A 57,104-nucleotide genomic window follows, 5' to 3' on the forward strand; every position below is an offset into this window, starting at 1 on the left:
GCGGTAGCCGTAGGCCGTGAACTCGCCGTGGGCGGTGGGCAGGCGGGTCTCGGCCTCCCGGCGGACGGTGGGCTCGGAGCTGCGGCGGTAGGCGATCAGATCCTCGATGGAGATGATCGTCAGGCCGTGCTTGCGGGCGAACGGGATCAGTTCGGGCAGGCGCAGCATGCGGCCGTCCTCGCCGGCGATCTCGACGATCGCGCCGGCCGGGCGCAGGCCCGCGAGCCGGGCGAGGTCCACGGCCGCCTCGGTGTGGCCGTCGCGGGTGAGGACGCCGCCGGGCCTGGACCGCAGCGGGAAGATGTGCCCGGGGCGGACGAAGTCGCCCGGTTCGGCGTCGCCGCTCGCCAGGAGCCGCAGCGTGGTCGCCCGGTCGGCGGCGGAGATGCCGGTGGTCACGCCGTGGGCGCCGGAGGCGTCGACGGAGACGGTGAAGGCGGTCTTCATCGACTCGGTGTTGTCGTCGACCATCTGCGGCAGGTTCAGCCGGTCGAGTTCCTCGCCCTCCATGGGGGCGCAGATCAGGCCGCGGCACTCGCTCATCATGAAGGCGACGATCTCGGGCGTGACCTTTTCGGCGGCGACGACGAGGTCGCCCTCGTTCTCGCGGTCCTCGTCGTCGACGACCACGATGGGGCGGCCGGCCGCGATGTCGGCGATGGCCTGCTCGATCGGGTCGAGGGACCAGTCCTCGATGCCGTCCGCGCTGTACAGGATCGGTGGGGTCGAAGGGGCGGCGCGTAGCGCCTCGGTCAGGGTGGTGGTGGGAGACGGGTGGGCGCTCATGCCGGCGCTCCTTCCAGGACGGGCTGCGGCGTCCTGCGGGAGCGCAGCCACCAGTCGCGCATGCCCCACAGGACGAGTGCGCCGTAGATGACGTAGACGAAGCCGGAGAAGGCGTAGCCATTGGCGAAGTTGAGGGGGACGCCGACGACGTCGACGAGGAGCCAGGCGATCCAGAACTCGACCATGCCCCGTGCCTGGGCGTACATGGCGACGACGGTGCCGACGAAGATGTAGGCGTCCGGCCAAGGGTCCCAGGACAGGCTCGGGTACGCCTTGAAGAGCAGGGCGACGGCGACCGTGCCGGCCGCGGCGGCGGCGATCATCGCGCCGCGCTCGCGCCAGGTGGCGAACCGCGGGTTGATGTGGCCGTCCGCGGACCGTTCCTTGTCGCGGTTCCACTGCCACCAGCCGTAGAGGGCGACCACCATGACGACGACCTGCTTGCCGGCGCTGCCGGCGAGGTGGCCGTAGAAGGCGATGAACAGGACGAGGCCGGAGAGGAACTGCACGGGCCAGGTCAGCAGGGAGCGGCGCCAGCCGAGGGCGAGGGTGATCAGGCCGAGGATGTTGCCGATCATGTCCGACCAGATGATGTGCTGGCCGAACATGACGAACGCCTGGGAGTTCAGCCAGTTCACTTGGCCGCCCCCTGACCGCTCGCGAGCAGGCGCTCGACGTACTTGGCGACGACGTCGACCTCGAGGTTGACCGGGTCGCCGGGCTGCTTGATGCCCAGAGTGGTCAGGGCGAGGGTGGTGGGGATCAGGCTGATCGTGAAGTAGTCGGGGCCGGCGTCGACGACGGTGAGGCTGATGCCGTCGACGGTGATGGAGCCCTTCTCGACGACGTAGCGCGAAAGGTCCGCCGGGAGCGAGATCTTGACGATCTCCCAGTTCTCGGAGGGCTTGCGCTCCAGGACCTCGCCCGTGCCGTCGACATGGCCCTGCACGATGTGGCCGCCGAGGCGCGCGCCCACGGCCGTGGGGCGTTCGAGGTTGACGCGGGAGCCGGCCGCGATGGCGCCGAGGCTGGAGCGGCTGAGGGTCTCGGCCATGACGTCGGCGGTGAACTCGTCGCCCTCGTGGTCCACGACGGTGAGGCAGACGCCGTTGACGGCGATGGAGTCCCCGTGCTTCGCGCCCTCGGTGACTACGGGGCCGCGCACTCGGAAGCGACAGGCGTCGCCGAGGTTCTCGACCGCGGTGATCTCGCCCAGCTCTTCGACGATTCCGGTGAACACTTCCCGGGTCCTCCTGCCTCATTCGGGCACGGACTCCGGGGCTGTCGAAGACGACAGAGTACGGGCGAGGACACCGGGGGCGACGCCGGACAGACTCATCCACTTGGATGAGCGCATACGGCGGCGCGCACGAATGCCCGCCCGCCGCGCACTGCCTCCCATCCGGACTTTAACCGTCGGTCCAGGAATTTCACCTGGTCAACCGGCCGCTGGAAGCGACCGGGTCGCGGACTGTAACCGCCGGTTCGGAATTTCACCGACCCCGGAGTGCGCTGCTTCTGGTACAGAGCCAGTGTGCCACGCCTGATCGACGTCCATACGGGTGAGGGGTGTGGGTTGGCTCACAGCGAACGTCACTGGACTTCTCAACTCCCGCCCCGCTGTTGGACCCTATGGTCTAGTCCTTTTTGGATCATAGACCGGCCCGGCGGCGGTGACGACGGCCCTTGCCCGCCGCCGGGCCTCCCCACGGCGTCGTCGTCGCGCTCTGGCAGGGTGGTGCCATGAACAGCGCGCCCGCCGAGGAGTTCGAGCTCCACCGCCCCCGTCTGTTCGGACTGGCCTACCGCATGCTGGGCTCCGCCGAGGAGGCCGAGGACACGGTCCAGGACGCGTATCTCCGCTTCAGCGGCGCCGATCGCGCGGGCATCGAGCATCCGGCGGCCTGGCTCGCCAAGGTCGTCACCAACCTCTGCCTCAACCGGCTGACGTCGGCGCGGGCGCGGCGCGAACGGTACGTCGGGCCCTGGCTGCCGGAGCCCGTGCTCACCTCGGACGGCACACTGGGCCCGCTGGAGTCGGCCGAGCAGCGGGAGGCCGTGTCGATGGCGATGCTGGTCCTGCTGGAGCGGCTGACGCCGACGGAGCGGGCGGTGTACGTGCTGCGGGAGGCTTTCGGGTACGGCCACCGGGAGATCGCCGGGGTGCTGGACGTGACCGAGGCCAACTGCCGTCAGCTGTACCGGCGGGCGGTGCGGCGGGTGGGCGAGGAGCGGTCGCGGTTCGAGCCGGTGCCCGAGCGGCAGGCGGAGCTTGTCGCCTCGTTCCTCGGGGCGGCCCGCGACGGTGATCTCGCCGGGCTGGAGAAGCTGCTCACCGCGGACGTGACCTGGTCGAGCGACGGCGGCGGCAAGGTCAGCGCGGCCCGGCGGCCGGTCGAGGGACGCGAAAAGGTCGCGCGGCTCGCGGTGGGCGGCGCCGAGCGGTTCGCGGCGGGGCTGCGCTACACGCCGGCCGAGATCAACGGCGAGTACGGGCTGGCCGCGTGGGCGGGCGACGTCCTGGCCGGCGTGGTCGCCTTCGAGGTGCGGGACGGTCTGATCGCCCATCTGCGGGTCGTGGTGAACCCGGACAAGCTGGACTTCGTACGGCGTCAGCTCGCGCGGCCGTAGGGGCGTGTCACATTTCGCCGGGGCCGCGCGGTCTGAGCTGACGTGGGGTGTTCCACCGGGGAGCGCCCGCGTTCGAAGGGACTGACGGCATGACCACGATCCTGGTGACCGGCGGGACGGGCACCCTCGGCCGACTCGTCACCGAGCGGCTGCGCGCGGACGGGCACGACGTGCGGGTGCTGAGCCGACGCACCCCTCCCTACGCCGTCGACCTGCGCGAGGGCGGCGCCGGACTGGACGCGGCGGTCGACGGAGTGGACACGATCGTGCACTGCGCCTCCACGCAGACCGGCGGGGACGAGAAGGCGGCGGCGAACCTGATCGCGGCGGCACGGCGGGCGGGCGTGGGCCACCTGGTCTACATCTCGATCGTCGGCGTCGACCGGGTGCCGTTCCCGTACTACCGGACCAAGCTCGCCGTGGAAAGGGCGGTGGAGGAGTCGGGACTCGGCTGGACGGTGCTGCGGGCGACCCAGTTCCACGACCTTCCCGTGATGCTGTTCCGGACGCTGGCCAGGCTGCCGGTCCTGCTGCTGCCCGCGAGGGTGGCTGACCAGCCGATCGAGGTGGCCGAAGTGGCGGACCGGCTGGCCGAGTTGGCGCAGGGCGAGCCCGCCGGGCGGGTCGAGGACATGGGCGGTCCGCAGATCCGCACCCTGGAGTCGCTGGCCCGCTCCTATCTGAAGGCGACGGGGCGCAGGCGCGCCGTGCTCAGCGTGCCGCTGTTCGGCAAGGCGTACCGGGCCTTCCGCGAGGGCGGCCACCTGACCTCGGAACACGCCGTCGGGAAGGGGACGTTCGAGGAGTACCTGGCGCGGCTGCAGGAATAGACCGGGTCAGCGGTCGGCCGGTGCGAACAGGTCGTCCTGGGCCCGGTCCCGGGCGGTGAGCAGGGCGCCGCGCAGTACGGCGCCGCCGCCGAGGGCGGTCGGCCGGACCTCGGTGACCAGGGGCGACATCCGTCGGACCCGCTCCTCCACGCGGGCGGCGAGCTCCTCGCCGCCGGCCCGGCCCACCTCACCGCCCAGCACGACACACCCCGGATCGAGGATCGCCACGACGGAGGCCACCCCCACGGCGAGCCGGTCGGCCAGCTCGTCGAGAAAGCGCCCCGCGCCGCCCGACGCCGGCTCCCCCGCCGCCGTCTCCACCGCCGACCGGACCAGTGCCGCGGCCGGCGGTTCCTCGCCGGTGACCGTCGCTCGTACCCCGTACCTCCGGGCCAGTTCCGTGACGGCCGCCGATCCGGCCAGGGAGTGGAAGCCGCCGTCGCAGTCCGTCGCCGAGGGCAGTCCGGTGGTGCCGGGGACCGGCAGGAAACCGATCTCCCCGGTGCCGCCGGAGGCCCCCCGGCGCAGTGCGCCGTCCAGCACGACCGCGGCGCCCGTGCCGTAGCTCAGCCAGAGCAGGACGAACGTGTCGCGGTCGCGGGCCGTACCGTCGCGCTGTTCGGCCAGGGCCGCGAGGTTGGCCTCGTTGTCGACGCTCACGTGGGCGTCGGGGAACCGGTCCTGGAGCGCGGCGACCAGGCGGCGGTGCCAGGCGGGCAGCCCCGAGGAGTCGCGGAGTTCGCCGGTGGCCGGGTCGATGAGGCCGGGCGCGCCGATGCCCACGGTGTGCAGGCTCCCCCAGGCCCGTGCGTCCGCCCGCGCAGGCACCCCGCTCGCCTCGGCCTCCTTCGCGACGCGCTCGACCAGCGACACCGCCTGCTCCACCACCGGGCCCGTGCCCGCCTCCCCGCCGATCGGCACCGAGGCCTCGGCCAGCACCCGCCCCACCAGGTCGGCGACGACCACCGAGACGCTCTCGGTACGCACGTCCAGCGCGGCCAGCCGGGCACGGTCGGCCACGATCCCGTACAGCCTCGCGTTCGGCCCGCGCCGCTGCTCCCCCGCCTCTCCGACCACCGTGATGAGACCGGCCTCGGACAGCCGTTCCACGAGGTCGGCGACCGTGGGCCGGGACAGTCCGGTGAGCTGTTTCAACTGCCCCGCCGTCAACGGGCCCTCCTGCTGCAGCAGGCGCAGGGCGAGCCGGTCGTTGATGGCCCGGGCGGTGCTGGGGGATGCGGGCATGCCGGGGATCCTTCCAGATCGGCGGGGCCGCGAGGGCGGGGCTACGGGCCCCGCTCGGCCATTAATCCTCTATCTATCAGGAAGGGACCCTGATAATTTACGCGGCGCGACCGAGGTCCGGAAGGAACGGGAGGGGACGGAGAATGAGCGACGTGGCCGAAGACCTGCGTGAGGTGAGGCGCGCCCGGTACGCCGTGGCCGCCGTGTTCGCCGTGCACGGCGCCGTCACCGGCACGTTCGCGACCCGGGTGCCGTGGGTCCAGGAGCACGCGCACCTCAGCGCGGGCCAGCTGGGCTTCGCGCTCGCCTTCACCGCGCTCGGCGCATCCTGCTCGATGCCGCTGGCCGGCCGGATCAGCCACCGCTTCGGCAGCCGTACGGCCCTGCGCGGACTGATCACCCTGTGGACACTGTCGCTCGTACTGCCGTCCGTGGCACCGAACATGCTCGCCCTGTGCCTGGCGATGTTCACCTACGGCGCGAGCGCGGGCATGGCGGACGTGGCGATGAACGCGCTGGGCGTCGAGATCGAGCACCGGCTGAACAAGTCGATCATGTCCGGGCTGCACGGCATGTGGAGCGCGGGCGCCCTGATCGGCTCGGCCGGCGGCACGCTCGCCGCGCACCTGGGGGCGGACGCGCGGGTGCACTTCGCGCTGGCGTCGGCGACCCTCACCGTCCTGGGCCTGCTGGCCTGTTCCTGGGTGCTCGACCTGCAGCCCGCCGAGGACGAGGAGCCGCCGCCGCGCTTCGCACTGCCGCCGAGGTCCGCACTGCTGATCGGCGCGGTCGGGTTCTGCGCGGTGTTCGCGGAGGGCGCGAGCCTCGACTGGTCGGCGGTCTTCCTGCGCGACCAGCTGGAGACCTCGGCCGGCCTGGCGGCCGCCTGTACGACCGGGTTCATGCTGACCATGGCCGCGGCACGGCTGGTGGGCGACGCGGTGGTCAACCGCCTCGGCGCGGTCCGCACGGTCCGGGCCGGCGGAGCGTTCGCCGTGCTCGGCGGCGTCCTGATCGTCCTGGCGGGTCATCCGGCGGTTGCGATGACGGGCTTCGCGCTGCTGGGGCTCGGCATCGCCGTCGTCGTGCCGCTGTGCTTCGCGGCGGCCGGACACAGCGGGCCGAACCCGAGCCAGGCCATCGCGGGCGTCGCCACCATCACCTATACCTCGGGCCTGGTCGCCCCCAGCCTGATCGGCGGGGTGGCCCAGGCGACGAGTCTGGTGGTGTCGTTCGTGCTGGTGACCGTCCTCGCCTGCGGCCTCCCCGCGTTCGCCGGCGTCCTGCGCACGGCCGAGCGCGGCGGCCGTACCGAGGTCACTCCGCAGGCCGCAGCAGTGCCCGACCCGCGGCCCTGAAGCCCTCGCTCCACGGCGCGGGGCGCATCGTGGCCGCGTCCAGCCGGACCAGGACCCGGGTGCCCCGCGCGTAGGTCCGGGTCCCGTCGGCCGAGCAGAACCGGAAGCCGTAGGTCAGGCCGGTGTTGCCGAGCCGTTCCAGCCACAGGTGGACGGCGTACTCGCCCGGCCGGGTCACCGGCGCCTCGTAGCCGATGGTCAGCTCCTTGACCGCGTTGCAGGCGTCTCCCGCCGCCGCCCAGTCGCCGTCGAAGTGGATGCCGTACTCCTGCCACAGCTCGGTCCAGGCCTGCTCCACCTTCAGCGGGTAGCGGGCGTTGTGCAGCAGTCCGAGCGCGTCCAGGTCGTCGAAGTGGACGGTGACGGGGATCAGCCGGCCGTACGACAGGGCGGGGGCGATCGGGGCTTCGGCGGTCACGGGTGGGACTCCTGAACGTCAAGGGTGAAGCGGTGAGGACGCTCCATCCTAAGCGGACGCTCAGGAGCCCCGGCCGGGAAGGGCCTGGTCAGCCCACGATCGAGTCCAGCTGCTCGGCCGCCGGGCGCAGCGCCCAGAGGTCGCCGCCGGGCGGGGCCTGAAGCTTCCCGAGGGCCTCGCGGGCCGCCTCGTCGCCCGCGTCGGCCGCAGCGTGCACGACGTCGCTGGCGGCGTACCGGTGGAACTCCAGCTCCGGATGCGGCCATGCCGCCGCCCCGGTCGCGGCGGGCAGCAGATAGTCCACGGCCTTGAACAGGCTCTGCCCTTGCGGAGCTTGATAGCTCCACAGGTTCACGCCGACGTGCCGGCCGATCGCCGCGAGCCGGGTGTACGCGACCAGGTCGAAGGTGGAGTAGTGCCAGCTCCTGGTCCGCGCGAGCTCCTGCGGCTGGCTGCCGTCGGCGGCGATCTGCTGGTCGATGCGCCTGGTGCGCGCGCCGAGGACCGTCCGCCGGGCCGACGCCCGGTCGCCGGTGGCGCAGGCGAGGGCGGCGAGCTGCATGTCGTAGAAGGTGCCGTGGTTGTTGCCGGCCGCGCCCTCCTGTTTGCCGAAGTCGCTGTTCTGAAGCCAGTCGCGGAAGTCGGAGTTCCACGCGCGCATCGCGGCGCGGTCCTCGGCGCTCCAGCCCGGCGCCCCGGTGGCCAGGACGGCCTGGGCGTCCAGGACGCTCGTGTACGACTGGGAGAAGTCGATGACACCGATGGCCCGGCCGTCGTACCTGCACGGGATGAACTGGGCGTGGTCCAGGTTCGGGTTCATCCGGGTGGCCGGGTCGAGGAACCAGGTGCGCAGGATCCGGGCGGCCTTCTCGGCGTAGGCCTTCCGGCCCGTGTAGTACCAGGCCAGCGAGAGGTCGTAGGTCGAGTCGAAGACCTTCTCGGCGTCCTGGCGGTCGGTGCCGGAGTCGACCTCGGGATTGCGCTGTCCGTCCTTCTGGACGTAGGGGCAGCCCCAGGGGTTGTCGGCGGTGGGTGTGGTGCTGGGCCACCAGTAGGGGGCCTGGCTGAGGTAGTCGTGCGGGTCTCCGCCAGGGGCGGGCCGGGGCTTGTCCACGACCGTCCAGGGGCCCTCATGCAGCCAGTTGTCGGCGCGGGACGTCAAGACCGCCAGTTCTCGGCGGAGTTGGGGATCGCCGCGGTCGAGGGTGGCTTTCGTCCGCTGCAGTCGGGCGCCGTCGAGGACGACGGTGGCAGGGGTCTTGGGGCTCGCGTGCGCGGAGGGGACCAGGGCGGCCGCGATGGTCACCACCGTCGCGAGCAGGACGGCCGCGCGGGATCTTCCACTCATCCGGACTCCGATCCATCGAGAGAACGGTCAGAAATGTGAACACAGTTCACGAGTAGAACCGTGCGAGCGTAGAACCGCGAGGTACCCGTGACAATGGTCCGGACAAGACTTCAGGTACGAAGAAAGCGAACCCTCACCATGGACCTCGGCGTGCGCTGGAAACTGCACGGAGACGGGCGGTCGCCCGCGCCCGGAGCGGTGGTACGCCCCGACGAGCGGCTCTCCTGGCCCCGCACGGTCGGTCTCGGCGCCCAGCACGTGGTGGCCATGTTCGGCGCCTCCTTCGTGGCGCCGGTGCTGATGGGCCTGGACCCCAACCTGGCGATCATGATGTCGGGCGTCGCGACCGTGATCTTCCTGCTGGCCACGCGCGGCCGGGTGCCGAGCTACCTGGGCTGCTCGCTGTCGTTCGTCGGCGTGGCGGCCGTGATCCGCGCGCAGGGCGGCACGAGCGCCACCGTCACCGGCGCGGTCCTCGTCGTCGGCTTCGCGCTGTTCCTCGTCGGTCTCGCCGTGCAGCGCTTCGGCGCGCGGATCATCCACGCCGCGATGCCGCCCGTCGTCACCGGCGCGGTGGTGATGCTGATCGGCTTCAACCTCGCACCCGTCACGGCCTCCACCTACTGGCCGCAGGACCAGTGGACGGCCCTGCTGGTCATGGTCTTCACCGCTCTGGCGGTCGTCGGCCTGCGCGGCTTCTGGTCACGGATCGCGATCTTTCTCGGTCTGGTCTTCGGGTACGGCATCTCGTGGGCCTTCGACCGGATCTTCGGCCGCATCCACTCGGCCGACGCGAGCGGCAAGGTCACCGACCACTGGCGGCTGGACCTCTCCGGCGTCGGCAAGGCGGACTGGATCGGCCTGCCGTCCTTCCACGGGCCGACCTTCCAGTGGTCGGCGATCCTGGTCGCACTCCCCGTCGTCATCGCCCTGGTCGCCGAGAACGCCGGCCACGTCAAGGCGGTCGGCGAGATGACCGGCGACCCGCTCGACGACGAGCTCGGCACGGCGATCTCGGCCGACGGCGTCGGCTCCATGCTGTCCACCGCCCTCGGCGGCCCGCCCAACACCACGTACTCCGAGAACATCGGCGTGATGGCCGCGACCCGCGTCTACTCCACCGCCGCCTACTGGGCCGCCGCCGGCTTCGCCCTGCTGTTCGGCCTGTGCCCGAAGTTCGGCGCGGTCGTCGCCGCGATCCCGGGCGGCGTCCTCGGCGGCATCACCGTCATCCTGTACGGCATGATCGGCCTGCTCGGCGCGCAGATCTGGACCAACGCCCGGGTGGACCTGCGCAATCCGCTCAACCTGGTGCCCGCGGCCGCGGGCGTCATCATCGGCGTCGGCGACGTCACCATGAAGTTCTCCGACCACTTCTCCCTCAGCGGCATCGCGCTGGGCACGGTGGTCGTCATCACCGGCTACCACGCGCTGCGGGCCCTGGCCCCGGCCCACCTCAAACAGCAGGAGCCGCTGCTCGACGAGGGCACGTCCTCCTACGACGAGGCCAAGGCGTAGGCGTACGACGGGCTGAACGTCCCCGGCGCCCCCTTGCACCCGTCCGACTCCCCCGGCAGCTTCACCCACAGGTAGGCGTCGATCCGTGCCTGCCCGGTGCTCAGCGTGGGTGCCTGCCCGAGTCTGCGGCCCGCCGGGTCGCATCAGGCGCCGCCGGCCGGGGCACCGTTGCCGTTGCGGCTGGTGTCGATGACGGCGCCGAGGCCGGCGGGGCCGCCGAGGGCGTCCAGGACCCGGCGGTCGTAGGTGATCTCGTCGGACGTCGTGCGGAAGTTGGAGACGTTGCTGAAGATCCCGTCGGAGGAGGCGGCCGAGGCGGCGCCCGCCTGCCGGAGGAGGGCCGCCTGCTCGCCGGCCGGGTGCCAGCCGGAGTGGCCGGCGTCGTAGTAGACCCGGGCCCTCGGGTCGGCGGCCTTCAGGACACGGCCGGCGCGGGCCAGCGAAGCGAAGCGCTCGGCGCGTCGGCCGGCGGACAGGCAGCCGGCCTGGGCGACGGAGTCGGGCTCCAGGACGACGACGACCTCGCCGGAGCCGAGCCCGGAAGCGAACGCGTCGATCCAGCGGTCGTAGGCGTCGAGGTCCGGCGCCCCGCCCTCGGAGGCCCCGCCGCAGTCGCGGTCCGGGATCGCGTACGCCACGAGCACCGGCACCCGTCGCTGCGCGGCGGCGCCCGAGGTGACCGCGCGGACCTGGGATGCGACGGCCGACGGCGAGGGATCGGTGAGCCACACCGCGGCAGGCCGGTCGGCGATCCGGGACGCGATGAGCGGCGTGCGCGGGTCGGAGGGGTGGGCGCGGACCCAGTCGAGCACGTGGGAGTCGGGGTGGCGGTAGAGGAGGGCGGAGACGGTCGAGGGGCGCGGCTCACGCTCGACGGCGGCCCCGCTCCGGGAAAGCGAGGTCGAAGGTGAGGGCGAGGGCGAAGCCGGCTTCGGCGACGGGGACTTCGTGACCGTCGCGGACGGCGAGGGCGCTGCGGTCTGCCGGTCGAGGTGGGGCGAACCGGTGGCCACCGACTTCGCCGCGTCGGCGTCGTGGCGCCCGTCGAGGGCGGAGATCGCGCCGGTCACCGTGGCGACGGCGACCACCGCCGAGGCCACCGCGACCATCGCGGCGCGCCGGGCACGTCCGCGCCGGGCCGCCCGGCGTGCGGCCAGACGCTGCGCGCGTAAGCCCGACACGGCCTCGCCCCCTCCCCCACGGCGGGGCGTTCCCCCGTTTCGGGGAAGCCTCGGGCCCGCCGCCACTGCGGTCAGCCTAGGACTGGGACCCTTCCCCCATGCCGCAACCGCAACAGTTCGACCCGACCGTGGACGCGGTGGTCTCGCGTATGCGTGCCCTCGACGCGGCCCTGCCCCAGCGGGACGGGATCGCGGTGTTCAACCGCGTCTACCTCGCCGTCACCGAGGCCGTCGACCGCCGGATCGGCGCCGGCCGCTTCCCGGACGCCCGGGCCGCGATCACCCTGGACGTGCGGTTCGCGGAGCGCTACCTCGCCGCCGTCGACTCGGTGTCCGACGGACGGCGTCCGCCCGCCTGCTGGCGGCCCCTGTTCCAGTTCCGCCGGCATCCGGGTGTACGTCCGCTGCAGTTCGCGCTGGCGGGCATCAACGCGCACATCGGGCACGACCTGGCGCTCGCCGTGGTGGACAGCTGTCGTAGCCTGCGCTGCGAACCGGCCGATCTGGAGGACGAGTTCGACCGTGTGGGCGACCTCCTCGTCTCGCTGGAGGAGCGCATCCGCGAAGAGCTGATGCCGGGCCCCGACCTCCTCCAGATCGCCGACCCGCTCACCCATCTGCTCGGCTCGTGGAGCCTGGAGCGGGCACGGGAGGCCACCTGGACGGCCGCGCGGGCCCTGTGGGCGCTGCGCCGACTGCCCGACGTGGCCGAGGAGTTCACCGAACGGCTGGATACGGCCGTCGGCTTCGCGGGCCGCATGTTGCTGACGCCGCTCCCGGATTAGGTTGACCGTTGTACCGACGCAAAGGAGCGTACGCATGGCCATCCGGCTGGGACTGAGCCTTCCCCAAGCGCGGCAGTACGACATCGGACGTGACGTGCCCGACGTGGCCCGCACCGCCGAACAGATCGGTTACGAGAGCCTGTGGGTCTACGAGCGGGCCCTGTTCCCCGAGCCCGCCACCCAGGGCCTGTACGGCATCGAGGGGCTGGCGTGGCCCGACATGTACCGCGGTGTTCCCGACCCCCTGGTCACGCTGACCCTGGCGGCCGCGTCGACCGAGCGGGTCCGGCTCGGCACGAGCATCCTGGTGGCGCCGCTGCACAACCCCTTCCAGCTGGCCAAGTCCCTCGCGACGCTGGACGCGGCGAGCGGCGGCCGGGTGCTGGCGGGCCTCGGCACGGGCTGGTCGCTCGACGAGTACGCGGCGGCCGGGGTGGCGCCGTTCGAGGAGCGGGGCCGGGTCCTGGACGAGATCATCGGCGTCTGCCGTGCGGTGTGGGGCCCGGACCCGGTGACGTACGAGGGCAGGATCACGAAGATCGCCTCGGCCGTGGTGGCGCCCAAGCCCGCCCGGCCGATCCCGATCCTGCTGCCCACCAACAGCAGGAAGGCGATGACCCGGCTCGTCGACCGCGCCGACGGCTGGATGCCCATCGCCATGGGCGCCGAGCAACTGGCCGAGCAGTGGCGGCAGTTGCAGGACCTGGCGGCCGAGTGCGACCGCACCGAACCGATCGAGACGGTGGTTCGGATCAACGCCCGGCACTCCCCCAAAGCCTACGACGGCACGGACCGCTCCCCCTTCCAGGGCAGCACCGCGCAGATCGTCGAGGACCTGGCGGCCCACGCCGACGGCACCGGCCTCGACGCGTTCTTCTTCGAACTCCAGGGCAGCGCCCGGGACGCCGAGGAACTCAAGGACGTGGCCGCCGAGATCCACGAAGCGGTCCGCGCGGCCGGGATCTAGGCCGGCGGCTCCTGGGCGCCGCCGGGATCCAGGCCGGCGGGTCCTGGGCGCCGCCGGGCAGACGGGAGCGTGCCGACGGGCCCTAGTCCTCGGGCAGTTCGACCGGGGCGATCTCGTCGTAGAGGTCGCCCGGGCCCGGGTTGGACGGGTCGGTCGAGCCGCCGAGGTGGTGCATGACGCCCCAGACCGCGTTCAGCGCGGTCTGGATGGCGCCCTCGGCCCAGCCGGCCGTCCAGGAGATGTCGTCGCCGGCGAGGAAGATGCCCCGCTTGTCCTCGGGCAGCCGGTCCTGCATGAAGTGAGTGAACAGGCGCCGCTGGTAGCGGTAGTGGCCGGGCAGGTTGGCCTTGAACGCGCCCATGAAGTACGGCTCGTTCTCCCAGGAGACGGTCACCGGGTTGCCGATGATGTGCTTCCTGATGTCGACCTTGGGATAGATCTCGCCGAGCGACTTCAGCATGACCTCCATCCGCTCGTTCGCGGACAGCGGCAGCCACTTCAGGCTGTCGTCGCACCAGGTGTACGAGAGGCAGATGACGGCCGGCTTGTCGGGGCCGTCGTCGAGGAGGTAAGTCCCGCGCGTCATACGGTCGGTGAGGGTCATCGACATGACGTCCCGGCCGGTCTCCTCGTCCTTGTCCAGCCAGAACGGCCGGTCCACGGGCACGAAGAGCTTGCTGGACTCCATGTAGTGGGTGCGCTCGATGGCGGTCCAGTGGTCGATCGGGAAGAGCGAGTCGTCGCAGGCGATCTTCGACAGCAGCATCCAGGACTGGGCGGTGAAGACGGCCGCCTTGTAGGTGCGGATGTCGCCGGCCGCGTCGGTGACCGTGATCCGGTTGCCGGCCGCCCGGTGCAGGCGGGTGACGGCCGGGCGGGGCTCGCCGTTCTCGTGCAGCGTCGCCAGCGAGGTGCCCTGCGCCCAGTGGACGATCTTCCCGGGCTCGCGCTCCCACAGGCGCAGCGGCAGCTGCTGGGAGCCGCCGACGATCCCGCGGTGGTGGTCGTCGGCCTCGGTGTAGACGACCCGCAGGATCTCCAGGATGGAGTTGGGGAAGTCGGTGTCCCAGCCGCCGGTGCCGAAGCCGACCTGGCCGAAGATCTCGCGGTGCCGGAAGGACTTGAAGGCCTCGGAGTCGCAGAGGAAGCCGTAGAAGGTCTGGTTGTCCAGCTTCTCGACGAGCCTGCCCCAGATCTCGCGGATGCGCGGCACGTCCCGTTCGCGCAGTGCACGGTTCATGTCGGAGAAGTCGGCGCCCTCTTCGAGGCACTTGTTCCAGGCCTCGGCGACATCGCGGTAGACCTGCGGCAGGTCGTCGATGGTCTCGGCGTAGTGCGACTCGCCCTTGAGGTCGACGACCGTCGAAGGGGTCGCCTCGGCAAGGGGGTTGGGGAAGGGCCGGGTCTCCAGGTCGGCCAGGTCGATGTAGTGCTGGAGGGCGGTCGAGGAGGGCGGGAAGCGCATCGCGCCCATCTCCGCGGTCAGACCCTCGGTGCTGGGGCCGTCGAAGCCGACGGTGCGCAGCCGCCCGCCGATCCGGTCGGCCTCGTACACGACCGGCTTCAGACCCATCTTCATCAGCTCGTACGCGGCCACGATGCCGGAGAGTCCGCCGCCGACGACCGCGATCTCGGTGCCGTGCTCGGTCGCCGGTATCTGGCCGAGGCCGGCCGGGTGGGCGAGGAAGTCGTCGTAGGCGTAGGGGAAGTCCGGACCGAACATGGTGATCGGCGGCAGCTGCTGCTCGTCCGCATGCTCGACGGCGTTGGGCACGGTGGACGTCATGGGGTACGGACTCCTTGCGAGAACTGCGGGGTGAGGGCTGGAGGGGGTGTTCAGACGAGCGACCGGTACAGACCGGGGCGACGGTCCTTCAGGTACGGGTTCGCCTCACGGGAGGCGGCGAGGAAGGCGGGGTCGACGTCGGCGACCACCAGCTCCTCGCCACGGCCGGCGCGGGTGCGGGCGATGCCGTCGGGGCCTGCGAGCGCGGACAGCCCGAAGAACTCGAACTCGCCCTCCGGGCCGACCCGGTTGACGTAGGCGACGTACATCTGGTTCTCCCAGGCCCGCACCGGAACCATCGACTCGGCGACGAACTGGAACGGGTGCATGTTCGCCGTGGGCACGACGAGCAGGTCGGTGCCGGCCAGGGCGTGGGCGCGGGCGTTCTCGGGGAACTCGACGTCGTAGCAGATCATCAGGCCGACGGTGAGGCCGCCGAGCCGGGCCTGGACGAGCGACTGCTCGCCCGGGGAGAAGTGCTCGCGCTCGGCGGGCCCGAACAGGTGGGTCTTGCGGTAGTTCGCGAGGCGGACGCCCTCGGCGGAGATCAGCTGCGCGGAGTTGAAGACCGTCTCGCCGTGGCGCTCCGGGTATCCGTAGGCGATCGCGAGCCCGTGCCGTCCGGCGATGTCGGCGATCGCGTCCGCGGAGTCCCCGTCGGCGGGCTCGGCGAGCCGGGCGATGTCGTCGCCGATCGCGTACCCGGTCAGGAACATCTCCGGCGCCGCCAGCAGCGCGGCCCCGGCGGCGGCGGCACGGCTCGCGGCCGCGTCGAGGACCTTGAGGTTCTCGGCGACGGATCCGGGGCGTCCGGAGCTCTGGAGCAGGGCGGTACGCATGCGTGTTCCTCGACGGGGGCGGAGAGGTTGGAGGGCCATCTAGAAGGTACGGTCGACGGCCTGCGACCAGCAAGAAGGACCCGTTGCGCGCCGGTGAGCGGTTCATTGCGTACAGCGCCCCTCTGGCGGCGATTCGTTGCGCGCCGTCGCGCGGGCGCGGACCCCCAGCGCCAGGGCCGTCAGCAGATAGGGCAGGGCGGACACGACGAAGGCCGTGCTGTGGGCGGATCGGGTCGCCACCGCCGCGTATCCGGCGTACACGGCGACCGTGACCAGTTCCGTGCCCAGGCCGGCGACCGAGGTGAGGGTGGCGCGGCCGGTGTCGTCGATGCGCTGCTGGAGGCGGACGTCGGCGAGGACGGTCGCCAGCTGGAAGCCCCCGAAGGCGACGGCCACCAGCCCGAGGGCGAGCGGGGTGCGGGCGGCCGCGCCCACGGCGAGGGCGACGGCGGCCACCCCGAGGAGCCATGCCAGTCCGCCGGTCCCCAGGCGTTCGAAGCGGCCGGCGAGCAGACTGCCGGCCGTCGCGCCCGCCCAGATCAGCAGGAGCAGGTAGGGGACCCGGGCGTCCGGCACTCCGGTCTCCCGCACCAGCAGCGGCGTGTACTCGTCCAGCGCCCCCCACACCGCGGTCACGGCCGGTACGAGCAGGATCGCCCCGCGCACCGAGGGCTCCCGCCGCGCCTCGACGAGTCCCGCCCAGCGGGTCGCGGCCCCGCTCCCGTCGTCGTGCCCGGCCACGGGCCGCTGCTCGGGGAAGGCGCCGGCCGTCGCCGCGGACGCCACGCAGACCAGCACGCTCGCCGCGCCGACGGCCGGGTAGCCGCCCCACGCGAGGACGGGCCCGGCGAGCCCCATCGCGGCCATGACCGCGACCAGGCCGAGCGCCCGGGACCTGCCCATGAGACGGGCGTAGCGCTCGGCGACGCCGAGCCGCTCCAGTTCCTCGTACACCAGCGCTTCCAGCGCCCCGGAGACGAACGCTCCCCGCGCGCCCCACAGCACGAAGCCGACGGCGAAGGCCCAGTACGACGGGACGAGCACCCACAGCGCGAAGCCGACGGCGGCCAGCAGCGGGCCGAGCCACAGCAGCAGGCGTCGCGAGACGGCGTCGGCCCAGGCACCGGAGGGCACCTCCAGCACCACGCCGGTGGCCGACCACAGCACGAACAGGGAGGAGATCTGCCAGACGGAGAGCCCGGTGTCGCTGAACAACAGCGTGTACACCGGGTAGAGCAGCACGAACTCGTCGAGGAACGAGTAGCCGTACAGGGTGGCCGTCAGCCGGCGGACGCGGGTCGCGGGCGCACGGGTGGTGGAGAGTGTCATGTGGCCTTCCCGGAGGGGCGGTTCGGACGTCGTGGGTACGGCGTCCGAGGCGGCCCTCGGGAGGCTCGGCATGTGGATCAATGTCGCCAGGTCATGGGACCGATGCTAGACAGTCCCGGGCCCGGCGCCCAGCGAGTTCTACGGAGGTTGCGGTGAACATCGCGGAGTTGCCCCGGATCGACGAGCACTCGACGGTGGTCGCGGCCGAGGGCGGTGCCGTCTCGCGCGCGCTCGGCCAGACCCTGGAGCGGTCCTTCGGGCGACCGCGCGCCGCCCGTTACGCCCGTCTCGTCGGCGTCGCCGACCGGACGGCGTCCGGGCCGCGGCCCCTGGCCCGGGGGTCGGCCTTCCCCGGCTTCCGGGTGGCCGACGCGCTTGCGGAACGGGAGCTGGTGCTCGTCGGCCGCCACCACTTCTCGACGTACGCCCTGGTCTTCCGCCTGGAGACGGCCGGGAGCGGGCGCATCCGGCTGCGGGCCGAGACCCGGGCCCGGTTCCCCGGGCCGGGCGGTGCCCTCTACCGGCTGCTCGTCATCGGCACGGGGGCGCAAACTGCTCACCGGGCGTCTGCTGGCGACGGTCCGGCGCCGTGCCGAGGGGTCAGGTCGGTGAACCCGACGAGAAGCGACGCAGCAGCGGCGACAGCACCAGCACGGACTTGGTCCGCTCCACGAAGGGCTCCCCGGCGATCCGCTCCAGGACGCGCTCGAAGTGCCGCATGTCCGAGGCGAAGACCTGGACGATCGCGTCCGCGTCGCCGGTGACGGTCGACGCGGCCACGACCTCCTGGTAGCGCTCCAGCCCGCGCCGGATCGTCTCCGGCGAGGTGTTGTGCCGGCAGTAGATCTCGACGAACCCCTCGGTCTCCCAGCCGAGGGCCGAGGGGTCCACGCGGACGGTGAAACCGGTGATGGCCCCGGTGGCGCGCAGCCGGTCCACGCGCCGTTTCACGGCGGGCGCGGACAGGCCGACCAGTTGCCCGATGTCCGCGTAGGAGCGGCGGGCGTCCTCGGCGAGGGCGTGCACGATGCGTTCGTCGAGATCGTTCAGCACGGTGGGTCGTTCAGCTCTCAGAGGGTGCGAGTCGGGAGCGGCGGTGGCCGTACCCGAAGTAGAACACGAGCCCGACGGCCATCCAGACACCGAAGACCACCCAGGTGACGGCGGACAGGCTGCCCATCATCCACACGCAGAAGCCGAAGCCGAGCGCGGGCAGGACGGGCGAGAGCGGGACGCGGAAGGTGCGGTTCATGTCCGGGCGGGTCCGGCGCAGCACCACGACGGCGATGTTGACCAGGGCGAAGGCGAACAGCGTGCCGATGCTGGTGGCGTCGGCGAGCTGGCCGAGCGGGATCGCGGCGGCGAGGACACCGCAGAACAGGGAGACGATCACGGTGTTGGCGCGGGGGGTGCCGGTCTTCGGGTGCACCTTGGAGAACACCTTGGGCACCAGGCCGTCGCGGGACATGGCGAAGAGGATGCGGGTCTGGCCGTAGAGGACCGTGAGGACGACGCTGGCGATGGCGATGACGGCGCAGGCGGCGAGCAGGGTGCCCCAGAAGGACTGGCCGGTGACGTCGCGCATGATCTGGGCGAGCGCGGCCTCGGAGTCGTTGAACCGCCGCCAGGGCTTGGCGCCGACGGCGACCGCGGCGACGAGGACGTAGAGCGCGGTGACGATGACGAGCGACAGCATGATCGCGCGCGGCAGGTCGCGCTGGGCGTCCTTCGCCTCCTCACCGGCGGTGGAGGCGGCGTCGAAGCCGATGTAGGAGAAGAACAGCGTGGCCCCGGCCGCGCTCACGCCCGCCATGCCCAGCGGCATGAAGTGCTCGTAGTTCCCGGACCGGAAGCCCTGGACGCCGATGGCGCAGAACAGCACCAGCGCGGCGATCTTCACGCACACCATGACGGTGTTGGCGCGGGCCGACTCACGGGCGCCGCCGAGCAGGAACGCCATGGCGAGCAGGACGACGATCAGCGCGGGCAGGTTGAAGACGCCTCCGTCGCCGGGAGGCGCGGACAGCGCGTCGGGGATCGTGACGCCGATGGTCCCGTCGAGGAGTTCGTTGAGGTACTCGCCCCAGCCGACGGCGACGGCCGCCACGGAAACGCCGTACTCCAGGACCAGGCACCAGCCGCAGATCCAGGCGATCAGCTCGCCCATCGTTGCGTATGCGTACGAGTACGAGGAGCCGGAGACGGGGATGGTGCCGGCCAGCTCGGCGTAGGAGAGGGCCGAGAACAGCGCGGTCAGACCGGCTATCACGAACGAGAGGGTGACGGCCGGACCGGCCTTGGGGACGGCCTCGCCGAGGACCACGAAGATGCCGGTGCCCAGGGTGGCACCGATACTGATCATGGTGAGCTGCCAGAGCCCCAGGGAGCGGCGGAGAGTGCCGCCTTCGCCCTGGCCACCCTCTGCGACCAGGCGTTCCACCGGCTTGCGACGCATGAGGCGCGCGCCGAGCCCCGGGGACGGCGGGGCGTCGGTGGTACGGCTTTTCGGGGGTGCGCCTTGGTCGAGCACGCGCTGACTCCTTCGTCGCTGCGGTCAGCGCGGCGGGGACCGTCAGGCGTCCCCGCGCGAGCGGGGACCCATCGAGCGGGGTCCTCGCCACGCCACGTACAGCGCATGACCCTACGGGCCAGGCCTTCGCACGCGAAATGCAGCAACCTTGCGAATCCACGCAAGATCGTTGCGTTCATCGGAGGGGGGTGGGTGTTTCGTTGCGCCGGTGCTGCCGGACCTTGCGGCGGACGGGCAGCACAACGCGTCCAGGGGCGCGGGGAACTGCGCGACCGGCCACGGACCGGCCCGCAGAAGCCCCACGACCTGAGCACCCCCCGAGCGGAGCGCCTAGCTCCAGCTGGCGTGCAGCGGCTGGCCCTCGGCGTAGCCCGCGGCGCTCTGGATGCCGACGACGGCCTTCTCGGCGAACTCCTCCAGGGAGCCCGCGCCGGCGTAGGTGCAGGAGGAGCGGACGCCCGCGATGATCGAGTCGATCAGGTCCTCGACGCCCGGGCGGGCCGGGTCGAGGAACATGCGGGAGGTCGAGATGCCCTCCTCGAACAGCGCCTTGCGGGCACGGTCGTAGGCCGACTCCTCGGAGGTGCGGTTGCGCACGGCACGGGCCGACGCCATGCCGAAGGACTCCTTGTAGAGCCGGCCGGAGGAGTCCTGCTGGAGGTCGCCCGGCGACTCGTAGGTGCCCGCGAACCAGGACCCGATCATCACGTTGGAGGCGCCCGCCGCGAGGGCCATGGCGACGTCGCGGGGGTGCCGGACACCGCCGTCGGCCCAGACGTGCTTGCCGTACTTGCGGGCCTCGGCGGCGCACTCCAGCACGGCGGAGAACTGCGGCCGGCCGACGCCGGTCATCATGCGGGTGGTGCACATGGCGCCCGGTCCGACGCCGACCTTGATGATGTCGGCACCGGCCTCGACGAGATCCCTGACGCCCTCGGCGGCGACGATGTTCCCCGCCACGATCGGCACCCCGGGGTCGAGCGCGCGGACCGTGCGGATCGCGCTGATCATCGACTCCTGGTGGCCGTGCGCCGTGTCGATGACGAGCGTGTCGACGCCCGCGTCGAGCAGCTGCTTGGCCTTGCCCGCGACATCGCCGTTGATGCCGACGGCGGCGGCGACACGCAGCCTGCCCTGGGCGTCGGTGGCCGGTGTGTAGAGCGTGGCGCGCAGGGCGCCCTTGCGGGTGAGGATGCCGGCCAGGCGCCCCTCGGCGTCGACCGCGGGGGCGTAGCGCCGGTTGGCGCCGTCGAGGCGGTTGAAGGCCTCGCGCGGGTCGATGTCGGCGTCGAGGAGCAGCAGGTCCTTCGACATGACGACTTCGAGCTGGGTGAACCGGTCGACGCCGGACAGGTCCCGGTCGGTGACGACACCGACGGGCCGCCCCTCCGCGTCGACGACGACGCCGGCGTTGTGCGCCCGCTTGGGCAGCAGGGACAGCGCGTCGGCGACGGTCTGGTGCGGGGTGAGGACGATCGGGGTGTCCAGGACGAGGTGACGGCTCTTGACCCAGGAGATGACGTCGGTGACGACCTCGATCGGGATGTCCTGCGGGATGACCACCAGCCCGCCGCGCCGGGCCATGGTCTCGGCCATGCGGCGGCCGGCGATGGCGGTCATGTTGGCGACGACCAGCGGGATCGTGGTGCCCGTGCCGTCCGGGGCGCTGAGGTCCACGCCCTGCCGCGAGCCGACGGCGCTGCGGCTGGGGACCATGAAGACGTCGTCGTACGTCAGGTCGTACGGGGGCTGGATGTCGTTGAGGAAACGCACGTGCTGCACATCCCAGTCGATCAGAGGTGGCCCCCGGACAGGTCAGCCAGGGGGAAGAGCACGTACTTCATTGTCCCATGTCGGCCGGAATGCGATGCCCGGGCGGATCGTCCAGGCAGGTCAGGGGGCTACTCGGAGGATGCTCCAAGAGCGAGGGCCACTGTGGCGGCGGAGGCGTGCGTGAACACGTCCACGGCCGTCTCCCACTCGTCCGGCCGTGCCTCGGCGTACGGCCGCCAGTTGCGCACGACGACCAGCAGCCCCTTGCCGGCGGCGTCCTCGGGCCACACTCCCGGGTCGGACAGGACGTCGGCCAGCGCGTCCCAGTTGCGGCCGAACCAGTCCGGCAGCCGCAGGTCCCGGGCACACCGGTCCATCAGACCGGCCTTGTCCCGGACCCCGTCCAGGTCCAGCGTGACCACGTGCTCCGTCATCTCCGTACCACCTCGAACGACTGGTAGTGATCAGCGGTGTAGTAGATCTCGCCGCCCTGCCCGGTGACGATGCGCCGGGCCCCGCGGTCGCGCGAGCCAGGCGTGGGAACCGTGTACTCGTGGTAGTAGCCGCGCCGCCGCCGGGGCAGCAGCCCCTCGAAGTTGCCGAAGACGGCACCGTCCTTGGCGTACGGGAAGGGGCCGCCCTCGTCCACGAGGGCGAGCGTCCGCCGGGCCTCCACCGGGAGTTGGGAGACCGGCATGGTGGCCGGGCCCGCAGGGGAACGCGTGGTCGTCGGGCCGCCCGACGAGCACGCCGTCAGCAGCGCGAGGAGAAGGCAGAGCAGCACACGGGGGACGAACCGGAGCACCATGCGCCCGATGCTGCCACGGCCGTCCCCTCATGACCTTCCGTCAGGGCCCGTCGGGGTCCGCCCTGTTGAGGGCCGGCCTCGGCGTCGGACCCGCCGTCATCAGCACGTCCGCGGCCGAGGTGTCCGTCACCAGGCTGGTCACCAGCCCGGAGCGCAGCACCGCGTCGATCGCCGTCGCCTTGCGCGACCCGCCGGCGATGGCGACGACCTCGGGGATACGGCGCAGCTGGTCGGCCTTGACCGTGATGCACCGCTCGCCGAGGTCCCGTCCGACCCGGCGGCCCTCGGCGTTGAACAGGTGCGCGGACATCTCGGCGGCGACACCGAGCGAGGCGTAGTGCGCGCGTTCCTCGTCGCTGAGCATGTCGTGCACCGTCGAGATGCCGGGCTCCCAGGAGCCGATGGAGACGCAGGCGACCGTGACCTTGTCGAAGTACTCGAAGGCCCGCGCGATACCGGTCTGGTGGCGCAGCGCCGCCGCGGTCGCCGCGTCCGGCAGCAGCATCGGCGCGTAGATGGGGTGCGCGTCACCGCCGGACACCTGGGCGGCGCGGCGCACGGCCTCGACGGAGCCGCGCTCGGCGGTACCGGCGTCGTACACGCCCGTCAGCTGGACCACGGTGCACGGTGGCAGCCGGTCCAGGGCGGCGGCCATGTGGATGGTGGAGCGGCCCCAGGCGAGCCCGAGCACATCGCCCTCGTTGACGAGTTCGCCGAGCAGGTCGGCGGCCACCTCGCCGAGGTTCTCCGGGTCGGGGGTGTCCTCGGCCTCGGCCGGCGACTCCACCACGACCGCGTGCCTGAGGCCGTAGCGGGCGCGCAGCGCGTCCGAGCGCTCGGCGTCCAGTTCGGCCGGGACCCGGATCTCGATGCGTACGAGATCCCGTTCGAGAGCGGTCTCCAGGACCCGGGCCACCTTGAAGCGGCTGACGCCGAACTCCTCCGCGATCTGGATCTTGGACTTGCCCTCGAGGTAGAAGCGGCGGGCCATGGCCGCCGCCTGCACCAGCTCGGCGGGTCCCATCCGCACTGCTGACCGGCCGCCCGCCGTCATACCCGACACGGCGTTCTCCTCACTGCTGTTCACACTCTGGATTCGCCGTTCATCCTTGCAGATCCGGCGTGGTTGATCCGCCCCGATGGGCGCCGTTCACAGCTGTTCACCGACCTGTGGCTCAGTGGTCGCACGCCCAGGACGCCCCGGCGGTGACCGTCTGAGCCTGGTCGCGCAGGGCACGTACCGCCTCGGCGGGGTCGTCGGCCCCGTACACCGCGGAGCCCGCGACGAAGACGTCCGCGCCGGCCTCCGCGCAGCGCTCGATGGTGGCGGCCGAGACCCCGCCGTCGACCTGGAGCCACAGCTCCAGCCCGTGCTTGCTGATCAACTCGCGGGTGCGCCGAATCTTCGGAAGCATGATGTCCAGGAACGCCTGCCCGCCGAAGCCCGGTTCGACCGTCATGATCAGCAGCATGTCGAGCTCCGGCAGCAGGTCCTCGTACGGCTCGATGGGCGTCGCGGGCCGCAGCGCCATGGAGGCACGGGCGCCCTTGGCCCGGATCTCCCGGGCCAGCCGCACCGGAGCGGTGGCCGCCTCGACGTGGAAGGTGACGGAACCGGCCCCCGCTTCCACGTACTGGGGCGCCCACCGATCGGGGGCCTCGATCATCAGATGGCAGTCCAGCGGGGTGTCCGTCGCACGGGTCAGGGACTCTACGACCGGCACACCGAGCGTGAGGTTCGGGACGAAATGGTTGTCCATGACGTCGACGTGGAGCCAGTCGGCTCCCTTGACCGCCTTCGCCTCGTCCGCGAGGCGGGCGAAGTCTGCGGACAGGATGCTGGGGTTGATCTGCACGGCCATGACCCAAGCCTGCCATGTCCGGGCACGTTTGTTCGCGCCGGTCCGTACCTAAGCCGTTCATCGGATGCCGTCGGCGGCCGCCGCGTGCCATGCTGGGCCGCCGTCCGGCACCACGTACGTCCACGGGGGTCGCCATGAGGCAGCTGTACACCTGGAAGCGGAACGCCGTCCGGTTCGTGTGCGGTCGGCGCTCGAAGTGGCTGATCGTGATCCTGTGGCTGGTGGTCCTGGTGATCGCGGCCCCGTTCGGTTCGAAGCTCAACAGTGCTCAGGACAACGACGCCCAGTCCTGGCTGCCCGGTTCCGCCGAGTCCACCAAAGTTCTCAACGCCTCCGAGCACTTCAGGCCCGAGCAGATCCCCGCGGTGGTCGTCTACGCCCGCGCGGACGGGCTGACTGTCCGCGACCGGCAGCAGATCGCCCAGGACGTCCAGCAGATCAGGACGCTGGACGCCCACGGCATCCGCGGCGCCGAGACCCGCGGCCCCGTCTACGACCGTGCGACCGCACCGCGCGCCGCCCAGATCTACGTGCCCATCACCATGGACGCGCAGGGCTGGCAGCGCATCGCGCCGGCGGTCGACTCCATCCGCGAACAGGTGGGCAGGGGCGGCGGCGGGCTCACGGTGCACATCACCGGGCCGGGCGGCACCTCGGCGGACTTCTCCAAGGCCTTCGAGGGCATCGACTCGACACTGCTGTTCTCGGCGATGGCCATCGTGATCGTGATCCTGCTGTTCACCTACCGCAGTCCGACGTTGCTGTTCGTGCCGCTGCTCGGGGTGGTGGCCGCCCTGTTCACGGCACAGGCGCTGATCTATCTGCTCGCCAAACACGCCGGCCTGACCGTGAACGGCCAGAGCGCGGGCATCCTGACGGTCCTCGTCTTCGGGGCGGGCACCGACTACGCGCTGCTGCTCGTCGCCCGTTACCGGGAGGAGCTGCGGCGGCACAGGGACCGCCACGAGGCGATGGAACTCGCCATGAACCGGGCCGGTCCCGCGGTCCTCGCCTCCGGCGCCACCGTCGTGCTGAGCATGCTGGTGCTGCTGGTCGCCGAGATGAACTCCACCCGGGGCCTGGGTCCGGTGGCCGCCATCGGCGTCATGGTCGCGCTGCTGGCCATGCTGACCCTCTTCCCGGCCCTGCTGCTGATCTTCGGCCGGTGGATCTTCTGGCCCGCGATCCCGCACCACGGCTCGGCCGATCCCACCGAGCGGGGCATCTGGGCCCGCATGGGCCGCCGTATCGCCGTGCGTCCGCGGATGATCTGGGGCATCACGACCGCGGTGCTGGTCGCGCTGTCGATGGGCCTGTTCCAGTTGCGCGCGGACGGAATCGCCAACGCGGACGCCTTCACCAACACCCCGGACTCCATCACCGGACAGAAGGTCTCCGCACGCTACTTCCCGGCGGGCACCGGCGACCCGCTCGTCATCGTCACCAACCGGGCGCAGGCGGAGCAGGTGGGCCGCGCCATCGCCGCGGACCGGGGTGTCGTCCCGCAGAGCATCGGCGTACCGCCCGGCGCGGCGCCCGAGCGCGACGGGCAGGTGCTGCTGGAGGCGACCATGCGGGCGCCCTCCGACAGCGACGCGGCCAAGGCGACCGTGGAGCGGGTGCGCGACGCGGTGCACGCCGTGCCCGGCGCCGACGCCCTGGTGGGCGGCGGCACGGCGGCGCTGCTGGACATGGAGAACGCCCAGGTCCACGACAACTACCTGGTCATCCCGCTCGTCCTGGCCGTCGTCCTGCTGGTGCTCTGCCTCCTGCTGCGTGCGCTGGTGGCACCGCTCCTGCTGATCGCGACCGTCTGCCTGTCGCTGGCCACGGCGCTGGGGCTGAGCGCCCTGGTGTTCCGGCACGTCTTCGACTACGCGGGCGAGGACGTGGCCTTCCCGCTCTTCGTCTTCGTCTTCCTGGTGGCGCTCGGCATCGACTACAACATCTTCCTGACCACCCGCATCCGCGAGGAGGCCCTGCGCCAGGGCACCCGCCCGGGCGTCGTCACGGGTCTCGCCGCCACCGGCGCGGTGATCACCTCGGCCGGCCTGGTGCTCGCGGGCACCTTCGCCGCGCTCGGCACGCTGCCCATGGTGGGGTTCGCCGAGATCGGCTTCGCGGTGGCCCTGGGCGTGCTGCTGGACACGTTCGTGGTGCGGTCCGTGCTGGTGACGTCGCTCTTCCTGGACGTGGGCAAGAAGGTGTGGTGGCCGCACCACCTGGCACACGCGGACGGAGAGACCGGCTCCCCCGAGGCGGTCGGCCCCAGGGTCAGCCAGTCCTCCGAATGAGCGCCAGGTACATCGCGTCGGTCCCGTGCAGATGCGGCCACAGCTGCACGTCGGGACCGTCGCCGAGGTCCGGCACGCCCGGCAACAGCGGGCGGGCGTCGAGGAGTTCGGCCTCCGGGCGCTGCTTGAGGACGTCGTCGACGACGGCCCGGGTCTCGGCGAGGTGCGGCGAGCAGGTGGCGTAGCCGACCACGCCGCCGACGCGTACGGCGTCCAGGGCGGAGTGCAGCAGCGCCCGCTGCAGGGGCGCGAACCCCTCCAGGTCCTCGGGGCGGCGCCGCCAGCGCGCCTCCGGCCGCCGCCTGAGGGCGCCGAGCCCGGTGCAGGGCACGTCCATCAGCACGCGGTCGAAGGAGCCGGGCCGCCACGGCGGGCGGGTGCCGTCGGCGGCGATGACCTGATACGGCCCGGGGTTGCCGCTGAGCGCCTTGGCCACCAGGCCGGCCCGGTGCGGCTGCTTCTCGGAGGCGAGCAGCACGGCCCCGCGCGCGGCGGCCAGGGCCGCCAGCAGTGCGGCCTTCCCGCCGGGCCCGGCGCATCCGTCGAGCCACCTCTCGTCGGGCCCGTTCAGCGGCGCGTTGGCCAGGGCGAGCGCGACGAGCTGGCTGCCCTCGTCCTGCACGCCGGCCCGCCCCTCCCGCACGGCCTCGATCGCGCCGGGTTCGCCGCCCTCGGTCAGCCGCACGGCGTACGGCGACCAGCGCCCCGGCACCGCGGCCTCCTCGTCGAGCAGCTCCTCGGTCGTGGACCGGCCGGGACGGGCCACGAGCGTCACCTCGGGCCGTTCGTTGTCGGCCGCCAGCAGTGCCTCGATGCCGGCGCGGCCGCCGCCGAGCGAGTCCCACAGAGCGGAGACCACCCAGCGCGGATGCGAGTGCACGACGGCGAGATGGTCCTCGGGGTCCTCGTCGTAGGTCGGCGCGACCTTCTCGATCCACCCGTCGAGATCGTCCTGGGCGACCTTGCGCAGCACGGCGTTGACGAACTTGGCCCGCCCGTCGCCGAGCACGACGCGCGCCAGCTCCACGGAGGCGGAGACGGCGGCGTGCGTCGGGATGCGCGTGCCCAGCAACTGGTGCACGCCGAGGCTGAGCACGTCGAGCACCGGCGGGTCGACCTCGCGCAGCGGCCGGTCGACACAGGCCGCGATGACCGCGTCGTACGTCCCCTGCCACCGCAGCGTCCCGTAGACCAGCTCGGTCGCCAGCGCCGCGTCCCGCCCGTCGAACCGCTCGGGCCCCTCCTTCTCCCGCGCCTTGCGCAGCAACGGCGGCAGGACGAGGTTGGCGTAGGCGTCCCGCTCGTCCACGGCCCTCAGCGCCTCGAAGGCGAGGATGCGGACGGGGTCCTTCTTGGGCCGCCGGTAGGGCTTGCCGGGCTTGCGGGGCCCACGGGGGGTGTCGCTCACGAAAAAGGTGCTCCGGAGGTGAGATCAGGGAAATACGTCCCCAGCGTACGTCGCCCGGACCCGCCGGTTACGCGCCGAGGCTCTCGCCGTCGGTGATGCGCACCCCGCGCGCCCAGTCGGCGGCCCGCATCGGCTTCTTGCCCTGGGCCTGCACCCACAGCAGCTCGACGGCGTACGAGCCGGTGCCCACGTGCACGCTGTTCTTGCCGACGGCCAGCCTGGCGGGCGCGAGGTCGGTCCGCTCCGGCACGGGCGTGACCTGGATCAGCTTCAGCCGCTCGCCCCGGAAGACGGTCCAGGCACCCGGCGCGGGCGTGCAGCCGCGCACGACCCGGTCGACCCGCAACGCCGGTGCGTGCCAGTCCACCTGGGCGTCCTCGACGGTGATCTTCGGGGCCATGGTGATGCCGTCGGCCGGCTGCGGTACGGCCTTCAGCGTGCCGTCCTCGATGCCGTCCATGGTCGCGGCGAGCAGGCCGGCGCCGGCGAAGGCGAGGCGGGTGAGCAGGTCGCCGCTGGTGTCGGTGGGCCGGATCTCCTCGGTGACGGTGCCGTAGACGGGCCCGGAGTCCAGTCCCTCCTCGATCAGGAAGGTCGAGGCGCCCGTGATCTCGTCCCCGGCCATGAGGGAGTGCTGCACGGGCGCGGCGCCCCGCCAGGCGGGCAGCAGCGAGAAGTGCAGGTTGACCCAGCCGTGGGCGGGGACGTCGAGGGCGACGCGGGGCAGGAGGGCGCCGTAGGCCACCACGGGACAGCAGTCGGGCGCGATCTCCCGCAGCCGCTCCAGGAACTCGGGGTCCCGTGGCTTGAGCGGCTTCAGCACCTCGATGCCGGCCTCCTCCGCCCGCTGCGCCACGGGCGACGCGACCAGCCGGCGTCCCCGTCCCGCCGGCGCGTCGGGCCGCGTGACGACGGCGGCCACCTCGTGCCGCCCGGAGGCGATCAGAGCGTCCAGAGCGGGAACGGCGACCTCGGGGGTCCCGGCGAAGACGAGCTTCATGGGTGGGTTCGGGCCTCTCGGGGAGCGGGTTGCGGGCAGCGACCCAGTCTATGACCTCACCGCCGAGGAGAAACGGCTGGTGCGGACGGGAGAACGGCCGGGCCCACGGCCGGCGGCCGAGGCGCGCCGTCCCCCACCGGGGCGCACGCACACGCCCACACGCCCCCACTGCGTGACCCGCGGAGCGTTGACGCGTTGGTCAAGAAAGAGTTGACCACAACGGGCCGCTTCAGCGCGGCCCGATCCTTTTCAACGCCGGTTCGAGAGGCTTGTTCATGGCCGACCACGCAACCCACGACGCCCAGGCTCGGGCCAGCCTGCACTTGCTGGTGCGGGACATCGAGCGGGTCCGCCGGCAGGTGGACGCACTGCGCACGCTCACCGCCCAGTTGGGCAACGTCTACCGCCCGCGCCGCTCCGGCCCCTCCACGGGCTTCGTCGTCTACGGACGTGCCCCCGCCCCGACGGTCCGCCTCGCCCAGGAACTGCGGGACAGCGTCGAGACCCTGGTGACGGCGGCGGTCGACTTCGACCGCTCCCTCGGTTTCTCGTGGGACGCGGTGGGTTCCGCACTCGGCGTCACCAAGCAGGCGGTACACCGCCGTTACGGCGCCCGTCGCGCCGCCGCCCAGGCCGCCGCCGAGGCCGAGCGCACGGCCGAACAGTCGGCGGGCAGGGCGGTCACCGTGAACACCGGCATGCCCACGGTGCCGACGGTCCCCGCCGCCCGCGCCATGCCCACCCAGCCGACGGCGGGCAGCCCCGTCCTCCGCGAGGAGGCCATGCCAACGGCCTTCCCCGGCCCCCGCAACGGCTGAACCACCTTCCCCTGCCAGCCCTCCCGGTGACCCTGCGCATCCGGGAGGGCAGACGTGTGCCGGGATACGGCCGTCCGCGATCCGGCGCACCCGTCGGCCACAAGGCAGCCGCCCCGGCCGTCGCGACAGCCCTTCCTCCGGGCAGGCCGACGGCCGCCGATCAGAACGCCGCGGTTTCGCCTACCGCCGCTCGCCCTGCGCGCGGGCCGACGGTGACCGGTCCGCCCTCCCCCGCAGGCTGCCCCCGTGCGTGCGTCAGCCGATGTCCGGTGGGTCGACGCGCACCCGGACCGCGGTCTCCCCGGCCGCGGCACCGCGGGCCATCCGCGCCGCCTGCGCGGACTTCAACGCCGATGCCAGCGCGGCTCCGCTGCCGGGCGGCACTCGTACCAGCGCCCGCTCCCAGTGCTCACCGGGAGGCGGTGCCCCCACCCGGCGCGGTCGGCCCGCCGACGTGACCGGCAGGGGGACGGGTCCCAGTACCTCGGCCTCCGACGGCAGTTCGGCCGTACGCAGGAACTCGGTGACCGCCTCCGCCGTCCCCGACACGGCCGCCATCCTGGACACGGGCGGAAAGCCCAGCTCGGCCCGCTCGCCGAGCTCCCGCACCGCGTGTCCGACGGGGTCCCACCGCACCAGCGCCTGCACGGGCCGCAGCGTCGGTTCGGCGACGACGACCACGGTGCCCCCGGCGCCCTGCGGCCGGACGAGCGTGGCGGCCGCGATCCAGCGCCGCAGCGCGTCCTCGCCGGCCCGCAGATCGGGCCGCCCGAGCATCGCCCAGCCGTCCAGCAGCAGCGCCGCCGCGTAGCCACCCTCGGCGACCGGCTCGGCCCCCGGCGTGCTGACCACCAGCGCCGGGGCCCCCGGCACGGTGTCCAGCACATGCTCACGCCCCGACGTCCGCACGGGAACGGCGGGGAAGGCCCGCCCCAGCTCCTCGGCCGTCCGGCGCGCTCCCACGACCTGCCCCCGCAGCCGGAATCCGCCGCACTCCGGACAGTGCCAGCCGCTCTCCTCGCGCCCGCACCACCCGCACCGCAGCGCCGCCCCCGACTCCTGCCCCTCCAACGGCCCGGAGCAGTGCCGGCACCGGGCGGGCGCACGGCAGTTGGCGCACGCCATGCGCGGCACGTATCCCCGCCGGGGCACCTGTACGAGCACCGGCCCGTGGCGCAGGCCCTCCCTGACGGCCTGCCAGGCCAGCGTCGGCAGGCGGGCGGCCCGGGCGGCCTCGTCACGCGCGAGATCGCCGTCCCCCACGGTCCGTACGAGCGGCGCGAGAGCCCGCACCTGCTCCCGGGCGGCGACGAGCGGCCGCGCCCAGCCGCTCTCGACGAGCTGGGCGGCCTCCACGGTGCAACTCCAACCGCCCAGCAGAAAGGCGCACTTGTCCTGTGCGGCTCGCAACAGCAGCACCTCGCGCGCATGCGGCTGAGGGGCGTGCAGTTCGCTGTGACTGTCGTCGCCGTCGTCCCAGATGGCCACCAGCCCGAGGTCCTGGACGGGCGCGAACATGGCGGCCCGGGTTCCGACGACGGCACGGACGGAGCCTCGACGCACCGCCAGCCACTCCCGGTACCGCCTCTCGGGCCCGGCGTCGGCGGTGAGCACCGCGTGCCGCCCCTCGCCCAGCAGGGCGGTCAGCGCGGCGTCGACGCGCGCGACGGCCCGCCCGTCCGGCAGGACGACGAGGGCCCCGCGTCCGGAGGCCAGCGTCGCCACCACGGCCCGCGCGATCTCCTCGCTCCACCCGGGCCCCGGCAACGCGTTCCACACGGCACGTGGGGCTCCGCCGGACGCCAGCGACTCCAGGAACGCCGCCGCCCGCTCGTACCGCGCCCAGGACCCCGTCTCCGGCGCGCCGGGCGGCGGCAGCGGCTCGGGCGAGGGCCGCTGCTCGGCCCGGGCGCTGCGGGGCGGCACGGCGAGCTGCAGTACGTCGGCGAGGCTGCCCGCGTACCGGTCGGCTACGGCCCGCGCGAGCCCCAGCAGCTCCTCGCTCAGCACCGGCTCGGGCGACACCACCTGGGCGAGCGCGGCCAGCGGCCCCGAGTAGTCGGACTGGGCGCGCCGCTCGATCAGGAACCCGTCGATCAGGCCGCCGCCCTCGCGCCGCCCTTCCCGCACCCGGTGCCGCCCGGCCCCGAACCGCACCCGCACCCGCACACCGGGCTGCGCGTCGGCGTCGAGCTCCTCGGGCACCGCGTAGTCGAAGTACCGGTCGAGATGCAGCACGCCCTTGTCGACCAGCACCCGCGCGACCGGCAGCTCCCCGGCCAGCGCGGCGCCCCGCCAGGTCCGCGGCTTGGCCCGCGGCTCCCTCGCCTTCCGCACACTCTCCCTGATGAGCGCAAGCTGCTCCGGCGGCGCACCCTCCCCGCCGCCGCCCCCCGCCCCGTTCTCGCTGCTCACGCTTGCATTCTTACCAAACCCCACTGACAAACGACGGCGCCCGATCCCCCGAAGGCCTCACCCGCGGATCATCGGCGAGCCGCCCGGCAAGCCCGCGCTCCCGGCCATTTCCCCGGCCGATCCGGCCTCCCTGGCCACCCGCAGGCTTGCCATGGACCCCGGGGCCGGTATCAGAAGTGGAAACGGGAAACACCGCCGACCGCCTTGCCCGCCCCACGACGCCTGGCGACGCTGAAACGCGACGACGGACGACCTGGAGTACCGGCGGCGTCGGCATGAGGGGGGGTTCACGTGCTGGAGCGGCCATGTCTCTTCGGAGCCGAACTGCGCCGGCTGCGCATCGCCGCCGGGCTCACGCTGACGCAGTTCGCCACCGCGGTGCACTACAGCAAGGGGCAGATCAGCAAGGTCGAGACCGGCCGCAAACGGCCGACGACCGAGTTCGCCCGCCTGTGCGACGCGGCTCTGGAGGCCGGCGGTGCGCTGGCGGCTCTGGTCCCCGGCGTCCCGGGACGTCGTCCGTCCGGCCAGCCGCCCGTTCCCGACCAGGCAGGAGCCATGCCCACAGACTCCACCAACCCTCCGGACGACGGCCAGTGGTCCCCGCCGTCGCGTCGCCGGCTGATGGCGGTCGGCGCGGTATCGGTGTTCGGCATCGCGGCCTCCGCTCCCACCACCGCCGCCGCCCAGTCCGCTCCCACCACTACCGCCGCCCAGTCCAAGGCATCCGGTCAACCGCTGGTCGACGCATACCGCGGTCTCTTCGACCAGTACCGCCGCATCGGCCAGTTGTCCCCACCGCAGGCTCTCCTGCCGACGCTCGTCGAACAGACCGGCGCCTTGCGTTCGCTCGCCGTGCACACCGGTGGCGACACGGGCCGCGGGCTGCTCGCCCTGGCCGCGCGCTTCGCCGAGTTCACCGGCTGGATGGCCCAGGAGGCGGGGGACGACGCGGCCGCTGCCCACTGGACAGCGCATGCCGTGGACATCGCCGAGGCCGCGGGCGACGGGCATCTGGCGTCGTACGCCCTGGTCCGCCAGGCCCTGATCACCTACTACCGGGGCGAGGGCGCGGACACGGTCGCACTCGCGGAGGGCGCGCTGAGCGGGCGGCTCCCGCCGCGCATCCGGGCCCTGGCGGCTCAGCGCGCGGCCCAGGGGCATGCCCTGGTCGGAGACCACGACGCCTGCATGCGCCTGCTCGAACGCGCCCGCGTCCTCTTCGGCCGGGCCGCCGCGGAGGGACCCGCGTCCGACGCCCCGGTGCTCGGTCCCACGCATCTGCGCGACCCCGTCGCCATGGTGACCGGCTGGTGCCTGCTGGACCTGGGCAGACCCCGAGAGGCCGCCGAGGTCCTCGACGCCGAGTATGCCCGGCTCGCGCCGGACGCCCTGCGCACCCGGCGTCGCTACGGCGCCCGTCGGGCTCTGGCCCACGCCGTCGCCGGAGAGAACGCGCATGCCTGCGAACTGACGCGTGATCTGCTGGAGCACACCTCGGGCGTGGGCTCCCAGACCATCACGGCCGACCTGCGCCGGCTCGCCCGTGTCCTCTCCCGGCACCCACGCCACCCCGCGTACCGCGCCCTGGCGCCCTCGCTCACCGCCGCGCTCTCGCCTCAGGCGCTCTGACCGGCACCCGTTCCCTCACAGCCGTCCGACAGAGAGGTCACTCCGTCATGCCCGAAATCTTCATCAACTACCGTACGAATGATGGCGAACACGCCGCCACGACCCTCGACAACGCCCTGCGCGCCCGCTTCGGCGACGAGAACGTCTACCGTGCCAGCCGGTCCATCGCCCCCGGCGACAAGTTCGACGATCACCTCCTCGGCAACGCGCGCCGAAGCTCCGTCCTGCTCGCCCTGATCGGTGACCGCTGGCTCGGCCACCCCCGGCTCGGCGTCGAGGGCGACTGGGTCACGAAGGAGATCCTGGAGTCGTACCGCTGCCACCGCCGCGTGATCCCGGTCCTCGTCGGCCGCCGCACCGAACGGCCGGCGCGGAACGAACTGCCCGACGCCCTGCTGTGGCTGGCGGACTGCCAAACCCTCCGCTACGACCACCAGAACGACGAAGCCGACCTCAAACGCATCGGCAACTCCCTGGCCGACCTGGTCCCCGCTCTCGCCGCCGCGGACCGCGCGACGACCGAGCCCGAACCGCCCGAGCCGACGACCCCGACGATGGGTGACACCTACCGGACCGACCTGGACCGGAACAACGGGAAGATCCACATCGGTCCCACTCACCACGTCGACCAGTCCGGGCCGGGCGCGATCTACACGGCCGGCAATCACCAGGGCGACATCAGCCACACCTTCGGTCCGATACCGCCGTCCCAGGACGACAGGCGATGACCGACGCGCCCGGTCCCGGTGCAGGCGGCATCCGCGACTACTACGACGTGGAGTTCCATTTCCACGGAAACGAACCCCCGCCGGATGTCATGTCGTCGCGGAACACTCCGCCCCGTCAGGTGGCCGACGAGCAACTGAGCCGCCTCCAGCGGCGGTTCGCCAGGCCCATGGGCATCAACGACGCCTACGACACCCTGGAGCGCCACAACATCGTGTTCCTGTACGGCACTCCCGGGAACGGCAGAACCACGGCCGCCCGGGTCCTGCTGCGAGAGCTGCCTCGCGGATCGGGCGTCTACCACGAGCTCACTCCCGACGCCGATGACCAGTCAGCCGAACCCCTCACCCCGGAACTCATAGGGGAAGGGGACCGGATGCTGCTTGACCTGTCGGATGCCGAGGAGGACGTGTGGACGCAGTGCCACAACCGGTTCCCCGGCTTCCACAAGATTCTCCTGGACAAGCGGTCGTTCCTCGCCGTGGTCCTGCCCCCGGCACACGCCGACAGGTTGAGCCCCGACTTCGCGGCGTACCGCAGAGTCGTCAACCGCCCCGACGACCTCGAAGTGATCGCTCGGCACCTGCGCCTGCGGGGCGTCGACCCAGGGGACTCCGGGCAGGCGCCGAAGGAGCTGACCGACTACCTCAGCGACAAGCCGCCCATGCGGGAGCTGGCGTACCTGGCGGGCATCATCGTGGATGCCCGCCGGACCGCCAAACCGGAGGAGTCCTTCGCAGACTGGTGCCGACAGGCCATCGCCGCCGCCGAGGAGGAAGAGGACGACTTCGTCCCGCCGCTGCATAACGGCCCGCAGCGGGCACTGCTGCTGTCGGTCGCCATGCTGCACGGCGCGCCGGCCGACCTGGTTCACCGGGCGGCGGCGATTCTCCGCAGGAGCCTGCGGATCGCGGGCGACGACCGTCCGCTGCTGGAGCACGAGAGTCTGACGGAGCGCCTGCGCGAGGTGGGGGCCTCCCGGAACGACGAGGCCCGCGTCCACTTCGACAAGCTGCGCCACGACCACGCCGTACGCCGCTTCTTCTGGCGGAACATGCCCGACCTGCGCAGACCGCTGCGCGACTGGGTGGAGCAGGTGCTGGCTCTGCCCCAGTTCCCCGAGGAGGGGCGGAAGGACCTCGTAGTACGGCTGGCGGCGCTGTGCGCACTGACGGAGGACGCGGACAGACTGGCCGAACCGGCCCGGGACTGGGCACTGCGGTACGACGACCCAGCGCGTCTGCGTGCCGCGGCCGAATGGCTCGGTTGGGGTGTGCGCAACGAGGACGAGCGGACGAGTCGGCACTTCCGCCATGCGATCTACACCTGGGCGATCCGGCCTGCCGAACCGAATCTGCGCCGGGTGTTGGTCGATGTGTGCGTGAACGTCATGGCGTTCACGCATCCGGAACAGGCCGTCGTCAGGCTGCACCACCTCGCCCGCAGGGAGCCCTTGGACGAAGGGAGCGGCAAGAACGCGGCCCGGCACGTGCTGCTGAGACTGGTGGAGATGGACACGCGCCTGCGGCGCTATCTCCTCTTCCGGCTGGCCTTGGCACCACCGAGACGCAACGGGCGGCAACAGGCCGTCGACGCCTGGCTCTTCCTCGGCCTGCTCACCATGCCCAGCCGGCCGGAACACGCCCTGCTCCAGTCGCCCTCCGCCCGGCTGTGGCTCCTGATGTGCTGGAGCGACGTACTGAGGAGCTTCAGCAGCAGGAGCTGGCTGCCGCATCTCCAACGGTGGATCACCACGACGGACGCGGCCGACGACCCCGAACTCGTCCACCTCGCCCTGGACGTCCTCGTCGACGCTGCCGCGGAGAACTACCCGGCCCTCCGCCAGATCTATCTGACGGCACGCAAGTCCCTGTCCGCCGAGAAGACCGAGCGGCTGCTGTCCCGTATCGAAGAAGCACAGCACAGGCGTCCGCCGCTGCGGGCCGACCCCGGGAAGGGGATCCGGACATGAGTTCCGCCCAGAAGACCGTCTCCGTCTTCATGGCGCTGATCAGCGCCATGCTCGTGCTCATCCTCGGTCTGTACACGGCCTGGCCCGCGTGGGCGTGGCCGCTCGCCGTGGTCCTGCTGGGGGCCGCGTGGGCGGGCGTCACGTTCGCGACACTGCGTACGAACCGCGGCAGGCCGCTGTCCGAGACGGTCACCGCACCGCCGGTGCCCGAGGTCGAGCGCCGTGAACTGTCGGTCAGGGACATCACGTTGCCCAGCGCCCTGGCCGACTACGACTTCCTCTTCTCGGCGACGATCCGCTGGTGCCCCGAGAAGCCGTACGCGCAGGACATTGGCACGCACCACGGTGGCCTCGCGCTGCAGGCGGTCGTGGACCGGGCCGGTGCGGTGACGCTGGCCCACCAGCCGTTCCGGAGCTCGCTGATCCAGCACGAACTGAGCGGGGCACTGGCGGAGATGCTGCCCGATCGTGGCGGCCGTGTCCGGGCCATGGCCCTCGATGTCGTCCTGCGGCTCTCGGAGGACGACCAGCGCCGTCTGGACCGGCTGGCCGCCATCCGCAAGGACGAGGAACTCTGGGAGCACGAGCGGAAGCAGGAGAAGAACAAGCGCGACTACTTGGGCGACGACGTGCTCCAGGACACAGGACGCGCGGTCGTGTGGTGGCTGGCCAGGAATGACGAGAAGGTCGAGCGGACCGTCAACGACATCGGCCTGCTGGCGCAGCTCACCTCGGCCGCCAACAACGAAAAGGTGGCCGAGCCGTTCCGGCACCTCGTCCCCGGCGCCGCCCCGGAGGCGGCGGTCGAGGCCGTCAGGGACCCGGCGGACCTCTTCACCGAATTCATGCGGCAGATGGGGTTCAAGCCCGGTGAGGACGCGTGTGTGATGGTCGCCGATCAGGTCGCGCGGGCCATCAAGGACAAGAACCCGGACACGGCTGAGGAGATCAGGACCCGCTTCGCCCCGCCCGACGAGGCCTCGGAGGAGAACACGGAGAGCGAAGGAGGCGGGGATGGGGACGACGGCACCCAGGAGTAGCCAGGGGGCATACCGGAGCGCGAACGCGTCGGGCCCGGCCCCCCGAGGGGAACCGGGCCCTGATACGGCCTGCTGGGAGGGTTACAGACCCACGGCCTTCTTCAGCGCCTCCACGCGGTCCGTCCGCTCCCAGGTGAACTCGGGCAGCTCGCGGCCGAAGTGGCCGTAGGCCGCCGTCTGGGCGTAGATCGGGCGGAGCAGGTCGAGGTCGCGGATGATGGCGGCCGGGCGGAGGTCGAAGACCTCGTCGATCGCCTTCTCGATCTTCTCGTGGTCGATCGTGGCGGTGCCGAAGGTCTCGACGAACAGACCCACCGGCTCGGCCTTGCCGATCGCGTACGCCACCTGCACCTCGCAGCGGGAGGCCAGGCCGGCCGCGACGACGTTCTTGGCGACCCAGCGCATCGCGTAGGCGGCCGAGCGGTCCACCTTGGACGGGTCCTTGCCGGAGAAGGCGCCGCCGCCGTGGCGGGCCATGCCGCCGTACGTGTCGATGATGATCTTGCGGCCGGTCAGGCCGGCGTCGCCCATCGGGCCGCCGATCTCGAAGCGGCCGGTCGGGTTCACCAGGAGGCGGTAGTTCTCCGTGTCGAGCTTGATGCCCTCGTCCAGGAGCGCCTTGAGCTCCGGCTCCACGACGAACTCGCGGATGTCGGGCGCGAGGAGCGAGTCCAGGTCGATGTCGGACGCGTGCTGCGAGGAGACGACGACCGTGTCGAGGCGGACGGCCTTGTCGCCGTCGTACTCGATGGTGACCTGCGTCTTGCCGTCCGGGCGCAGGTAGGGGATGGTGCCGTTCTTGCGGACCTCGGACAGGCGCTTGGACAGGCGGTGCGCCAGGAAGATCGGCAGCGGCATCAGGGTCGGCGTCTCGTCCGTGGCGTAGCCGAACATCAGGCCCTGGTCGCCGGCGCCCTGCTTGTCGAGTTCGTCCTCGTCGCCCTCGACCCGGGACTCGTACGCCGTGTCCACGCCCTGCGCGATGTCCGGCGACTGTGCGCCGATCGAGACCGAGACACCGCAGGAAGCGCCGTCGAAGCCCTTCTTGGAGGAGTCGTAGCCGATCTCGAGGATCTTGTTGCGGACGAGGGTCGCGATGTCCGCGTAGGTCTTGGTGGTGACCTCGCCGGCCACGTGCACCAGGCCGGTGGTGATCAGCGTCTCGACGGCGACCCGGGAGGTCGGGTCCTCGCGCAGGAGCGCGTCGAGAATGGTGTCGCTGATCTGGTCAGCGATCTTGTCGGGGTGGCCCTCGGTTACGGACTCCGAGGTGAACAGGCGACGGGACACAACGCTCCCTGGGGTTGCAGCGGCTGCTGGCTGATCATGGGCGGACGGGCTCGGGGGCTGCGCCCGGCACCGTCCGGGAACAGTTTATCGGTCGGTCTCGGCCACCGGCCTCTCCGTCTCGCCTCTCGGGAGGGCTGTGACCAGCGGCACGGGCATTCTGCCCAATCCCGTGCGGGCTTGGCCAGGGTCGCCACACCCCTGTGGCGGAGGTTCGAGGGGGCCGAGAAGCGAATGAAACATTCAGCCGAGCCGCTCCGCCACCAGGTCCCAGACGATTTCGGCCAGATGTTCCTTCGGCCCGTGGGGCACCGGCGTCTCGGTGCCGTCGGCGCCCAGGACGACCGCCTCGTTCTCCTCGGAGCCGAACGTCTTGCGCTCGCCCACCTCGTTCACCACGAGGAGGTCGCAGCCCTTGCGCCGCAGCTTGGAACGGCCGTTGGCCAGGACGTCGTCGGTCTCGGCGGCGAAGCCCACGATCACCTGCCCGTCACGGGGCCGTTCGGAGGAGATCTCCGCGAGGATGTCCGGATTCCGTATGAGCACGACGGGCTCGGGGTCCTGGCCGTCCTTCTTCTTGATCTTTCCGGCGGCGTATGCCGCGGGCCGGAAGTCCGCGACGGCCGCGGCCATGACGACGGCGTCGGCGTCCGCGGCGGCCTTGAGCACCGCCTCGCGCAGCTGCACGGCCGTGCCCACCTGGACGACGTCGACGCCCGCCGGGTCGGGCATGCCGGTGTTGGCGGCGACCAGCGTGACGCGGGCGCCGCGCGCCGCGGCGGTGCGCGCGAGGGCGTAGCCCTGCTTGCCGGAGGAGCGGTTGCCGAGGAAGCGGACCGGGTCGAGGGGTTCGCGGGTGCCGCCCGCGCTGACGACGACGTGCCGGCCGACGAGGTCGGGGGCGGTGACGCCCCGGGCGAGGACGCGACGGCAGACCTCGAAGATCTCGGCTGGGTCGGGCAGCCGGCCCTTGCCCGTGTCGACGCCGGTGAGGCGGCCGACCGCGGGCTCGATGACGACGGCGCCGCGGCGGCGCAGGGTCGCCACGTTCTCCTGTGTGGCCGGGTGCTCCCACATCTCGGTGTGCATGGCGGGGGCGAAGACGACCGGGCAGCGGGCGGTCAGGAGGGTGTTGGTGAGCAGGTCGTCGGCCAGGCCGTGGGCGGCCTTGGCGAGCATGTCCGCGGTGGCGGGGGCGACGACGACCAGGTCGGCGTGCTGCCCGATGCGGACGTGGGGGACCTCGTGGACGTCGTTCCAGACCTCGGTGGAAACGGGGTGGCCGGAGAGGGCGGACCAGGTGGCGGCGCCGACGAAGTGCAGCGCGGAGGCCGTCGGCACCACGCGCACGTCGTGACCCGACTCCGTCAGCCTGCGCAGCAGCTCACAGGCCTTGTACGCGGCGATGCCGCCACTGACCCCCAGAACGACCTTCGGCTTGTCCACCGTCTCTCCCCGGCTCGGCAACGTACGACCCCATCACACACCACAGGCCCGACAGTCGTGCTGCCGGGCCTGTGGATAAGTCAACCGCGATACGAACGTGCTACTGCGCGGGAGGGCTACTGCGCGGGGCCTTCGACGGCCTCGGACGTCAGCAGACCCGCGTTGATCTCGCGCAGGGCGATCGAGAGCGGCTTCTCGTGCACGTGGGTGTCGACGAGCGGACCGACGTACTCGAGGAGGCCCTCGCCGAGCTGCGAGTAGTACGCGTTGATCTGGCGGGCCCGCTTGGCCGCGTAGATCACGAGGCTGTACTTCGAGTCGGTGGCCTCGAGGAGCTCGTCGATCGGCGGGTTGATGATGCCCTCGGGCGCGGAGATGGAAGAGGACACGCTCTACCTTCCGATGGATGGGAAAAGATCGGTCGTGATCACATCACGTGCGATCACAGAACATCCATCAAGGCTAGCAGCTCGCGAGCCACGTCCTCGACGGAGGTGTTGACCAGGGTCACGTCGAACTCCGGCTCGGCGGCCAGTTCGACCTTCGCCGCGTCGAGGCGACGCTCGATCACCTCGGGCGGTTCGGTGCCACGTCCCGTGAGCCTGCGTACGAGCTCCTCCCAGGAAGGAGGAGCCAGGAACACCAGCTGGGCGTCCTTCATCGACTCACGCACCTGCCGGGCACCCTGGAGGTCGATCTCCAGCAGGACGGGCTCCCCCGCCTCCAACCGCTCCAGGACGGCCGCGCGCGGCGTGCCGTAGCGGTTGCCGGCGAACTCGGCCCACTCCAGCAGCTCGCCGTTGGCGATCAGCTTGTCCATCTCCTCGTCGGTGACGAAGAAGTACTGGACGCCGTGCTTCTCGCCGGGGCGGGGCTTGCGGGTCGTCGCCGACACCGAGAGCCAGACCTCGGGGTGTTCCTTGCGCATATGGGCGACGACCGTGCTCTTGCCGACCCCGGAGGGGCCGGAGAGCACGGTCAGCCGCGGACGTACGTCCGGGGGCTCGGGGGTCGTCCCCCGGAATGTTGCAGCCATGCAGCGATTATTCCAGCAATCCCGGTGTGCCCGGGACTCCCGGTCCGGAGGTCCCGGGACTCAGGAGAGTCCGGAGGTCCCGGACTCAGGAGCCGGTGCTGCCGAACTCACGCTCCAGGGAAGCGATCTGGTTGGAGCCGAGGCCGCGAACCCGGCGGCTCTCGGAGATGCCGAGTCGTTCCATGATCTGCTTGGCGCGGACCTTGCCCACGCCCGGCAGGGACTCGAGCAGGGCGGAGACCTTCATCTTGCCGATGACGTCGTTTTCCTGGCCCTGCTTGATGACCTCGTGCAGGGAGGCGCCGGAGTGCTTGAGTCGATTCTTGACCTCGGCCCGCTCCCGGCGAGCCGCGGCGGCCTTTTCGAGCGCGGCTGCGCGCTGTTCAGGGGTAAGGGGCGGAAGAGCCACGCCTACGTCACCTCGGATGTCGAACTGTCGGATACGGACCGGTGAGGAACCTAGTCGCCCCACACCTGGGGAGCCACGAGCAACACGCTCGCCCTGTGACTCTCGTCGGAGACTAGCGGTCAAGTCCGCCAGAGTCAGCGAGAACAGCGGAAAAGTCCTGGTCAGCCTCCGTCAGGCCAGACATTTAGGACATAATGCCCTGGATTTGAGGATGTATTCAGACTCAAGCGGGCTTCCGAACACCTGTTGGAAGACTCCCGCGACCTTCTGGAACGCCCGGGACGGCCGTCATGAACTCCTCATGTGGCCGTCCCGGGAGCCCTGCACGTGGTACAGCTCACACGCCGGCCAGCGCCGTCCGGATCTCCTCCGCGAACCGGTCCGCGGAAGTCCGCAGGGCGGCGATGTCGGGACCGTGCCGGAGCACTCCCCGGCTGACGTTCGGCACGACGTTGCGCACGGCGGCTCCGAATACCTTCGGAAGGTCGGCCGGGGTCGCCCCCTGGGCGCCGACGCCGGGCGCCAGAAGCGGGCCGTTGATCGCCAGGTCGTACGAGGACAGGTCGCCCAGCGTGGCGCCGACAACGGCGCCGAAGGAGCCGAGGGGCACCTCCCCCTCGTTCTCGGCCGCCAGGTGGCCCAGGATCGTCGCGCCGACGTTCCGGCCGTCGGGGCGCACCGCGTGCTGGACCTCGCCGCCCTCCGGGTTGGAGGTGAGGGCCAGCACGAACAGGCCCGTGCCGCTCTCCCGGGCCAGCGCGACGGCCGGGCTGAGCGATCCGTAGCCCAGGTACGGCGAGACGGTCAGCGCGTCCGAGAACAGCGGGGAGTCCTTGTGCAGGAAGGCCTCGGCGTACCCGGCCATGGTGGAGCCGATGTCGCCGCGCTTGGCGTCCGTCACGACCAGGGCGCCGGCCGCGCGCGCCTCCTGGACCGTCTTCTCCAGGACGGCGACGCCGCGCGAGCCGAAGCGCTCGAAGAAGGCGCTCTGGGGCTTGAGGACGGCGACCCGGTCGGCCACCGCCTCGACCACCGTGCGGCTGAACCGCTCCAGGCCGGCCACGTCGTCGTTCAGGCCCCACTCGGTGAGCAGGGACGCGTGCGGGTCGATGCCGACACACAGCGGGCCGCGGGCGTCCATGGCGCGGCGCAGACGAGTGCCGAAGGGTTCGAGAACGCTCATGCGGACTTCCTCACGTCGGCGCCGACCGCGTCGGCGAGGGTGGCGTACGGGCTGGTGCGCAGGCGCGCGGCGAGCCCCTTGTGGATGGCACGGCCCCAGAAGGGCCCCTCGTAGACGAACGCGCTGTAGCCCTGGACGAGCGTGGCGCCGGCGAGGATGCGCTGCCAGGCGTCCTCGGCGTTCTCGATGCCGCCGACGCCCACCAGGGTGATGCGGTCGCCCACGCGCGCGTAGAGGCGGCGCAGCACCTCCAGGGAGCGCGCCTTGAGCGGGGCGCCGGACAGCCCGCCCGTCTCCTTGACCAGCGAGGGGCCGGAGGCCAGACCGAGTCCCTCGCGCGCGATGGTGGTGTTGGTGGCGATGATGCCGTCCAGGCCGAGTTCGACGGCCAGGTCGGCGACGGCGTCGACGTCCTCGTCGGCGAGGTCGGGCGCGATCTTGACGAGGAGCGGCACCCGTCGGGCGGGCACCGCGCGGTCGGCGGCCTCGCGGACGGCGCTCAGCAGCGGCCGCAGGGCCTCCGTGGCCTGGAGGTTGCGCAGTCCGGGGGTGTTCGGGGAGGAGACGTTGACGACCAGGTAGTCGGCGTAGGGCGCGAGCCGCTCGGTGGATTTGACGTAGTCGCCGACGGCCTCGGCCTCGGGGACGACCTTGGTCTTGCCGATGTTGACGCCCACGACGGTCCTGAAGACCGGCTCGCGGGAGGCCAGCCGGGCCGCGACGGCCAGCGAGCCCTCGTTGTTGAAGCCCATGCGGTTGATGAGCGCGCGGTCCGGCACCAGGCGGAACAGCCGCTTCTTGGGGTTGCCGGGCTGGGCCTCCCCGGTGACGGTGCCGATCTCGACGTGGTCGAAGCCGAGCATCGACATGCCGTCGATGGCCACGGCGTTCTTGTCGAAGCCCGCGGCCAGCCCGAAGGGGCCGTGCATGCGCAGCCCGAAGGCCTCCGTGCGCAGCTCCTTGCGGCGGGGCGCGAGGGCGGCGGCGACGAAGGTGCGCAGCACGGGGACGCGGGCGGCGAGGCGGATCCAGCGGAAGGCCAGGTAGTGGGCCTTCTCCGGGTCCATGCGCTGGAAGACGAGGTTGAAGAAGATCTTGTACATGGTGTCCTCATGACGAGGGGGACACCGTTTCCGGTGTCCCCCTCGTCGGCTGCTAGTCGCGGGCCGCGGTCAGGTGTTCGGCGTGTTCCTGGAGCGAACGGACGCCCACGTCTCCGTGGTTGAGTGCGTCGATGCCCTGGACGGCGGCGGCGAGCGCCTGGACCGTCGTCAGGCACGGGACCGACCGTGCCACGGCCGCCGTACGGATCTCGTAGCCGTCGAGGCGGCCGCCGGTGCCGTACGGGGTGTTGACGATGAGGTCGACCTCGCCGTCGTGGATGAGCTGGACGATGGTCTTCTCGCCGTTCGGGCCGGTGCCCTCGGACTGCTTGCGTACGACGGTGGCGTTGATGCCGTTGCGCTTGAGGACCTCGGCGGTGCCGGAGGTGGCCATCAGCTCGAAGCCGTGGGCGACCAGCTCGCGCGCCGGGAAGATCATCGACCGCTTGTCCCGGTTGGCGACCGAGATGAACGCGCGACCCTTGGTGGGCAGCGGGCCGTAGGCGCCGGCCTGCGACTTGGCGTACGCCGTGCCGAAGACGGCGTCGATGCCCATGACCTCGCCGGTGGAGCGCATCTCGGGGCCGAGGACGGTGTCGACACCGCGGCCGTGGACGTCGCGGAAGCGCGACCACGGCATGACCGCCTCCTTGACGGAGATCGGCGCGTCGAGCGGCAGCTCGCCGCCGTCGCCGGTGGCGGGCAGCAGGCCCTCCGCCCGCAGCTCGGCGATGGTCGCGCCCAGCGAGATCCGGGCGGCGGCCTTGGCCAGCGGCACCGCGGTCGCCTTCGAGGTGAAGGGGACGGTGCGGGAGGCGCGCGGGTTGGCCTCCAGGACGTAGAGGATGTCCCCGGCCATCGCGAACTGGATGTTGATCAGGCCGCGGACGCCGACGCCCTTGGCGATGGCCTCCGTGGAGGCCCGCAGCCGCTTGATGTCGAAGCCCCCCAGCGTGATCGGGGGCAGGGCACAGGCGGAGTCGCCGGAGTGGATGCCGGCTTCCTCGATGTGCTCCATGACGCCGCCGAGGTAGAGCTCGGTGCCGTCGTAGAGGGCGTCGACGTCGATCTCGATCGCGTCGTCGAGGAAGCGGTCGACGAGGACCGGCCGGGAGGGGCTGATCTCGGTCGACTCGGCGATGTAGGACGACAGCCGGGTCTCGTCGTAGACGATCTCCATGCCGCGCCCGCCGAGGACGTACGACGGCCGCACCAGGACCGGGTAGCCGATCTCGTCGGCGATGGCCTTGGCCTCGGCGAAGGTGGTGGCGGTGCCGTGCTTGGGGGCCGGCAGGCCGGCCTCGGCGAGCACGCGCCCGAAGGCGCCGCGGTCCTCGGCGGCGTGGATGGCCTCGGGCGAGGTGCCCACGATCGGCACGCCGTTGTCCTTGAGCGCCTGCGAGAGGCCCAGCGGGGTCTGGCCGCCCAGCTGCACGATCACGCCCGCCACCGGACCGGCCTGCTGCTCGGCGTGGACGATCTCCAGCACGTCCTCCAGCGTCAGCGGCTCGAAGTACAGGCGGTCGGAGGTGTCGTAGTCGGTGGAGACGGTCTCGGGGTTGCAGTTGACCATGACCGTCTCGTAGCCCGCGTCGCTCAGCGCGAAGGAGGCGTGGACGCACGAGTAGTCGAACTCGATGCCCTGGCCGATGCGGTTGGGGCCGGAGCCCAGGATGATGACGGCCGGCTTCTCGCGGGGGGCGACCTCGGTCTCCTCGTCGTAGGAGGAGTAGAAGTACGGCGTCCTCGCGGCGAACTCGGCGGCGCAGGTGTCGACCGTCTTGTAGACCGGGCGGACGCCCAGCGCGTGCCGCACCTCGCGCACGACGTCCTCGCGCAGGCCGCGGATCTCCGCGATCTGCACGTCGGAGAAGCCGTGCCGCTTGGCCTCGGCGAGCAGTTCCGGCGTCAGCTCGGCGGCCTCGGCGAGTTCGTCGGCGAGTTCCTTGATGAGGAAGAGCTGGTCGACGAACCAGGGGTCGATCTTGGTGTACTCGAAGACCTCCTCGGGCGTGGCGCCCGCGCGGATGGCCCCCATGACCGTGTTGATCCGGCCGTCGGTGGGGCGCACCGACTCCCGCAGCAGCTCGTTCTTGTCGCCCGGCTCGCCGACGAAGGTGAACTGGCTGCCCTTCTTCTCCAGCGAGCGCAGCGCCTTCTGGAAGGCCTCGGTGAAGTTGCGGCCGATGGCCATGGCCTCGCCGACCGACTTCATGGTGGTGGTCAGCGTGGAGTCGGCCTGCGGGAACTTCTCGAAGGCGAACCGGGGGGCCTTGACGACCACGTAGTCGAGCGTGGGCTCGAAGGAGGCCGGGGTCTCCTGCGTGATGTCGTTCGGGATCTCGTCGAGGGTGTAGCCGACGGCGAGCTTGGCGGCGATCTTGGCGATCGGGAAGCCGGTCGCCTTGGAGGCGAGGGCCGAGGAGCGCGACACGCGCGGGTTCATCTCGATGACGATCACGCGGCCGTCCTCGGGGTTCACCGCGAACTGGATGTTGCAGCCGCCGGTGTCGACGCCGACCTCGCGGATGATCGCGATGCCGACGTCGCGCAGGATCTGGTACTCGCGGTCGGTCAGCGTCATCGCGGGCGCCACGGTGATCGAGTCGCCGGTGTGCACGCCCATGGGGTCGAAGTTCTCGATGGAGCAGACGACCACGACGTTGTCGTGCTTGTCGCGCATCAGCTCCAGCTCGTACTCCTTCCAGCCGAGGATGGACTCCTCCAGGAGCACCTCGGTGGTCGGCGAGAGGGTGAGGCCCTGTCCGGCGATGCGGCGCAATTCCTCCTCGTCGTGCGCGAAGCCGGAGCCGGCGCCGCCCATGGTGAAGGACGGGCGGACGACGACCGGGTAGCCGCCGAGGGTCTCGACGCCCGCGAGGACGTCGTCCATGGAGTGGCAGATGACGGAGCGGGCGGACTCGCCGTGCCCGATCTTCCGGCGGACCTCCTCCACGACCTCCTTGAACAGGTCGCGGTCCTCGCCCTTGTGGATCGCCTGCACGTTGGCGCCGATCAGCTCGACGCCGTACTTCTCCAGGACGCCGTTGTCGTGCAGGGAGATGGCCGTGTTGAGGGCCGTCTGGCCGCCCAGGGTGGGCAGCAGGGCGTCGGGGCGCTCCTTGGCGATGATCTTCTCGACGAACTCGGGGGTGATCGGCTCGACGTAGGTGGCGTCGGCGATCTCCGGGTCGGTCATGATCGTCGCCGGATTGGAGTTCACGAGGATCACGCGCAGACCCTCGGACTTCAGGACGCGGCACGCCTGGGTGCCGGAGTAGTCGAACTCGGCGGCCTGGCCGATGACGATCGGGCCGGAGCCGATGACCAGGACGGACTGGATATCGGTGCGCTTAGGCACGCTGGCCCTCCATCAGGGATACGAAGCGGTCGAACAGGTAGGCGGCGTCGTGCGGACCGGCTGCCGCTTCGGGGTGGTACTGGACGCTGAAGGCCGGGCGGTCGAGGAGCTGGAGGCCCTCCACCACGTTGTCGTTCAGACAGACGTGGGAGACCTCGGCGCGGCCGTAGGGGGTCTCGGAGACCTTCTCGAGCGGGGCGTCGACGGCGAAGCCGTGGTTGTGCGCGGTGACCTCGACCTTGCCGGTCGTACGGTCCTGCACCGGCTGGTTGATGCCCCGGTGGCCGTACTTGAGCTTGTAGGTGCCGAAGCCCAGCGCGCGGCCCAGGATCTGGTTGCCGAAGCAGATGCCGAACAGCGGGGTGCCGCGCTCCAGGACCGCCTGCATGACGGAGACCGGGTGGTCGGCGGTGGCCGGGTCGCCGGGGCCGTTGGAGAAGAACACGCCGTCCGGTTCGACGGCGAAGACGTCCTCGGCGGTGGCCGTGGCGGGCAGGACGTGGACCTCGATGCCGCGCTCGGCCATCCGGTGCGGGGTCATGCCCTTGATGCCGAGGTCGACGGCGGCGACGGTGAACTTCTTCTCACCGATCGCCGGGATGACGTACGCCTCCTTGGTGGCGACCTCGGCGGAAAGGTCGGCGCCCTTCATCTCGGGGGCCTGGCGGACCTCGGCGAGCATGGTGCCCTCGTCGGGCAGGGCGTTGCCGGAGAAGATGCCGACGCGCATGGCGCCGCGCTCGCGCAGGTGGCGGGTGAGCGCGCGGGTGTCGATCCCGGAGATGCCGACGACGCCCTGGTGGCGCAGCTCGTCGTCGAGCGGGCGGCGCGAGCGCCAGTTGGACGGCACGCGCGCGGGGTCGCGCACGACGTATCCGGCGACCCAGATGCGCTTGCTCTCCGGGTCCTCGTCGTTGACGCCGGTGTTGCCGACGTGCGGGGCGGTCATCACGACGACCTGGCGGTGGTAGGAGGGGTCGGTCAACGTCTCCTGGTAGCCGGTCATGCCGGTCGAGAAGACCGCCTCGCCGAAGGTCACCCCCACGGCCCCGTAGGCACGGCCGCGGAAGATCCGGCCGTCCTCCAGGACGAGTACGGCGGGAGTCCTGGAAGCTCCCCTGGTGGAGGTTGTCATCGTGCGCCTTCCGTCTTGTTGATCATCACATTCAGGGCCTCGACCCACTCCGTGTGCTCGGCCGCGCGGTCGGAGCGGAAGCCGGAGTCGATCAGCCGGTCGCCGTGCTGCCAGGTCACCACGAGCAGCCCTCCCTCGGTCAGCACCTTGCCGGCGATGCCCTTGTCCAGCCGGGCCTCGCGCAGCTGGGCCGCCGGGACGAAGAAGTCGGTCGCGCCGGGGCGTACGACGTCCAGTCCCGCGTCCGTCAGCGTGAGCTCGGCCCGGCTGCGGGTGCCGAGGCCGTGCGCCACGATGCGGTCGAGCCACTGATGGGCGGTGGTGGAGCCGTGGTAGCGGCCGCTCATCGTCAGTCTGGCCTCGCCGGGCTCGTCCGGCGCGCCGGGCAGCTCGGGCAGGTCGCCCTGGAGCGTGCCGCGCCATTTCCAGCCCTCGCGCATCAGCCAGTAGACGAGCGCGACGAAGAGCGCGAGTCCGACGAGCCAGCCGATGCGGGCGGCCCAGTCGGTGACCTCGGCCGACTCCTTCTCGGCGGCCAGCAGGATTACAGGTGTCACGTGAGCTTCCCGTCGACGAGCGTCGCCTTGCCCCGCAGCCACGTGTGCGTCACACGGCCCGGCAGCTCACGTCCCTCGTAGGGGGTGTTGCGGCTGCGCGAGGCGAAGCCCGCGGGGTCCACCGACCCACGGTATGCGGTGTCGACGAGCGTGAGGTTGGCGGGCTCACCAGCCGAGACGGGACGCCCGTGGCCCTTGGCCCCGCCGATCGCGGCCGGCTTGAAGGACATCCGCTCGGCGACCCCGGCCCAGGTGAGCAGGCCGGTGTCCACCATGGTCTCCTGCACGACCGACAGCGCGGTCTCCAGGCCGACCATGCCCATGGCGGCCGCGGCCCACTCGCAGTCCTTGTCCTCCTGCGGGTGCGGGGCGTGGTCGGTGGCGACGATGTCGATCGTGCCGTCGGCGAGCGCCTCGCGCAGGGCGAGCACGTCCCGCTCGGTGCGCAGCGGCGGGTTGACCTTGTAGACCGGGTTGTAGGTGCGCACCAGCTCGTCCGTCAGCAGCAGGTGGTGCGGGGTGACCTCCGCGGTGACGTCGATGCCGCGGGACTTGGCCCAGCGGACGATCTCGACGGACCCGGCGGTGGAGAGGTGGCAGATGTGCACGCGCGAGCCGACGTGCTCGGCGAGCAGGACGTCCCGGGCGATGATCGACTCCTCGGCCACCGCGGGCCAGCCGCCCAGACCCAGTTCGGCGGAGACGATGCCCTCGTTCATCTGGGCGCCCTCGGTCAGCCGCGGCTCCTGCGCGTGCTGGGCGACGACACCGCCGAAGGCCTTCACGTACTCCAGCGCCCGCCGCATGATCACCGCGTCGTCGACGCACTTGCCGTCGTCCGAGAAGACGGTGACGCCGGCGGCCGACTCGTGCATGGCGCCCAGTTCGGCGAGCTTCCTGCCCTCCAGGCCGACGGTGACGGCGCCGATGGGCTGCACGTCGCAGTAGCCGTGCTCCTGGCCGAGCCGGTAGACCTGCTCGACGACGCCGGCGGTGTCGGCGACCGGGAAGGTGTTGGCCATGGCGAACACGGCCGTGAAGCCGCCGCTCGCCGCGGCGCGGGTGCCGGTCAGCACGGTCTCGGAGTCCTCGCGGCCGGGCTCGCGCAGATGGGTGTGCAGGTCGACCAGGCCCGGCAGCAGGACCTTGCCGTCCGCCTCGACGACCTCGGCGCCCTCGGCGCTCAGTCCGGCACCCACCTCGGCGATCGTCGAACCGTCGATCAGGACGTCCTGCGCCTCGCCGCCGAGCACCTTGGCACCACGGATCAGGATCTTGCTCATGTGTCTTACTTCTCCTCGATACGGGCGTGGGTGACGGCGGGTTCGTTGCCACCGAGCAGCAGGTACAGGACGGCCATCCGGATGGAGACTCCGTTTGCGACCTGCTCGACGACGGTGCAGCGGTCGGAGTCGGCGACCTCGGCGGTGATCTCCATGCCGCGGACCATCGGGCCGGGGTGCATCACGATGGCGTGCTCGGGCATCCGCGCCATGCGGTCGCCGTCGAGGCCGTAGCGCCGCGAGTACTCGCGCTCGGTCGGGAAGAAGGCGGCGTTCATGCGCTCGCGCTGGACCCGCAGCATCATCACCGCGTCGGACTTGGTGAGGGTGGAGTCGAGGTCGTACGACACCTCGCAGGGCCAGGTCTCGACGCCGACCGGTACCAGGGTGGGCGGGGCGACCAGGGTGACCTCGGCGCCGAGGGTGTGCAGCAGGTCGACGTTGGAGCGGGCGACCCGGCTGTGCAGGACGTCGCCGACGATGGTGATGCGCCTGCCGGCCAGGTCCTGGCCGAGTCCGGCGTCCCGGCCGACGAGGCGGCGGCGCATGGTGAAGGCGTCCAGCAGGGCCTGCGTGGGGTGCTGGTGGGTGCCGTCGCCGGCGTTGATGACGGCGGCGTCGATCCAGCCGGAGTTGGCCAGCCGGTAGGGGGCTCCGGAGGCGCCGTGCCGGATGACCACGGCGTCGACGCCCATGGCCTCCAGGGTCTGGGCGGTGTCCTTCAGGGACTCGCCCTTGGAGACGCTGGAGCCCTTGGCGGTGAAGTTGATGACGTCCGCCGAGAGGCGCTTCTCGGCGGCTTCGAAGGAGATACGCGTGCGCGTGGAGTCCTCGAAGAAGAGGTTGACGATCGTACGGCCGCGCAGGGTCGGCAGTTTCTTGATCGGCCGGTCCGCGACCCGGGCCATCTCCTCGGCGGTGTCGAGGATCAGGACGGCGTCGTCGCGGGTGAGGTCGGCGGCCGAGATGAGATGACGCTGCATCTGTCAGGCTCCGTAAGGCAATTCGGGATTCGGGAGATTCCGGGCAGACCAGGGCACGCCGAAAGGGCGCGTGCCCAGCGGCCGCTACTGGGGCTGCTTCGCACCGAGCAGCACGGTGTCCCGACCGTCCTCCTCGGCGAGCTGGACCTTGACCGTCTCCCGCAGCGACGTGGGGAGGTTCTTGCCGACGTAGTCGGCGCGGATGGGCAGTTCGCGGTGGCCGCGGTCGACGAGGACCGCGAGCTGGACCGCGCGCGGACGCCCCACGTCGTTCAGGGCGTCGAGCGCGGCCCGGACGGTACGGCCGGAGAAGAGCACGTCGTCGACGAGGACGACCAGCTTGCCGTCGATGCCGTCACCGGGGATCTCGGTGCGGGCCAGCGCACGCGGCGGGTGCATGCGCAGGTCGTCGCGGTACATGGTGATGTCGAGCGAGCCGACCGGAATCTTGCGTTCCGTGATCTGCTCGAGCTTGGCGGCGAGCCGCTGGGCGAGGAAGACACCCCGGGTCGGAATGCCGAGGAGCACCACGTCGTCGGCGCCCTTGGCGCGCTCGACGATCTCGTGGGCGATGCGGGTCAGTACCCGCGCGATGTCGGGGCCCTCGAGAACGGGCCGGGCATCGGAGGCTTGCGTGTCCTGCTTGTCGTGCTTGTCCATACGAAACGGACCTCCTTCTCCGCCTCACGGGACGGACCTTAAAGGACGTCGGATTTGCGCCATCCACGGTAGCAGGCCCGCACGACACCCCTGATCACCCCCCTGGGCTAATCGGCCACCGCCACCACGGAAGAGTCGGTGTGGACCATTCGGCTTGACGCAGAAGAATCACGCTGCGTAACCTCACAGTGAGTTACCAGACGCGCGGCGGCGGAACGTCCGCAGCCGCGTCGACACAGTGTCCGGGGAGCTATATGTCCAGCGAATACGCCAAACAGCTCGGGGCCAAGCTCCGGGCCATCCGCACCCAGCAGGGCCTTTCCCTCCACGGTGTCGAGGAGAAGAGCCAGGGACGCTGGAAGGCGGTCGTGGTCGGGTCGTACGAGCGCGGTGACCGCGCGGTGACCGTACAGCGCCTTGCCGAACTGGCGGATTTCTATGGCGTGCCGGTGCAGGAACTGCTCCCGGGCACCACCCCCGGCGGCGCCGCCGAGCCCCCGCCGAAGCTGGTTCTGGACCTGGAGCGGCTGGCCACCGTGCCGGCCGAGAAGGCGGGCCCCCTGCAGCGCTACGCGGCCACGATCCAGTCGCAGCGCGGTGACTACAACGGCAAGGTGCTGTCGATCCGCCAGGACGACCTGCGCACACTCGCCGTCATCTATGACCAGTCGCCCTCGGTTCTGACCGAGCAGCTGATCAGCTGGGGCGTCCTCGACGCGGACGCGCGCCGCGCGGTGGCTCACGAGGAGAGCTGAGCCCCACCGCACCACAGCAGAAACGTGCCGCCGCGGTGGCCGGAACTTCACGGTTCCGGCCACCCCGGCGGCTTTCTGCGCCCTTCGGACGGCACGGCGGTGCGGGAACGCCAGGGGGCCCGCAGCACTCACGCTGCGGGCCCCCTGGCGATGTCGTGCCTCTTACGCCTCGTCGCGGCGCAGGGAGGGCTTCAGCTCCTTGAGCCGGCCGAGCAGACCGTTGACGAAGGCGGGCGACTCCTGGGTGGAGAACTCCTTCGCCAGCTGCACCATCTCGTCGAGGACGACGGCGTCCGGGACCTCGTCCACCCAGATCAGCTCGTAGGCGCCCAGACGCAGGAGGTTGCGGTCCACGACCGGCATCCGGTCGAGCGTCCAGCCGACCGAGTACTGCGCGATCAGCTCGTCGATCCGCTTCGCCTGCTTGGCGTAGCCCTCGACCAGCTGCATCGTGTACTCGCTCACCGGCGGCTGCCGGGTGTCGTCCCGGGAGAGCCGGATCCAGTCCGCGAGGACGGTCAGGACGTCGGCGCCGCGCTGGTCGCCCTCGAAGAGGATCTGGAAGGCGCGCTTGCGGGCCGTGTTGCGGGCAGCCACGGTTAGCTGTTCACCCGGCCGAGGTAGTCGCTGGTACGGGTGTCGACCTTGATCTTCTCACCGGTGGTGATGAAGAGCGGGACCTGGATCTGGTGACCGGTCTCCAGGGTGGCGGGCTTGGTGCCACCGGTGGAGCGGTCGCCCTGCAGGCCCGGCTCGGTCTCCTGGACGACGAGCTCGACGGCGGCCGGCAGCTCGACGAAGAGCACCTCGCCCTCGTGCTGCGCGACGGTGGCGGTGAAGCCCTCGATGAGGAAGTTCGCGGCGTCACCGACGGCCTTGCGGTCGACCATGAGCTGGTCGTAGGTCTCCATGTCCATGAAGACGAAGTACTCGCCGTCCATGTACGAGAACTGCATGTCGCGCTTGTCGACAGTGGCCGTCTCGACCTTGACGCCGGCGTTGAAGGTCTTGTCGACGACCTTGCCGGAGAGCACGTTCTTGAGCTTGGTGCGCACGAAGGCGGGGCCCTTGCCGGGCTTGACGTGCTGGAACTCGACGACGGACCAGAGCTGGCCGCCTTCGAGCTTGAGCACCAGGCCGTTCTTGAGGTCGTTCGTGGAAGCCACGGTTGCGGAATCTCCTGGACTGACGTGGACGACCCCGGCGCGCGCACGTTGCCTATAGTGCGAGCAGTTCCTTGGTCGTGATGGTGAGTAGCTCGGGTCCGCCGTCCGCCTCGGGGCGGACGACGAGCGTGTCATCGATCCGGACGCCGCCCCGGCCCGGGAGGTGGACCCCCGGTTCGACGGTGACCGGCACGCAAGCGTCCAGTTTACCCATGGCCGCAGGGGCCAGCTGCGGGTCCTCGTCGATTTCGAGTCCCACGCCATGGCCGGTGAGGAACGGCAGTCCCCCGGCGTACCCCGCCCCGTCGAGCACCTGACGGGTGACGCGGTCGACGTCACGGCAGGCCGCGCCGGGTGCGAGGGCCTCCCGTCCGGCGCGCTGCGCGGCGAAGACCAGGTCGTACAGTTCGATCTGCCAGTCCGCGGGCGAGGTGCCGATCACGAACGTCCGGCCGATCTCACAGCGGTAGCCGCGGTAGGTGGCTCCGAGGCAGACGGAGAGGAAGTCGCCCTCCTCCACCCGCCGGTCGGTGGGGCGGTGCGCGCGGCGGCCGGAGTTCGGTCCGGTGGCGACGGAGGTGGGGAAGGCCGGGCCCTCGGCGCCGTGGTCGACCAGCCGGCGTTCGAGTTCGAGGGCGAGGTGGCGTTCGGTGCGTCCCACCAGGATGGACTCCAGGAGCTCGCCGAGGGCCTGGTCGGCGATCTCGGCGCCGATGCGGAGGCAGGAGATCTCCTCCTCGTCCTTCACCACCCGCTGCTGTTCGACGGCGCCGCCCAGGTCGGCGATGCGCAGGCGCGGGGCGACGGAGCGGATCTCCCGGTGCCGGGCGACCGTGAGATGGTGCTCCTCCACGGCGAGGGAGTCGGCGCCCTGGGCCGCGGCGAGGTCGGCGGCGGCGACCGCGGGATCGCCCTGGCCCGCCGTGAGGTACTGCACACGCAGGGCCTCGTCGGGCCGGCCTTCCGCGGGGCGGTCGTCGGGCGGGCCGGGGCACAGCAGCAGGTCTTCCGTCCGGCCCAGGAGGAGGACGGCGTCGTGCGGGGCGGTACCGGCGAGGTAGCGGACGTTGGCGGGGCGGGAGACGAGCGCTGCCGCGTGGCCGGCCGCGCTGTATTGCTCCCTGAGCCGGGTTCGGCGGTTCGCGTACATCTCTGACATGAGATGAGCGTAGGAGGGATGGGAGATTTGTGCCGGTTTAGGTGTCGATCGGGGGAAGGGGTGCCCGGAGGGGTGGTGTGCCGGGTGCGGGTCCGTGGGGGCTGATCGCGCAGTTCCCCGCGCCCCTTCAGTCGGCTCCCACGCTCGGCGTCTACCAGCTCGGTGGGCTGGCGATCGACCTCGCCAGGACGTCGTCCAGGATGCGGGCCGTCTGGGGGACGTCCAGCTGGCTGTTGTCGATGATGGGGAGGCCGGAGCCGTACCAGCCCGCCATGCGGCCGTGGATCCGGGCGACCTCCTCGTCGGTGAGGCGGCGGTTGCCGGAGCGCTCGGCGTTGCGCTCCAGGACTATCTCCAGGCCGGGGAGCAGAACCACCGGCAGCAGCCCTGGGCCGACATGGCGCTTCCAGCCGCCCAGACCGACGACGGGGCGGTCGGGGAACACGGCGTCGTCGAGGATGCAGGAGATGCCGTTGGCCAGGAAGTTGCGGGCGGCGAAGCCGCAGGTGCGCCGGGCCAGGCGGTACTGGGCCTCGGAGTTGTCGTTCCACCCGGACTGGGGGTCGGCGAAGCCGGAGCGCACCCACTCGCGGACGTCGTCGAGGCTGATGTGGGCCGTGGGCACCCTGCGGTGCTCGGCCCAGTACTTGGCGACGCTCGTCTTGCCGGCGCCCGCGGGGCCGATCAGCAGGACCGCGAGGGTCGTGGTGGCCGGGTCGGGGGCGCTCGCGGGTGCCGTGCCGGGCATGGTGACCGGGCCGCCCGGGGGCAGCGGGACGTGGCCGGTGGTGTCGGGAGGCGGCGGGGCCGGGTTGTGGTGCGGGGCGGGGGGAACCGGGCCCTGGGGCGTGAACCCCGGAGCCGGTGGCGGCGGGGGCACGGGCGCGGAGCCCTGGGGCGGCCCCGGGTGGCCCGGGTGGTGTGCGGCCGGCGACCAGCCGGCGCCAGGTCCGTGCCCCGGCTGGTGGGGCGGCGGCAGCGGAGAACCCACTGCGTGCTGCATCCGGTGCCACTCCGTCTCGTACAGGCGATTGACCCTGGCGGCAGGGTACGGGCCCCGCTTCCTACCGAACGGTACCTTCCCCGGCCGCCGTTTGTTGAACGGCCGGGGACGGCTCGAAGTGCCCACGTCGGCAAGGCAAATGGGACGGAACACGCTCCGGCGGACTTACTCGCCCACTTCGCCGTACGCGGCGAGCAGCACGGCCGGGTCGGGACCCTCCAGGACGGTGGGCTTGGCCAGGCCGTCGAGGACGATGAAGCGGAGCAGGTCGCCGCGGGACTTCTTGTCGACCTTCATCGCCTCCAGCAGCTTGGGCCACTGGTCGTAGCGGTAGTGCAGCGGGAGGCCGACGGATTCGAGGACGGTGCGGTGACGGTCCGCCGTCGCGTCGTCCAACCTGCCCGCCAGACGGCCGAGTTCGGCGGCGAAGTGCATGCCGACCGAGACCGCGGCGCCGTGCCGCCACTTGTAGCGCTCGTTCTTCTCGATGGCGTGGCCGAGCGTGTGGCCGTAGTTGAGGATCTCCCGCAGTCCCGACTCCTTGAGGTCGGCGGAGACGACCTCGGCCTTGACCCGGATGGAGCGCTCGATGAGCTCGGCGGTGTGCGGGCCCTGGGGGGTGCGGGCGGCCTGCGGGTCGGACTCGATGAGGTCCAGGATCACCGGGTCGGCGATGAAGCCCGCCTTGATGATCTCGGCGAGCCCGGAGACGTAGTCGTTGACCGGGAGGGAGTCCAGCGCGGCCAGGTCGCACAGTACGCCGGCGGGCGGGAAGAAGGCGCCCACCAGGTTCTTGCCCTCGGCGGTGTTGATGCCGGTCTTGCCGCCGACCGCGGCGTCCACCATGGCCAGCACGGTGGTCGGTACGGCGATCCAGCGCACCCCGCGCAGCCAGGTCGCGGCGACGAACCCGGCCAGGTCCGTGGTGGAACCGCCGCCGACGCCTACCACGACGTCGGAGCGGGTGAAGTTGGACTGGCCGAGTGCCTTCCAGCAGTAGGCGGCGACCTCGGCGGTCTTGGCCTCCTCGGCGTTCGGCACCTGGATGGCGATCGCCTCGTAGCCCTGCTCGGTCAGGTCGGCGCGCAGCGCGTCACCGGTCTCCGCCAGCGCCTCGGGGTGAACCACCGCGACCCGCTTGGCCTTCTCCCCGATCAACCCGGCCAGCTCGCCCAGGAGTTGACGCCCCACCAGGACTTCGTACGGCTCGGACCCCGCCGTGCCGCCGACCTGGATCCGGGTGACTGCCTCGCTCATGCCTGCTTCAACTCCAACGCGT

The 57,104-nt window shown here is 71.7% G+C and carries 51 protein-coding genes, 1 pseudogene and 1 riboswitch (2 of these 53 cut by a window edge); of the genes and pseudogenes, 13 read left to right on the forward strand and 39 right to left on the reverse strand.

From position 1 onward, the window contains the following. The 3 genes in view from FBY22_RS27480 to FBY22_RS27490 are tightly spaced (each overlapping or abutting the next) and all read right to left on the reverse strand, a layout consistent with a single transcriptional unit that may run on beyond the window. A protein-coding gene (locus FBY22_RS27480; RefSeq protein ID WP_142150368.1) for a bifunctional 3,4-dihydroxy-2-butanone-4-phosphate synthase/GTP cyclohydrolase II crosses the window boundary here: on the reverse strand, window positions 1-786 show its 5' portion. 558 nt of this gene lie to the left of the window's left edge; only the first 786 of its 1,344 coding nucleotides appear in the window; the start codon lies at window positions 784-786; its stop codon lies beyond the left edge, outside the window. Then, window positions 783-1,424: a nicotinamide riboside transporter PnuC gene (gene pnuC, locus FBY22_RS27485; RefSeq protein ID WP_142150370.1), complete on the reverse strand. Its 642-nt coding sequence runs from the start codon at window positions 1,422-1,424 to the stop codon at window positions 783-785. Before pnuC ends, FBY22_RS27480 begins: the two co-directional genes overlap by 4 nt. Continuing rightward, a complete protein-coding gene (locus FBY22_RS27490) occupies window positions 1,421-2,026 on the reverse strand; it encodes a riboflavin synthase (protein ID WP_142150372.1) in 606 nt (201 codons plus the stop codon). The genes pnuC and FBY22_RS27490 overlap by 4 nt, the downstream gene beginning before the upstream one ends. A gap of 144 nt (window positions 2,027-2,170) precedes the next feature. Next, window positions 2,171-2,301: riboswitch (FMN riboswitch) on the reverse strand. Window positions 2,302-2,529: 228 nt separating this feature from the next. Here FBY22_RS27490 and FBY22_RS27495 point away from each other — a divergent pair. Then, a complete protein-coding gene (locus FBY22_RS27495; protein WP_142150374.1) occupies window positions 2,530-3,417 on the forward strand; it encodes an RNA polymerase sigma-70 factor in 888 nt (295 codons plus the stop codon). A gap of 89 nt (window positions 3,418-3,506) precedes the next feature. Continuing rightward, the gene (locus FBY22_RS27500) at window positions 3,507-4,247 is read left to right on the forward strand and encodes an SDR family oxidoreductase (protein WP_142150376.1); all 741 of its coding nucleotides are present in this window, start codon (window positions 3,507-3,509) and stop codon (window positions 4,245-4,247) included. A gap of 6 nt (window positions 4,248-4,253) precedes the next feature. Here the strand turns inward: FBY22_RS27500 and FBY22_RS27505 are convergent, their stop codons facing one another. Beyond that, a complete protein-coding gene (locus FBY22_RS27505; protein WP_142150378.1) occupies window positions 4,254-5,492 on the reverse strand; it encodes an ROK family transcriptional regulator in 1,239 nt (412 codons plus the stop codon). Between the two features lie 143 nt (window positions 5,493-5,635). On the opposite strand from FBY22_RS27505, the gene FBY22_RS27510 reads away from it, so the two are divergent. Further along, window positions 5,636-6,850: an MFS transporter gene (locus FBY22_RS27510; protein ID WP_142150380.1), complete on the forward strand. Its 1,215-nt coding sequence runs from the start codon at window positions 5,636-5,638 to the stop codon at window positions 6,848-6,850. Here FBY22_RS27510 and FBY22_RS27515 read toward each other — a convergent pair. Both FBY22_RS27515 and FBY22_RS27520 read right to left on the reverse strand, forming a co-directional pair. Then, complete coding sequence (locus FBY22_RS27515; protein WP_142150382.1) at window positions 6,810-7,268, reverse strand: thioesterase family protein; 459 nt, start codon at window positions 7,266-7,268, stop codon at window positions 6,810-6,812. The two genes, FBY22_RS27510 and FBY22_RS27515, sit on opposite strands and share 41 nt — an antisense overlap. An 88-nt stretch (window positions 7,269-7,356) precedes the next feature. Further along, entirely contained in the window at window positions 7,357-8,616 is a 1,260-nt protein-coding gene (locus FBY22_RS27520) for an alginate lyase family protein (RefSeq protein WP_142150384.1), read from the reverse strand. 138 nt (window positions 8,617-8,754) lie between these two features. Between FBY22_RS27520 and FBY22_RS27525 the strand changes: the two genes are divergently transcribed. Continuing rightward, a complete protein-coding gene (locus FBY22_RS27525) occupies window positions 8,755-10,134 on the forward strand; it encodes a uracil-xanthine permease family protein (RefSeq protein WP_142150385.1) in 1,380 nt (459 codons plus the stop codon). On the opposite strand, the pseudogene FBY22_RS27530 reads toward FBY22_RS27525, so the two are convergent. Then, a pseudogene (locus FBY22_RS27530) lies at window positions 10,113-11,243 on the reverse strand (glycoside hydrolase family 6 protein). The gene FBY22_RS27525 and the pseudogene FBY22_RS27530 overlap by 22 nt on opposite strands. Before the next feature lie 170 nt (window positions 11,244-11,413). Between FBY22_RS27530 and FBY22_RS27535 the strand changes: the two are divergent. After that, on the forward strand, window positions 11,414-12,100 hold the full coding sequence (locus FBY22_RS27535) for a DUF5995 family protein (protein WP_142150387.1): 687 nt from the start codon (window positions 11,414-11,416) through the stop codon (window positions 12,098-12,100). Window positions 12,101-12,134: 34 nt separating this feature from the next. After that, window positions 12,135-13,067, forward strand: a complete 933-nt coding sequence (locus tag FBY22_RS27540; protein ID WP_142150389.1) for an LLM class F420-dependent oxidoreductase — start codon at window positions 12,135-12,137, stop codon at window positions 13,065-13,067. A gap of 82 nt (window positions 13,068-13,149) precedes the next feature. On the opposite strand, the gene FBY22_RS27545 is transcribed toward FBY22_RS27540, so the two are convergent. The 10 genes from FBY22_RS27545 to rpe all read right to left on the reverse strand — a co-directional run bounded on the left by FBY22_RS27545 (window position 13,150) and on the right by rpe (window position 23,994). Continuing rightward, a complete protein-coding gene (locus FBY22_RS27545) occupies window positions 13,150-14,853 on the reverse strand; it encodes an NAD(P)/FAD-dependent oxidoreductase (protein ID WP_142150391.1) in 1,704 nt (567 codons plus the stop codon). Window positions 14,854-14,903: 50 nt separating this feature from the next. Then, a complete protein-coding gene (locus FBY22_RS27550) occupies window positions 14,904-15,692 on the reverse strand; it encodes a carbon-nitrogen hydrolase family protein (protein ID WP_142150393.1) in 789 nt (262 codons plus the stop codon). Between the two features lie 102 nt (window positions 15,693-15,794). Further along, window positions 15,795-17,021 carry an MFS transporter gene (locus tag FBY22_RS27555; RefSeq protein ID WP_222127821.1) on the reverse strand — a complete coding sequence of 409 codons (1,227 nt, stop codon included), beginning with the start codon at window positions 17,019-17,021 and terminating at the stop codon, window positions 15,795-15,797. Window positions 17,022-17,621: 600 nt separating this feature from the next. Then, window positions 17,622-18,074: an Lrp/AsnC family transcriptional regulator gene (locus tag FBY22_RS27565; RefSeq protein ID WP_142150397.1), complete on the reverse strand. Its 453-nt coding sequence runs from the start codon at window positions 18,072-18,074 to the stop codon at window positions 17,622-17,624. A 10-nt stretch (window positions 18,075-18,084) separates the two neighbouring features. Further along, entirely contained in the window at window positions 18,085-19,551 is a 1,467-nt protein-coding gene (locus FBY22_RS27570) for an amino acid permease (RefSeq protein WP_142150399.1), read from the reverse strand. A 330-nt stretch (window positions 19,552-19,881) separates the two neighbouring features. Next, entirely contained in the window at window positions 19,882-21,324 is a 1,443-nt protein-coding gene (locus FBY22_RS27575) for a GuaB1 family IMP dehydrogenase-related protein (RefSeq protein WP_174267380.1), read from the reverse strand. A gap of 128 nt (window positions 21,325-21,452) precedes the next feature. Continuing rightward, complete coding sequence (locus tag FBY22_RS27580; protein ID WP_142150403.1) at window positions 21,453-21,758, reverse strand: barstar family protein; 306 nt, start codon at window positions 21,756-21,758, stop codon at window positions 21,453-21,455. Further along, window positions 21,755-22,132, reverse strand: a complete 378-nt coding sequence (locus FBY22_RS27585) for a ribonuclease domain-containing protein (RefSeq protein WP_142150405.1) — start codon at window positions 22,130-22,132, stop codon at window positions 21,755-21,757. Before FBY22_RS27585 ends, FBY22_RS27580 begins: the two co-directional genes overlap by 4 nt. A 40-nt stretch (window positions 22,133-22,172) precedes the next feature. After that, window positions 22,173-23,219: a sugar-binding transcriptional regulator gene (locus FBY22_RS27590; RefSeq protein WP_142150407.1), complete on the reverse strand. Its 1,047-nt coding sequence runs from the start codon at window positions 23,217-23,219 to the stop codon at window positions 22,173-22,175. An 88-nt stretch (window positions 23,220-23,307) separates the two neighbouring features. Further along, entirely contained in the window at window positions 23,308-23,994 is a 687-nt protein-coding gene (gene rpe, locus FBY22_RS27595) for a ribulose-phosphate 3-epimerase (RefSeq protein WP_142150410.1), read from the reverse strand. 134 nt (window positions 23,995-24,128) lie between these two features. On the opposite strand from rpe, the gene FBY22_RS27600 reads away from it, so the two are divergent. Then, entirely contained in the window at window positions 24,129-26,288 is a 2,160-nt protein-coding gene (locus FBY22_RS27600; RefSeq protein WP_260845182.1) for an MMPL family transporter, read from the forward strand. Here FBY22_RS27600 and FBY22_RS27605 read toward each other — a convergent pair. Together FBY22_RS27605 and fmt are read right to left on the reverse strand one after the other, a co-directional pair. After that, entirely contained in the window at window positions 26,269-27,696 is a 1,428-nt protein-coding gene (locus FBY22_RS27605) for an RsmB/NOP family class I SAM-dependent RNA methyltransferase (protein WP_142150414.1), read from the reverse strand. The genes FBY22_RS27600 and FBY22_RS27605 overlap by 20 nt on opposite strands. Before the next feature lie 67 nt (window positions 27,697-27,763). Next, window positions 27,764-28,696 carry a methionyl-tRNA formyltransferase gene (gene fmt / locus FBY22_RS27610; protein ID WP_142150416.1) on the reverse strand — a complete coding sequence of 311 codons (933 nt, stop codon included), beginning with the start codon at window positions 28,694-28,696 and terminating at the stop codon, window positions 27,764-27,766. 275 nt (window positions 28,697-28,971) lie between these two features. Here fmt and FBY22_RS27615 point away from each other — a divergent pair, with 275 nt between their 5' ends. After that, a complete protein-coding gene (locus FBY22_RS27615) occupies window positions 28,972-29,514 on the forward strand; it encodes a hypothetical protein (protein ID WP_142150418.1) in 543 nt (180 codons plus the stop codon). A gap of 255 nt (window positions 29,515-29,769) precedes the next feature. Here the strand turns inward: FBY22_RS27615 and FBY22_RS27620 are convergent, their stop codons facing one another. Further along, window positions 29,770-31,929: a primosomal protein N' gene (locus FBY22_RS27620; RefSeq protein ID WP_142150420.1), complete on the reverse strand. Its 2,160-nt coding sequence runs from the start codon at window positions 31,927-31,929 to the stop codon at window positions 29,770-29,772. 291 nt (window positions 31,930-32,220) lie between these two features. Between FBY22_RS27620 and FBY22_RS27625 the strand changes: the two genes are divergently transcribed. From FBY22_RS27625 to FBY22_RS27640, 4 genes are read left to right on the forward strand one after another with little or no spacing between them, the layout of a single operon-like run. Beyond that, window positions 32,221-33,561 (forward strand): helix-turn-helix transcriptional regulator, encoded by a 1,341-nt coding sequence (locus FBY22_RS27625; RefSeq protein ID WP_142150422.1) that lies wholly within the window; start codon window positions 32,221-32,223, stop codon window positions 33,559-33,561. A gap of 47 nt (window positions 33,562-33,608) precedes the next feature. Further along, window positions 33,609-34,289 carry a toll/interleukin-1 receptor domain-containing protein gene (locus FBY22_RS27630; RefSeq protein WP_142150424.1) on the forward strand — a complete coding sequence of 227 codons (681 nt, stop codon included), beginning with the start codon at window positions 33,609-33,611 and terminating at the stop codon, window positions 34,287-34,289. Continuing rightward, complete coding sequence (locus tag FBY22_RS27635) at window positions 34,286-36,259, forward strand: hypothetical protein (RefSeq protein WP_142150426.1); 1,974 nt, start codon at window positions 34,286-34,288, stop codon at window positions 36,257-36,259. Before FBY22_RS27630 ends, FBY22_RS27635 begins: the two co-directional genes overlap by 4 nt. Continuing rightward, a complete protein-coding gene (locus FBY22_RS27640; RefSeq protein WP_142150429.1) occupies window positions 36,256-37,299 on the forward strand; it encodes a hypothetical protein in 1,044 nt (347 codons plus the stop codon). The genes FBY22_RS27635 and FBY22_RS27640 overlap by 4 nt, the downstream gene beginning before the upstream one ends. 81 nt (window positions 37,300-37,380) lie before the next feature. On the opposite strand, the gene metK is transcribed toward FBY22_RS27640, so the two are convergent. The 13 genes from metK to pyrR form a co-directional block, all read right to left on the reverse strand. Then, entirely contained in the window at window positions 37,381-38,589 is a 1,209-nt protein-coding gene (metK, locus tag FBY22_RS27645; protein ID WP_058926521.1) for a methionine adenosyltransferase, read from the reverse strand. 240 nt (window positions 38,590-38,829) lie between these two features. Further along, entirely contained in the window at window positions 38,830-40,032 is a 1,203-nt protein-coding gene (gene coaBC, locus FBY22_RS27650; RefSeq protein ID WP_142150431.1) for a bifunctional phosphopantothenoylcysteine decarboxylase/phosphopantothenate--cysteine ligase CoaBC, read from the reverse strand. A 116-nt stretch (window positions 40,033-40,148) separates the two neighbouring features. Then, window positions 40,149-40,421, reverse strand: a complete 273-nt coding sequence (gene rpoZ, locus FBY22_RS27655; protein WP_003988945.1) for a DNA-directed RNA polymerase subunit omega — start codon at window positions 40,419-40,421, stop codon at window positions 40,149-40,151. Between the two features lie 53 nt (window positions 40,422-40,474). Continuing rightward, on the reverse strand, window positions 40,475-41,068 hold the full coding sequence (gene gmk, locus FBY22_RS27660; RefSeq protein ID WP_142150433.1) for a guanylate kinase: 594 nt from the start codon (window positions 41,066-41,068) through the stop codon (window positions 40,475-40,477). A gap of 85 nt (window positions 41,069-41,153) precedes the next feature. Beyond that, window positions 41,154-41,477: an integration host factor gene (locus FBY22_RS27665; protein WP_003977346.1), complete on the reverse strand. Its 324-nt coding sequence runs from the start codon at window positions 41,475-41,477 to the stop codon at window positions 41,154-41,156. 337 nt (window positions 41,478-41,814) lie between these two features. After that, window positions 41,815-42,660, reverse strand: coding sequence for an orotidine-5'-phosphate decarboxylase (pyrF, locus tag FBY22_RS27670; RefSeq protein WP_142150435.1), 846 nt, complete (start codon window positions 42,658-42,660; stop codon window positions 41,815-41,817). After that, a complete protein-coding gene (locus tag FBY22_RS27675) occupies window positions 42,657-43,763 on the reverse strand; it encodes a quinone-dependent dihydroorotate dehydrogenase (RefSeq protein ID WP_142150437.1) in 1,107 nt (368 codons plus the stop codon). The genes pyrF and FBY22_RS27675 overlap by 4 nt, the downstream gene beginning before the upstream one ends. A 52-nt stretch (window positions 43,764-43,815) precedes the next feature. After that, window positions 43,816-47,124, reverse strand: coding sequence for a carbamoyl-phosphate synthase large subunit (carB, locus tag FBY22_RS27680; RefSeq protein ID WP_142150440.1), 3,309 nt, complete (start codon window positions 47,122-47,124; stop codon window positions 43,816-43,818). After that, window positions 47,117-48,259 carry a glutamine-hydrolyzing carbamoyl-phosphate synthase small subunit gene (gene carA / locus FBY22_RS27685; RefSeq protein ID WP_142150441.1) on the reverse strand — a complete coding sequence of 381 codons (1,143 nt, stop codon included), beginning with the start codon at window positions 48,257-48,259 and terminating at the stop codon, window positions 47,117-47,119. The genes carB and carA overlap by 8 nt, the downstream gene beginning before the upstream one ends. Next, window positions 48,256-48,816 (reverse strand): hypothetical protein, encoded by a 561-nt coding sequence (locus FBY22_RS27690; protein WP_142150443.1) that lies wholly within the window; start codon window positions 48,814-48,816, stop codon window positions 48,256-48,258. Before FBY22_RS27690 ends, carA begins: the two co-directional genes overlap by 4 nt. Continuing rightward, a complete protein-coding gene (locus tag FBY22_RS27695; protein WP_142150445.1) occupies window positions 48,813-50,099 on the reverse strand; it encodes a dihydroorotase in 1,287 nt (428 codons plus the stop codon). Before FBY22_RS27695 ends, FBY22_RS27690 begins: the two co-directional genes overlap by 4 nt. Window positions 50,100-50,104: 5 nt before the next feature. Next, window positions 50,105-51,082 (reverse strand): aspartate carbamoyltransferase catalytic subunit, encoded by a 978-nt coding sequence (locus FBY22_RS27700; RefSeq protein WP_142150447.1) that lies wholly within the window; start codon window positions 51,080-51,082, stop codon window positions 50,105-50,107. Window positions 51,083-51,166: 84 nt separating this feature from the next. After that, window positions 51,167-51,742, reverse strand: a complete 576-nt coding sequence (gene pyrR / locus FBY22_RS27705; RefSeq protein ID WP_142150449.1) for a bifunctional pyr operon transcriptional regulator/uracil phosphoribosyltransferase PyrR — start codon at window positions 51,740-51,742, stop codon at window positions 51,167-51,169. A gap of 254 nt (window positions 51,743-51,996) precedes the next feature. Between pyrR and bldD the strand changes: the two genes are divergently transcribed. Beyond that, window positions 51,997-52,497 carry a transcriptional regulator BldD gene (bldD, locus tag FBY22_RS27710; RefSeq protein WP_142150451.1) on the forward strand — a complete coding sequence of 167 codons (501 nt, stop codon included), beginning with the start codon at window positions 51,997-51,999 and terminating at the stop codon, window positions 52,495-52,497. 162 nt (window positions 52,498-52,659) lie between these two features. Here the strand turns inward: bldD and nusB are convergent, their stop codons facing one another. From nusB to FBY22_RS27740, 6 genes are all read right to left on the reverse strand, one after another. Further along, on the reverse strand, window positions 52,660-53,094 hold the full coding sequence (nusB, locus tag FBY22_RS27715; RefSeq protein ID WP_142150453.1) for a transcription antitermination factor NusB: 435 nt from the start codon (window positions 53,092-53,094) through the stop codon (window positions 52,660-52,662). 2 nt (window positions 53,095-53,096) lie between these two features. Then, on the reverse strand, window positions 53,097-53,663 hold the full coding sequence (gene efp, locus FBY22_RS27720) for an elongation factor P (protein WP_020117452.1): 567 nt from the start codon (window positions 53,661-53,663) through the stop codon (window positions 53,097-53,099). A 52-nt stretch (window positions 53,664-53,715) separates the two neighbouring features. Next, on the reverse strand, window positions 53,716-54,822 hold the full coding sequence (locus FBY22_RS27725) for an aminopeptidase P family protein (protein ID WP_142150455.1): 1,107 nt from the start codon (window positions 54,820-54,822) through the stop codon (window positions 53,716-53,718). Between the two features lie 151 nt (window positions 54,823-54,973). Beyond that, complete coding sequence (locus FBY22_RS27730; RefSeq protein WP_142150457.1) at window positions 54,974-55,825, reverse strand: Pro-rich N-terminal domain-containing protein; 852 nt, start codon at window positions 55,823-55,825, stop codon at window positions 54,974-54,976. A 165-nt stretch (window positions 55,826-55,990) separates the two neighbouring features. After that, window positions 55,991-57,082 carry a 3-dehydroquinate synthase gene (gene aroB, locus FBY22_RS27735; RefSeq protein ID WP_142150459.1) on the reverse strand — a complete coding sequence of 364 codons (1,092 nt, stop codon included), beginning with the start codon at window positions 57,080-57,082 and terminating at the stop codon, window positions 55,991-55,993. Next, window positions 57,079-57,104, reverse strand: partial view of a shikimate kinase gene (locus tag FBY22_RS27740; RefSeq protein ID WP_142150461.1) — the 3' end only. It continues 490 nt past the right edge of the window; the window shows 26 of its 516 coding nt (coding positions 491-516); its start codon lies beyond the right edge, outside the window; its stop codon occupies window positions 57,079-57,081. Before FBY22_RS27740 ends, aroB begins: the two co-directional genes overlap by 4 nt.

This window comes from Streptomyces sp. SLBN-31, from assembly GCF_006715395.1.
Lineage (GTDB): Bacteria > Actinomycetota > Actinomycetes > Streptomycetales > Streptomycetaceae > Streptomyces.

Bases quoted from the DNA above. Each gene is read 5' to 3' on its own strand.
- FBY22_RS27630 (WP_142150424.1), top strand. From the start codon at position 33,609: ATGCCCGAAATCTTCATCAACTACCGTACGAATGATGGCGAACACGCC.
- FBY22_RS27635 (WP_142150426.1), top strand. From the start codon at position 34,286: ATGACCGACGCGCCCGGTCCCGGTGCAGGCGGCATCCGCGACTACTAC.
- FBY22_RS27700 (WP_142150447.1), bottom strand. From the start codon at position 51,082: ATGCAGCGTCATCTCATCTCGGCCGCCGACCTCACCCGCGACGACGCC.
- FBY22_RS27525 (WP_142150385.1), top strand. From the start codon at position 8,755: ATGGACCTCGGCGTGCGCTGGAAACTGCACGGAGACGGGCGGTCGCCC.
- FBY22_RS27505 (WP_142150378.1), bottom strand. From the start codon at position 5,492: ATGCCCGCATCCCCCAGCACCGCCCGGGCCATCAACGACCGGCTCGCC.
- FBY22_RS27580 (WP_142150403.1), bottom strand. From the start codon at position 21,758: ATGACGGAGCACGTGGTCACGCTGGACCTGGACGGGGTCCGGGACAAG.
- carA (WP_142150441.1), bottom strand. From the start codon at position 48,259: ATGACAACCTCCACCAGGGGAGCTTCCAGGACTCCCGCCGTACTCGTC.
- rpe (WP_142150410.1), bottom strand. From the start codon at position 23,994: ATGGCCGTGCAGATCAACCCCAGCATCCTGTCCGCAGACTTCGCCCGC.
- FBY22_RS27545 (WP_142150391.1), bottom strand. From the start codon at position 14,853: ATGACGTCCACCGTGCCCAACGCCGTCGAGCATGCGGACGAGCAGCAG.
- FBY22_RS27520 (WP_142150384.1), bottom strand. From the start codon at position 8,616: ATGAGTGGAAGATCCCGCGCGGCCGTCCTGCTCGCGACGGTGGTGACC.
- FBY22_RS27585 (WP_142150405.1), bottom strand. From the start codon at position 22,132: ATGGTGCTCCGGTTCGTCCCCCGTGTGCTGCTCTGCCTTCTCCTCGCG.
- FBY22_RS27695 (WP_142150445.1), bottom strand. From the start codon at position 50,099: ATGAGCAAGATCCTGATCCGTGGTGCCAAGGTGCTCGGCGGCGAGGCG.
- FBY22_RS27640 (WP_142150429.1), top strand. From the start codon at position 36,256: ATGAGTTCCGCCCAGAAGACCGTCTCCGTCTTCATGGCGCTGATCAGC.
- FBY22_RS27510 (WP_142150380.1), top strand. From the start codon at position 5,636: ATGAGCGACGTGGCCGAAGACCTGCGTGAGGTGAGGCGCGCCCGGTAC.
- FBY22_RS27555 (WP_222127821.1), bottom strand. From the start codon at position 17,021: ATGACACTCTCCACCACCCGTGCGCCCGCGACCCGCGTCCGCCGGCTG.
- fmt (WP_142150416.1), bottom strand. From the start codon at position 28,696: ATGAAGCTCGTCTTCGCCGGGACCCCCGAGGTCGCCGTTCCCGCTCTG.
- FBY22_RS27675 (WP_142150437.1), bottom strand. From the start codon at position 43,763: ATGTACAAGATCTTCTTCAACCTCGTCTTCCAGCGCATGGACCCGGAG.
- pyrR (WP_142150449.1), bottom strand. From the start codon at position 51,742: ATGGACAAGCACGACAAGCAGGACACGCAAGCCTCCGATGCCCGGCCC.
- FBY22_RS27550 (WP_142150393.1), bottom strand. From the start codon at position 15,692: ATGCGTACCGCCCTGCTCCAGAGCTCCGGACGCCCCGGATCCGTCGCC.
- FBY22_RS27500 (WP_142150376.1), top strand. From the start codon at position 3,507: ATGACCACGATCCTGGTGACCGGCGGGACGGGCACCCTCGGCCGACTC.
- bldD (WP_142150451.1), top strand. From the start codon at position 51,997: ATGTCCAGCGAATACGCCAAACAGCTCGGGGCCAAGCTCCGGGCCATC.
- FBY22_RS27600 (WP_260845182.1), top strand. From the start codon at position 24,129: ATGAGGCAGCTGTACACCTGGAAGCGGAACGCCGTCCGGTTCGTGTGC.
- FBY22_RS27615 (WP_142150418.1), top strand. From the start codon at position 28,972: ATGGCCGACCACGCAACCCACGACGCCCAGGCTCGGGCCAGCCTGCAC.
- FBY22_RS27495 (WP_142150374.1), top strand. From the start codon at position 2,530: ATGAACAGCGCGCCCGCCGAGGAGTTCGAGCTCCACCGCCCCCGTCTG.
- FBY22_RS27730 (WP_142150457.1), bottom strand. From the start codon at position 55,825: ATGCAGCACGCAGTGGGTTCTCCGCTGCCGCCGCCCCACCAGCCGGGG.
- FBY22_RS27725 (WP_142150455.1), bottom strand. From the start codon at position 54,822: ATGTCAGAGATGTACGCGAACCGCCGAACCCGGCTCAGGGAGCAATAC.
- FBY22_RS27535 (WP_142150387.1), top strand. From the start codon at position 11,414: ATGCCGCAACCGCAACAGTTCGACCCGACCGTGGACGCGGTGGTCTCG.
- FBY22_RS27540 (WP_142150389.1), top strand. From the start codon at position 12,135: ATGGCCATCCGGCTGGGACTGAGCCTTCCCCAAGCGCGGCAGTACGAC.
- gmk (WP_142150433.1), bottom strand. From the start codon at position 41,068: ATGGCTGCAACATTCCGGGGGACGACCCCCGAGCCCCCGGACGTACGT.
- pyrF (WP_142150435.1), bottom strand. From the start codon at position 42,660: ATGAGCGTTCTCGAACCCTTCGGCACTCGTCTGCGCCGCGCCATGGAC.
- aroB (WP_142150459.1), bottom strand. From the start codon at position 57,082: ATGAGCGAGGCAGTCACCCGGATCCAGGTCGGCGGCACGGCGGGGTCC.